Raw genomic sequence first — 55,520 nt, 5'->3', positions numbered from 1 at the left:
TCGCCCGCGGCCTCGCGGCCCGCAAGTACATCTCCTACGGCGACATGGCGCGCTTCGGCTGGAAGCAGCTGAAGTTCCGGGTCACCGGCAAGGAGAACAGCGACGACGTCGCCAGCGGCAAGGAGAAGGCCCTCACCTTCATCGCGGGCCGCGAGACGGCGGAGTTCAGCCGGCTCGGCGAGGAGATCTACGACCAGCTGATCGCCGACAAGATCTGGCCGGGCACCAGGGCGCTCGCCCAGATGCACCTCGACGCCGGCCAGCAGGTGTGGCTGGTGACCGCGACCCCGGTGGAGCTCGCGCAGGTGATCGCCAAGCGGCTCGGACTGACCGGCGCGCTCGGCACTGTCGTCGAGTCGGAGGACGGCAAGTTCACCGGCCGGCTCGTCGGCGACATCCTGCACGGCGCGGGCAAGGCGCACGCGGTGCGCACCCTCGCGGTCCGGGAGGGCCTGAACCTCAAGCGCTGCTCCGCCTACTCGGACAGCCACAACGACGTGCCGATGCTCTCGCTGGTCGGCACCGCCGTCGCGATCAATCCGGACGCGGACCTGAAGGAACTGGCCCGCAACCGCGGCTGGGAGATCCGGGACTACCGCACGGGACGCAAGGCCGCGAAGATCGGCGTGCCCACCGCTCTCGCTCTCGGCGCGGTCGGTGGCGCATTGGCCGCCGTGATCGGGCGTCGGCGGCACTAGCCGCCGGAGCCGCGACCGCGATGACAACACTGCGTACGGCACGACCCGGCGACGCTCTCGCCGTCGCGCGGGTGCACGTCCGGGCCTGGCAGGCCGGGTACCGCGGTCTGCTTTCCGCCGAGTATCTGGACGGGCTTAGTGCCGAGGATCGAGCGCGGCGGTACACCTTCGACGAATCCGACCCGGGCAGGCCGCTGACCACCGTCGCGGTGAACGCGTCGGGCGACATCTCCGGATTCGTCACCACTGGGTCTGCGCCCGCCGATGCCGAGCCCGGGACCGGGACCGGGACCGGGACCGCCGAGGTTATGGCCCTGCACGTCGACCCGGATTCGTGGGGCACGGGCGTCGGGCGGGCCCTGATGTCGGCCGGCCGGGCCGGCCTGATCCGTCGGGGCTACGCCGAGGCCGTCCTGTGGGTCCTCGCGGGCAACCTTCGGGCCGAACGGTTGTACCGGAGCGACGGATGGCGCCCCGACGGCCCGCGTCGGCACGAGGTCGTCTGGGGCGTCGACGTCGACGAAGTGCGCTTCCGCAGAACCCTCTAGCCGAGGAACACGTTCCGGCGTTGGGCCAGCAGCCGGTACAGGGTCTGCTGGATGGTCTCGCGGACGTGGTCGGTCAGTTCGAAGAGCACCATCGGGTCCTCCGCGCTGGCCGCGTCGTAGGAGTCGGTGACGATCGGCTCACCGAACTCGATGTACCACTTCGACGGCAGCGGGATCAGGCCCAACGGTCCGAAGTGCGGGAACAGCGGCGTCACCGGGAAGTACGGCATGCCCAGCAGTCGCGCCAGCGACTTGAGGTCGCCGATCTTCGGGTAGATCTCCTCCGACCCGACGATCGAGCACGGCACGATCGGCACACCCGTGCGCAGTGCCGCGGACACGAATCCACCGCGACCGAAACGCTGCAGCTTGTACCGCTCGCTGAACGGTTTGCCGATGCCCTTGAAGCCCTCCGGGAACACCGCGGCGACCTCCCCGCCGCGCAGCAGCCGTTCGGCGTCCGGGTTGCACGCCAGGGTGTGGCCCGCCTTGCGGGCAATATTGCCGACGACCGGCATCTCGAACGCCAGGTCGGCGGCGAGCATCCGCAGCGGTCGGTGCGCGGGGTGCTTGTCGAACATCGCGACCGAGGTCATCAGTCCGTCGATCGGCACGACGCCGGCGTGGTTCGCGACCACCAGCGCGCCACCCTCGGCGGGCACGTTCTCGATCCCACGCACCTCCACCCGGAACCACGAGTCGAACAGTGGTCGCAGCAGCGGCAGCCAGACGTTCTCGGCGAAGTGCGGGTCGAAACCGAACTCGTCGACCTGGTAGTCGCCGGTCAGCCGGCGTCGGATGAACTCCGCCGTCGCCACCACCTGGTCGGCGACCAGGCCGCGCGCCGACTCCAGCACGGAATCGGCCAGGGACGACGGGTCCGGAGCCGGGCTCGACCGGGAGGCGAACAGCTGCGTCGGGCTCGGCACCCCGTCCGGACCGGCGCGCAGCGTCCGGACCCGGGGCCGACGTGGGGCCGAGTCGCCGTGCAGAGGAATCACCTTCGCCACCTCGTTCATCGAGCACCCCCGCCCGCCCCGACGAGGTTCTGCAGTCCAGTCTCCATCGACTGCAACCAGTCCCGACTGAGCACCGGACTGAAGCCGGCCCCGCTGATCATGTCGTCGAGCGCCTGCAGGGTCGTCCACCTCGGTTCGAAGCCGAGTTCGGAACGCATCCGCCCGGTGTCGAGGCCGCAACCGAAGTGGAAGTACTCGAGTTGTTCCGTGGTGAACTGGCGCATCGACGAACCCATCACCACCCTCCCGAGCGTGCGGAACAGCTGGAACGGGACCGGCACCGCAATGCCGCCCGCCCGCCGGATGGCCTGGGAGAGCATGACCATGCCGTCCCCTGCGACGTTGAAGGTGCCCGCCGGGCCGCCCACGGTGGCCCGTTCGAGCGCCGCGAGCGCGTCCTCCTCGTGCAGCAGCTGCATGCGGGCGTCCCGGCCGAGGATCATCGGGACCACCGACGAGTTGAGGTACTGGGAGACCGAGCCGTGCAGGCGGGGACCGATCAGCGGTGCCATCCGCAGCAGCGACACCGCGATCTCGGGTCTGCGCCTGCCGAGGCCGCGGGCGTAGCCCTCGATCTCGATGGTGTCACGGGCGAAACCGCCCTGCGGAGGCGTGCGCGCGCTCATCTCCTCGGTGAACTTCGCCGGGTCCTTGGCGCTGCTGCCGTAGACGGCGCCGGACGAGCGCACCACGACCTTGCGCACGTCCGGCGACTTCTGGCAGACCGCGAACAACTGCATGGCGCCGAGCACGTTCATGTCCTTCATCGCGGCGCGACTGCCGGACTTCGGTGCCTTGACGATGGTGGCGGCGTGCACGACGGTGTCGACCTTCGCGCCGCGGATCACCTTGCCGATGAGCGGATTGCGGATGTCCGCGCGGACGAATTCGGCGCGCCCCATCCGACGGAGCATGTCCTTGCTCGGGGAGACGGCGTCCACGGCGATGACCCGCTCGATGTTCGGATCCTGGGCCAGCCTGGTCACCAGGTAGCCCCCGAGGAACCTGCTCGCCCCCGTCACCAGTACCACTCCCGGCGGTTCCACCCGCCGATCACCGACTGTCACACTGCCACCCCTGTTCGTCACTGAACCACCCGCTCCCCCGCGAGCCTAACCGTTCCCGACGCGACTGCTCAAAGACTTTACGATGCCGAAACGTGCTGTCCACCAACCGTTTTGTGACTCATTGAAACGACCGCCAGATGGACGAGCGCCCAGGTCGCCCCCGAACGCAACGATGCCCGCCACCGCGAGGTGACGGGCATCGTCCGGGCGCGAGCCCTTCAGCTGCGGACTCGGCCGCTTACTTGCCGAGTTTCCTACGCTGCACGCGCGTCCTACGAAGCAGCTTGCGGTGCTTCTTCTTCGACATGCGCTTGCGTCGCTTCTTGATCACTGAACCCATGGCGGGTGTCCCTCACGTTCTTCTCTAGCGTTCCTGCGCACGCCGGTTACGTACGCGTGCGTTACAGCTACTCTCCACCAACGTGGCGCTGTGGCCTCGTTCGACTAGCCCAGCGCCTGACGACACCCGGCTGGCTGGCACGACAAGTGATCATCGTACCGGTGCCACCGTGCCCGATCGAAACCGAGCATCGATTCGGCCGTCGGTCAGTGTCGATCCCGACCCTCAGCCGGCATCGAAATACGAGGTCTCCAGGTAGTCGTGCACCGCCTTCGCGTGCACCCTGAATGAACGCCCCACCCGAACGGCGGGCAGCTCACCACTGTGCACCAACCGGTACACCGTCATCTTCGACACCCGCATCAACGTCGCCACCTCGGCGACGGTGAGGAACTGAGTGCCGCCGAGGACGGGTTGTCCTTCCGGGGTGGAGCTCTTGGACTTGCTTGTCGGAGCCGACTTGTTCGTCGGCGTCGACTTGTTTGTAGACACCATTAATCCGCATACCTCCGGCACGTGTCGCGCCGCCGGCTTCCCCTCCGGCGGAACAGACACGCACGTGCTGTAACGAGCTTAGCGGGACTGATGGGGTTACTGCGACGGGTGGGCGTAAACGAATTTCGATTCCGCCGACGCGGCAGCGGCTGTTCCGGCGACGCGACAGTCTCTGTGCCGGCGACGCGGCAGTCCCTATTCCGGCGACGCGCCGAGCGCCGCAGACCTGCTCTTCGCGGCCGCGAGAGCCTCGTAGAACGCCGTCCGCACTCCCCCGCGCTCGAGCTCGCGCACGGCGGCGGCGGTGGTGCCGCCCGGTGAGGTCACAGCCGCGCGCAGGTCGTGAGCGGAGTCGCCGGAGCCGGCGAGCATCGCCGCGGACCCGACCATCGTCTGGACCACGAGCTCGGTCGCGGTCGCCCGGGTCAGCCCGAGACCGACGCCCGCCTCGATCATCGCCTCGGCGACCAGGAACATGTAGGCGGGCCCCGAGCCGGACACCGCGGTGACGGCGTCGATCTGTGACTCCGCGACGGTCACGACCTTGCCGACCGCCCCCAGGATCTCGCGGACCGTCGCCATGTGCTCGGCGGTCGCGTACCGCCCCGCCGCGATGGCACTGACGCCCTCGCCGACGAGCATCGGGGTGTTGGGCATCACCCGGACCACCGGGAAGCCGGCGGGCAGCTTGGCCTCGTAGCGGACGGTCGGAAGCCCGGCCGCGAGCGTGACGAGGAGCTGCTCGACGTCACCGTCGAGGTCCACGGACCCGAGCTCGGTCATCACCGAGTCGACGTCGGTCGGCTTGACCGCGATGACGATGACGTGGGCACCCTCGACGGCGTCACCGATGGTCGTGGCCCGGATCCCGAACTGACCGGACAACTCCTCGGCGCGGGGTGCGTACTGCTCGGCAACCACCAGGTCCTTGGGCGCGCGACCCGACTTCAACAGTCCCGAGATCAGCGCCTCGCCGATCCGGCCGCCACCGATCACTGCAATTCTCGTCATGGCGGCAAGCCTGCCATGCACCGGCGGGGGTCAGCCCTTCGGGATCATCGCGAGCTGACGGGACTGCACCACGGTCTGGCCCGCCGCGTCGAGCACCACATGGTCCTCCTCGAACCAGGTGTCGCCGAGCACCGTGGCGCTCGCCTGCACGCGCATCCAGCCGGGCGCCGGACGGTGCCGCAGGTAGGTGGTGAGCTGCACCGTCGGGGCCCAGCCGAACATCCCGCGGTTCATCGTCACCGGGGCGCTGATGTCGCCGAGCATGAGGGCGAACAGGACTGCGGTGTCCGGGTCGGCCTCGTCCTCGTCGAACGGCCGCACCCACATCCGGTTCACGGGATCGCCCTGCTCGCCGGCGAGGTACCGCGCGGCGTCCGGGTCGACGCGCAGGTCGCAGCCCTTGGCGACGTGCACGATCTGGCCCATCGGATGGTCGGGCGTGATGTGGACCGCGCCCGCGGGCGGCTCCACCGGCAACTCCGCCACCCGCGACGGCTCCTCGTGTCGCGGCGCCCCGACGTCCGGGATGCCGAGGGTGACGGCCGCGGACACCGCAATCCGATCGCCCTGCATCAGGTCGACGTCGACGAGACAGACCTGCCGGCCCTGCTTGCGCACGGTCGTCACGAGCCGGACCTCGCCGGGGTCGGGGGCGGCGAGGTAGTTCGCGCTCACCGACACCGGCTGCATCACGCCGGCCTCGTCGCCGGCGGCGCGGATCGCGTCGCGGGCCGCGGCGGCACAGACGGCCATCATGCAGCCGCCGTGCACCTTCGGTCCGATGGTCCAGACTGCGTCGATCGTCGCCGCGAACACCCCGCCGCCGAGGTCGGCGAGTGTGGTCAACTCCCCGAACGGTCGGGTGGAAGTCACGGTGGTGGGTTCGGGCATCAGATGTCCTTTCGAGTTTCGGGCATGTCCCGCAGGAAGATTCGGGACGCAATGTCCTGGTAGGCGACGCGGCGCATCGCGGCGATCACGGGTTCGTAGACGGCGGTGCCGAGTACGGCGTACTCGACGGCCGCGGCGGAGTCGGCCGGCATCAGGTCGAGTTCCATCCGTGCAATGCCCATGATGTGCCTGCCGTACGCGTCGACGCGCTGGTCGGTCATCGGGATGCCGACCTCCTCGACCGCCTTGAGTGCACGTTCGAGCTGCGCGACCGCCGGGAAGTCCGGGTCGTAGACCTGACCGAGCCGTTCGAGCACTCGCCGGGCCCGCGGGTAGTCACCGTCGGCGTCGCGCTCGCCGTCCGGATACGGGGGCAGCATCGCGACGGCACGCCCCAGCGTTGCGTAGAGGTCGTCGCCGGGCTCGTCGACGAGCCTGACGATCGCGCGGATCTTGTGGATCGGCAGTCCGGCCCCGGCCAGCGCCTTGATCAGCGCGAGCCGCTGTACGTGCTGTTCGCCGTAGCGGGACTGGGTGGCGCTGGTCGCCTCGCCGGGCATGAGCACACCCTCGCGCAGATAGAACTTGATCGTCGCAAGGGGCACCCCGGAGCGCTCAACGAGCTCGGAGACGCGCATCGAAACCTCCCTTGACGGCCATATTGGATAGTTCTAGTATCCAATATTGGATAGTATAGATATCCAATATCAGTGGAGCTTACCGCCCCGAGGAGCCCGTCATGGATCCCGTACTCACCCTCGTCGTCGGCATCACCCTGCTCACCGTGGTGGGCATCGCGTTCGGCGGCACCTTCATGCTGAGAGTCGTCTCCGGTGCACAGGGCGCCAACCCGCTGCAGAAGACCATGTTCCGGGCCGGGCACGCGCACGCAGGCGTACTGGTCACGCTCGGTCTGGTGGTCGCGTTGCTCACCCAGGCCGCGGGGGTCGGGCCGGTGTGGTCGGCCGTCGGTTCGATCCTGGTGCTGTGCGCCGCGATCTTCGTCCCGGCCGGCTTCTTCCTGTCGGTGCTCGGCACCGACCCACAGCGCCCCAACGGGTGGATCCGCTCGGTCTGGGCCGGGTTCGCCGTCCTGGTCCTCGGGCTGGTCGTCTCGGGGGTCGCTGTGATCGCCGCGGGCGTATCCGGGCTCTGAGCCGGTGGGTCCGGCCGCTACCGCGTGAGGTGTTCGCGCGCGAAGCTGAGCGACTGCGCCAGCATCGACGCCCGTTCCGCGCGGGTGCGGGCGTTCTGGGTGTTGATCTCGAGCACCGCCTGCCCGTCGAACCCGGTCTCGACCAGGTGCCGGCACACCTGCGCGCAGGGCTGGGTGCCGTGGCCCGGAATGAGGTGCTCGTCGACCGAGGCGCCGCGCCCGTCCGCGAGGTGCAGATGCGTCAGCCCGCGACCCATGCGGTTCGCGAGCTCGATGGCGTCCATCCCCGCGGTCGCCGTGTGCGAGAGGTCGAGCGTGTAGTGCTCGTGGCCGGTGTCGGTCGGGTCGTACGACGGCGCGAAGGCCGACAGTCCCGGTCCGGGCCCGCCGCGCTTCTCGAGCCGTTCGGCCGAGCGCGCCTTGCGGCCCCAGAACCGGTCAGCGCGCATCGGGAACATGTTCTCCACCGCGACCGCCACGTCACTGCGCCCCTCGAGCTCACGCACCTGGTCGGCGAACCCCTCCGCGTACCGACGCTGCCAGCGGAACGGCGGATGCACCACCACGGTCCGGGCGCCGAGCGTCTCGGCCGCCCGCACCGACTTCTCCAGCTTGGCGACGGGGTCGGCACCCCACACCCGCTGGGAGATGAGCAGGCACGGCGCGTGCACCGCCTGCACCGGGACCGCGTACTTGCGGACCAGGGCCTGCACCGCCTTCACGTCCTGGCTCACGGACTCGGCCCACACCATCAGCTCGATGCCGTCGTACCCGAGTTCGGCGGCGAACTCGAACGCCGCCTCGGTGTTCTGCGGGTACACCGAGGCCGTCGAGAGCCCGACCAGAATCCTGCGTGCACCGTCGCGGGCCACTCCGTGCCTCCGTCAGCTCGAGCTGAGCACGAAGACGAGCGGACCTATGGTGACGAACACGCCCACGATCACCGCGATCAGCAGACTCAGGATGTCCTCGGTCTGGCGCAGGATCCGGACCACCGCGACGAGACCCGCGATGACCAGTACCGCCAGTACCAGCGCCACCCAGGGCAGCGACTCCCACAGCTTCTCGAAGCCCTTGAACAGCAGTGCGCCCGCCACGATGGCGACAACGGCCTGTCCGGCCAGCACCGCCCACTGGCGGGTCGGACTCTCCGCGGCGACCGGCCGGTCCGTGACGTCGTCCAGGGCGGCCACATCGTCCGAACCGTCTTCGTCGACGGCGGGGGTGACGGAGGCAGGCGTGACGGAGGCGGCCCGGCGCGGGGCGTCGGTGATGCGCGGGAACTCACCGGTGGTGTGCACCAACGCCTTCGCCTCGTCGAGGGTCTCACTCCGGGCGCTGCGCTCACTGGCCTGCCGCATCAGGTCACCCTCGAGGCTCGACCCGGACAGCAGGGCGGGCTCGCGACTCGCGGTCCCGGTGTAGGGCACGAAACCGGAACGAACCGGCGGCTTGTCCGCTTCCTTCGGCTCGACGGCGGGCGTCTGTTCCGCCGGACTCACCGTGGCGCCGAAGGTCGACGCGCCGAAGTTGGGGGCCTTCGGCGCGGCTGACTCGGCCTTCGACGCGCCCTGGCCAGCGGTGCGCGCGGCCGCGGCCTTGCGATCCGCGTCCGCCTTGGCCAGGACCGCCCTGCGCAGTGCGGGAATCGCCTGCGTGCGGTCGACCACCTCGGGGGCCGGCGCGGCCGCCCGGTACTGGGGCGGCAGGTCCGGAGTCGGGGTCGACGGCTCCACGCTCGGCGCCGAGGGGGTCAGGTACTGCGAGGGGGTGTCGGCCAAAGGCTCGAACGAACCGAGCTTCGGCGCCGACGGCAGCACTGTCGGAGTCGGGGTCGGGGTCGGGGTCACCGCGACGGCGGGAGCCGGCGCGGGTGCCGGTATGGGAACCGGCGTGGGCGCCGGCGCGGGTGTCGGCTCCGGCAGAGAACGGTCGACGGCCCGCTCCTTGATCACGGGAATCTCGCCGGTCAGCTCCGCCACGCTGATTCCGCCGGCAACACCTCGACGCCGACGGCCACCGCGCGACTCGACCTGCTGACCGTTGCGGGCGAGCAGCTCCGCGACCGAGATCTGGCCGGTGTTCTCCGAACCCTCGCTCATCTCGTCACCACCAATTCTCCGCCCATCTCTGTGTCCAGTTTGCGCAGGATCAGGCCCTCCCGCAGCGCCCAGGGGCAGATCTCCAGGGAATCCACCGACAGTGCCCGCATGCTCGCCTCCGCAATCAACGCGCCGGCGACGATCTGCTGCGACCGGTCGGCGCTCACACCTTCCAATTCTGCGCGGTCGGCCGTCGTCATCCGCGAAATGAACGCGATCAGTTGACGCAAACCGCTCGCCGTCAGTGTCCTCTGCACGCGCGGTCCGGCGGCGGAGGGCGCGGCACCGGTGAGTCGCGCCAGCGACCGGAACGTCTTGGACGTCCCGACGATCCGGTCCGGGTCCCCGGCCGCGCGCAGCGCCTTCGCCGGTGCCACGAGCTCGGCGTCGAGCCAGTCCCGCAGCACCGCGACCCGCCGCTTTCCGGGCGGATCGCCCTGCAACCAGTCCCGGGTCAGCCGTCCCGCACCGAGCTGCAACGAGAACGCGACGTCCGGGTCCTCGTCGCCGCCGGAGGTCAGTTCCAGCGAGCCACCACCGATGTCGAAGTTCATGATGCGTCCGGCGCTCCAGCCGTACCAGCGGCGCACGGCGAGGAAGGTCAGGCGGGCCTCGTCCACCCCGGAGAGGACCTCCAGGTTGACGCCGGTCTCGGCGCGGACCCGGGCCAGCACCGCCTCGGAATTGTTCGCGTCGCGCACCGCGGAGGTCGCGAACGCCATCAGCTCACCACACCCGGAGGAGGACGCGATGGAGGCGAAGTCGCCGACCGCCGCGACCAGGCGATCCGCGCCCGACTTCGTGATGTCACCGCCGTCGTCGGTGTTCTCGGCGAGCCGCAGGGTGGACTTGGTTGAACTCATCGGTGTGGGATGCGCACCCCTGTGGGCATCCACCACGAGGAGATGGACAGTGTTGCTTCCGACGTCGAGTACCCCTAACCGCACGTGACCACGGTACTGGGTCTACCGTCTGGCACTGTGACAGCAGGCAACACCCCACCCTCGGAAAAGATGACCCCGACCCCCGAAGTGGACCTCGACTTCCCGCGCGAATGGATCGAATTCGTCGACCCGTCGAACGCGGAGCACGTCATTGTCGCGGACCTGACCTGGCTGCTTTCGCGCTGGACCTGCGTGTTCGGCACCCCCGCCTGCCAGGGCACCGTCGCGGACCGGCCCGACGACGGCTGCTGCTCGCACGGCGCGTTCCTCTCCGACGCCGACGACCGGGACAAGCTCGACCGGTCCGTGACGATGCTCACTGAGCAGGACTGGCAGTTCATGGACAAGGGCCTCGGGAAGAAGGGCTACGTCGAGGAGGACGACCTCGACGACGAGCCCGCGCTGCGGACGCGGCGGTACAAGGGTGCCTGCATCTTCCTGAACCGGCCGGGTTTCGAGGGCGGGATCGGCTGCGCGCTGCACTCGATGGCCCTGCGCAAGGGCATCGAACCGCTCGAGGTGAAGCCGGACGTGTGCTGGCAGCTCCCGATCCGCCGGACCCAGGACTGGGTCGAGCGCCCGGACGGGGAGCAGATTCTCAAGACCACGATCACCGAGTACGACCGCCGCGGCTGGGGCGAGGGCGGCGAGGAGCTGCACTGGTACTGCTCGGGCTCACCCGACGCGCACGTCGGCACGAAACCGGTGTGGCAGAGCTACGGGCCGGAACTGACCGAACTGCTCGGCGCGCCCGCCTACGAGGAACTGGTCAAGCACTGCCGTCGCCGGGCCGGCCTCGGTCTGATCGCGGTGCATCCGGCCACGACGGCCGCGCGCGAGGCGAAGGCGGCGACGCGGTCGGCGCGCCTGGCCACCGACCCAGAGAGCTGACGACAGCTGCCGGGGCCGGCGGCGGGCCGGATCAGGACTCCAGTTTGTAACCGAGCCCGCGCACGGTGACCAGGTGCTCCGGCTTCGCCGGGTCCGACTCGATCTTCGAGCGCAGCCGCTTGACGTGCACGTCGAGCGTCTTGGTGTCGCCGACGTAGTCCGCGCCCCACACCCGGTCGATCAGCTGCCCGCGGGTGAGCACTCGACCGGAGTTGCGCAGCAGGTACTCCAGCAGGTCGAACTCCTTGAGCGGAAGGGTGACGGTCTGGCCGCCGACCAGCACGATGTGCCTGTCGACGTCCATCCGCACCGGACCTGCCTCCAGCACGCCGTCACTGAGCGCGGCATCGGTGTCGTTGTCGTTGCCGCGACGCAGCACCGCCCGGATCCGGGCGATCAGCTCACGCGCGGAGTACGGCTTGGTGACGTAGTCGTCGGCGCCGAGCTCGAGCCCGACGACCTTGTCGATCTCGCTGTCGCGGGCGGTCACCATGATCACCGGGACCCCGGAGCGGGCGCGCAGCTGCTTGCACACGTCGGTGCCGCTCATCCCCGGCAGCATCAGGTCGAGCAGAACGATGTCCGCGCCGGAGCGGTCGAACTCCGCCAGGGCGGACGGTCCGTCCGACACCACGGTGGCCTCGAAGCCCTCCTTGCGGAGCAGGAACGCCAGCGGGTCGGCCAGCGACTCCTCGTCCTCCACGATCAGCACATTCGTCACCGGTTGGCCTCCATATTCGTCGCGGCCGGTCTGGGCCGCGCAGTGTGGGTTGTCGATGCGGTCTTGACTGGTGGAACGGTGGCGCCGAAGCCGGACACGGTTGTCGCGGGCGGCAATTCGCCCGCCTCGTCGTCCGGTTCGATGTGAGCGGGCACCAGCAGCGTGAACGTCGACCCGGTACCGGGCTTGCTCCACAGCGTGATGGAGCCGTTGTGATTGGCCGCGATGTGCTTGGCGATCGCCAGGCCCAGCCCGGTGCCGCCGGTCGAGCGGGCCCGGGCCTTGTCCACCCGGAAGAAGCGCTCGAACACCCGCTCCTGGTCTTCCTTCGCGATGCCGATGCCACGGTCGGTGACGGCGATGGCCACCTCGTCGTCGCGCACCGACCGACTCACCGACACCGACGAGCCCTCGGCCGAGTACGCGATCGCGTTCTGCACCAGGTTGGACAGCGCGGTGACGAGGAGGGCGCGGTCGCCGAGGACCTCGAGCCCGCTGGGACGGTCGGTGGTGACGGTGATGCCGGCGGTCTCGGCGGTGACCTTCGAGCGGCGCAGCGCCTCGTCGATCACCTCGTCCACGTCCACCGGTTCGAGGTCGGGCAGCTTCTCCGCACCGGTCAGCCGCGACAGCGCGATGAGCTCGCCGACCATGTTGCCGAGTCGCTTGGACTCGCCGAGCACCCGCTCGCCGAAGTGACGCACCGATGCCGGATCGTCGGCGGACTCGAGCAGGGCCTCGGCCAGCAGTCCCATCGCCCCGACCGGGGTCTTGAGCTCGTGGCTGACGTTGGCGACGAAATCGCGGCGGGTGGCCTCCATCCGGACCTGCTCGGAGTCGTCGTCGGCGAACAGGACCACGAATCGGCGGTCCTGCTCGCTGAGCAGTCGGGCCAGGCCGCGCACGGCAACCTTGCCGCGACCGCGAATCGGACTCTTGATGCTCAGGTCCACCTCGACGGGCTCACCGGTGTCGAGCACCTGGTTGGCCGCCGCCCAGGCCCTCGGCTCGACCGTGCGGTTGTGGACCAGGCCCAGTTCCTCGGCCCGCGGGTTGAACAGGACCACGTCGTGGAAGCGGTCGACGACGGCGATGCCGCTACGGGAGGCGAGCACGATCAGGTCGAGCACCTGGGACATGGTCAGCCCGGCCTGTTCGGATTCGCGCCTGGTGTATCTGGTCTTGAGTTGGGGGATCAGGACACCACCGACCAGGTAGCCACCCACGGCAGCGACCAGGGCCAGCATGACGGCCTGAACAACACTCACCCCCAAATCGTACGGCCGCGAAAACCCGGGTCGGCGCGGGGTTGAGGCATTTCACAGCACGTCACGGGCCCGCCGGACCCCGTTTCCCCCCCGTTCACCTGCCGTTCGACCGGAAACAGCACGGCCCGGCTCCCGCGCGTGCGGAGGCCGGGCCGAGGGGGTGTGGTGCTACTTGGCGCCCTGGTTGGCGACCGCTGCCGCACCGGCCGCGGCGGCCTCGGGATCGAGGTAGGTGCCGCCCGGGTTCAGCGGGCGCAGGTTCTCGTCGAGGTCGTAGCGCAACGGGATGCCGGTGGGGATGTTCAGCCCGGCGATGTCCTCGTCGGAGATCCCGTCGAGGTGCTTGACCAGCGCGCGCAGCGAGTTGCCGTGCGCGGCGACCAGCACGTTCTTGCCTGCGAGCAGATCCTGGGAGATGGTGTCGTCCCAGTACGGGATCAGCCGCTTGACGACGTCGAGGAGGCACTCGGTCAGCGGGACCTGCTCGAGGTTTGCGTACCGCGGGTCGGCGTCCTGGCTGTACTCGCTACCCGCGTCGATCGGCGGCGGCGGCGTGTCGTAGCTGCGGCGCCACAGCATGAACTGGTCGTCGCCGTACTCGGCCTTGGTCTGCGCCTTGTTCTTGCCCTGCAGCGCGCCGTAGTGCCGCTCGTTGAGCCGCCAGTCGCGCACGACCGGGATCCAGTGCCGGTCGGCGGCGTCGAGGGCGATGTTCGCGGTGCTGATCGCGCGGCGCAGCAGCGAGGTGTACAGCACGTCGGGCAGCAGGTCGTGCTCCTTGAGGAGCTGGCCTGCGCGCTTGCCCTCACCGATGCCCTTGTCGGTCAGTGGCACGTCCACCCATCCGGTGAACAGGTTCATCGCGTTCCATTCACTCTCGCCGTGGCGGAGCAGCACAAGGGTTCCGGTACTCATGGCGACAATCCTGACATGCGCGCGGCCGACGGTCGTCGCGCCGTCGGAACCGCCGGACCCGGTTCGGTGTGTCACCACCGCGGATCCCGCTCCATGGGATAGATGTGGATGCGTGACAACAGTTGTTGTCACGCATCGCACGGTCCTACGGGGGTACGACATGCGTGATCGCAATCTTCGGCACGACCAGGTGAACGTCGGTCTGAGCCGGCGGGCGGTACTGACCGGCATCGGCGCGCTGGCGGGAATCGGGGCGGTGAACCTGCTGACGGCCACCGGGCGGGCCGCCCACGCCACGCCGGCACTGCGCACCGGCGGCAGGTCGGTCGCGGTCCTCGGCGGCGGCATGGCCGGCTTGACCGCCGCGCACGAGCTCGCCGAACGCGGCTTCACCGTCACCGTCTACGAGCCCACCGCGCTCGGCGGCAAGGCCCGCAGCATCACTGCGCCGGGCACCGGGACCGGTGGGCGCAGCGACCTGCCCGGCGAGCACGGCTTCCGCTTCTTTCCCGGCTTCTACCAACACATCCCGGACACCATGCACCGCATCCCGTTTCCCGGGAACCCGAACGGCGTGTTCGACAACCTGGTCGCGGCCGGCGGCTTCCGGATGTCGGTGGCGGGCGGGCCCGACCTGATGATGCCCGCGCCCGGTGCGCCGACCCGCCTCGAGATGTACAACGCGGACGTGCTGCGCGACTCGCTCACCGCGATGTTCACGATGGGCACGAGCGTCCCGGCACCGGAGATGTCGGTCTTCCTGAAGAAACTCGTAATGTTCCTGACCAGCAGCATCGAACGCCGCGACGGGGAATGGGAGCACCAGACGTGGGCGCAGACACTCGAGGTCGCCGGTAAGTCGCAGGCGTACCGCACCGTGCTCGTCTCCGCCCTGACCCGGCAGCTGGTCGCGGCCCGCCCTGACCGGGCATCCACCCGGACGATCGGGCGGATCGGCCAGGCCTTCGTGCTCAACGCGGCCGGCGTCGTGCCCGAGTACGGGCATCTGGACCGGCTGCTGAACGCCCCGACCAACGAGGCCTGGATCGACCCGTGGGCGGCGATGCTGCGCGGGATCGGGGTGCGCTTCGAGATGGGCAAGAAGATCGTCGGACTGGAGATGGCCGGCGGCCGGATCAGCGGCGCCCGCGTCGTCGACGAGACCGGTCGGGCGTCCGCGATCGAGGCGGACTGGTACGTCAGCGCCATGCCCGTCGAGCGGGCGGTGGAGCTGTTGACGCCGCAGCTCCTCGACGCCGACCCCACACTGGCGGGCATGCGCGAACTCGTCGTCGACTGGATGGTGGGGGTGCAGTTCTTCCTGCGCCGCTCCGCCCCCCTCTCCGACGGCCATGTCGCCTATCTCGGTTCGCCGTGGGCACTCACCTCGATCAATCAGGCGCAGTTCTGGCGCGGCGACTTCGCCGCCCGGTACGGCGACGGCAGCGCGGTCGACTGCCTGTCGGTCGACATCTCCGACTGGGACAGTCCCGGCATCCTGTACGGCAAACCTGCCAAGCGGTGCAGCCGCGAGGAAATCTTCGCCGAGACCTGGGCGCAGATGCAGCGCAGCGTGAACGACGGCCCGACCCCGATGCTGCGCGACGAGGACGTCGTGCACCGGTTCCTCGACCCCGGGGTGGCCTGGGATCCGGGGCGGTCAGCCAACACCAACGCGACGCCGCTGCTGGTCAACACCGTCGGCTCGCTCGAACACCGCCCGCACGCGCGAACCGCGATTCCCAACCTGTTCCTGGCCGGGGACTACATACGCACCGACATCGACCTGGCAACGATGGAGTCGGCGAACGAGTCCGCGCGCGCGGCGGTGAACGCGCTGCTCGAGGCTGCCGACTCCCCCGCCCCGCCGTGCGCGATGTACCGGCTGCACGAACCGGCCGAGCTGGCGCCGATGCGGGCACTCGACGCGCAGCGGTACGCGGCGGGGCTGCCGCACATCCTGCAGACCTGACCGGGTCGGCGGACACTGGTGGGATGGACGCCGCCCCGAAGCGTGGTCCACGGTCCCGCATCAACTGGGTGCTGCACCTCGACCTCGACCAGTTCGTCGCGGCGGTCGAGGTGCTGCGCAGGCCTGCGCTGCGGGGCAGGCCGGTGATCGTCGGAGGCCGCGGCGACCCCACCGAGCGGGCCGTCGTGTCGACGGCGTCATACGAGGCCCGCGAGTTCGGCATCGGTTCGGGGATGCCGCTGCGGGTAGCTGCCCGCAGACTCGCCTCCCGCGGCGTCACCGACGCGGTGTTCCTGCCGGTCGACGGCCAGGCCTACGCGGCGGCGTCCTCCGTGGTGATGGACACCCTGCGCAGGCTGGACGCGGTCGTCGAGGTGCTGGGCTGGGACGAGGCCTTCCTCGGCGTGCAGACCGCCGACCCGGAGGCGTTCGCGCGGACCGCACAGACCGCGGTGCTCGAGGCGACCGCGCTGCACTGCTCGGTGGGCATCGGCGACAACAAACTGCGCGCGAAGACCGCGACGGGATTCGGCAAGCCGCGCGGGATGTACAGACTGACCGCCGAAAACTGGTTCGAGGTGATGGGCGCCCGCGACACCGCCGCACTGTGGGGCATCGGCACCAAGACCGCGAAAAAGCTTGCCGCGCTGGGTATCCACACGGTTCGCGAACTGGCCGACGCCGCGGACGCGGGCCTGGCAGCCGCGCTCGGGCCGACGATCGGGCCGTGGCTGGGCCGCCTCGGGCGCGGCGTCGGCGACGACACCGTCAGCGCCGAGCCGTGGGTGGCCCGCTCGCACAGCCGCGAGACCACATTCCAGCGCAATCTCGACGACCCCGCCGACGTGACCACCGCGGTGCGAGCGCTGGCGGCGCGGGTGACGGAGGACCTGCGGGCGGAGGGCCGGTCCGCGGTGCGGGTGGAACTGAAGGTCAGGTACGCCCCCTTCGAGACCCACACCACGGGCCGCCCGCTCCCGGAGCCGACGCTCGACACCGAGGTCATCGCGGACGCCGCCGCCGCGCTGACCGAGCGTCTCGACCACGACCGGGAGGTCCGCCTGCTCGGGGTGCGCCTCGAGATGCTCGCTCCCCCGTGACGGTCAGCGGAACATCGTCACCGCGGCCTTCGCGAGGATCTTCGGGTCCTTCTCGTAGTGGTGCATCTTGGTGAGCTTGCTGTCCGGGAGGCCGAGGAAGTGGTACACGGCGATCTGCGCGCACCGCACCGAGTACTGCTCGGTGAACACCATGTCGAACGGAATCTCGGCGAACTGGCTGACGAACGCCAGGTTCTTCGAGTTCTTCGGCACCACCAGCGGGCGGTCCCCGACTGCACGCCGGTTGAACAGCGCACTGGCGTACGGAAGGAAGCTCGGGATCGAGTTGACGACAGTGCCCATGATCTCGTCGCGGCGCTTCGCCAGCGCGCCGGTCGCGTCGAGGTGCTCGAGGTGGCCGAGGGCCTCCTCCAGCATCTCGCGACCGGTCATGTCCATGACGGTCTTCCGGACGTACTCACCCTTCTCCCGCGGGAACAGGAAGTAGCCCCAGAAGACGCCCTCGTTTTCCTTCTGCGCGTGATAGTGCGGCTGATGGTGGATGACGAGCGAGAGCATCGCCTCGGTGTCGACGAACGTGTTGAGCGCATTGCCGGGCTGCTGCTTGGTGATCCGCGCGATCTCGTTGATCAGCTCGTGCGAGTCGGTGGTCACGGTGAAGCTCATCCACTCACTCTGCGCGCGGTCCCCGAAGAACTTGTCCGGGTGGCCGAGGTCGTAGAAGTGCTCGGTCGCCTGCTTCCACAGCAACGCGCTCGGCGCATAGCGGGTGTCCTCGACGACCGGGGTGTCCAGGTCCCCGATCGAGGAACTGTCGGTGATGCTGCCGTTGGTGTCGAAGACGAGATCGTCCTCGGACACCTCGATCCGGCCCCGTTCGCCGGTCCGGACGTTCTCGTAGTCCAGTCCGGTCACCACGATCTCGTCCCGCATGGCAGTGTCCTTGAACACGAACGCGGTCACCTTGAGCTCGTTGACGAACTTCACGCCCTTGCCCTCGAGGAACCTGCGCATCGGCATGATGATGCTCTCGTACTGGTTGTACGGGGACCGAGTGACGCCGGCCAGGGTGTTGATCCGGCTGAACTCGAGGATCATCCGGTTCATGTAGCGGCGCAGTTCCATCGCGGAACTGACCGGCTTGAACGCGAACGTCGTCTGCCACATGTACCAGAAGTTGGTCGTGAAGAAGTGCGGGCTCTTCGCGAACCACTGCTCGATGCTGAGGTCGTCGAGTTCGGGTTCCTTCGACTCCGGCAACGCCATGAGCTTCGTCAGCAGCTCGCGATCGGTGTTGTCGAACTGCATGTGCTTGTAATCCAGCCCGTCACCCTTGTTGCGGATCCCGGTCGCGCTGTCGATGAGCCGGGCGACGTCGTGGGTGGGATGGGCGTGGTCGAAGTCGAGAATCTCCTTGGTCACCGACGTGGCCGGATCGTCAAGGGAGGGAACGCCGTCGAGAAGGTCCCACAGGTTCTCGTAGGTCTCCTCGTTGAGCATCCGCCCGCCCCGGTTGAGAAACCCTCGGTCGTTGCTGAGGTCGGTGTAGCCGTACTGCTTCTGGAAGGTGGCGGCCGACTCGCCGTCGTTGGCTCCGTGCATGTCGAGACCCATGATGGTGATGTCCTCACCATCCCAGCCCCCGTCACGGATCAGGTAGATCGCCGCAGCGAGGTTGCCGATTCCTGCACCGATCATGTGCGCCTTGTGCGACAAGAGAATTCACTCCTTCATCGTCCACGGGCGAGAACGTGCACCTACCACCTCAAGAACACTATGGGAACGTCCGTCACTTCGCCGGGTACGTGTAGAATCCCTCTCCCGATGCGACACCGAGCTTGCCCTTGTCGATGTAGTTCTCCTTGATGTACTGCGCGAACCGCTGCTGGTCGGGTGAGCCGGCCATCGAGATGTTGTACGCGGTGTTGAGGCCGACGATGTCGTAGATCTCGAACGGGCCGGCGGGTGCACCGGTGCCGATCTTCCAGGTCTTGTCCACCATCTCGGGCTCGGCGACACCGTCGACCACCAACTGTCCGGCGGCGGCGAGGAACGGCACCAGCAGCGAGTTGAGCAGGTAACCCGCCTTCTCCTTCTTCATCTCGATCGGCACCATGCCGATGGCGGACGCGAAGTCGGCGACCCGGCGGTACACCTCGGGGTCGGTCGCGGCGGTGCCCATCACCTCGGCGGTGTTGTGCGCCCAGACACGGTTGGCGAAGTGCAGGGCGAGGAACTTCTCGGGCCGGCCGGTGAAGCCCATCAGGTCGCTCGGCAGCAGCGTCGAGGAGTTGGTCGCGAAGATCGTCTCGGCCGGGGCCACCTCACCGAGCTTGATGTAGGTGTCGCGCTTGATGTCGATGTTCTCCGGGATGGCCTCGATGACCAGATCGGCATCCTTGACGGCGTCCGCGAGGTCCGAGGAGTACCCGATCCGACCGAGCGCCGCGTCGGCCTTGCCGTCGGCCGCGCCCGCGACCTCGGACTTGTAGGTCTCGGCGAGGCCCGCGAAGCGCCCCTCGGCCTTCTCGAGGATCTCGTCGTTGATGTCGTACGCGACGACGTCGACGCCGTGGTACGCGCTCTGGTACGCGATCTGGGAGCCCAGGACTCCGGTCCCCAGCACGGTCACCTTGGTGATGGCGGTCATTGATCTGTCCTCTCTGTTGGTGTTTCAGGAGTTCGGACCCGACGGATGCCGGGTCAGGTATCCGGTCACGATCAGCGCGACCTGTTCGAGGAATGAGTCCGACGGGGAACTGCTCGCGGGCACCGAGGCGAGCGGGTGCGCGATCTCCATGTGCACGGCGGCGAACACCGCGCGGGCCGCGGCCATCGCCGGGGAATGCGTGACATCGGTGTCCGCGTGCCGGTCGAGGCCGCCTGCGATCAGGCTCTCGAGCCGGACGACGATCGCGAGCCCCTTCGACCGGAACGGCTCGTCCGCGGGCCCGAACAGCAGATCGCGCTGGTACGCGACGGTGTTCTCGGACGCGACGCGCCCGACCTCGAGCACCGGCGTCACGAGCGCGATCACGCGGTCGACCGGATCGTCGACGAACCTGGCCGCGGCCTCACCCTCGGCGACGGCGGCGGCAAAGGCCTCGTTGTAGACCATCAACAGCAACTCGGCCTTGGTCGAGGCGTACCGGAACAGCGTCCCGATCGAGACGTCCGCCCGGTCCGCGATCTGCTGGGTCGTCACGGCGCCATAGCCACGTTCGTCGAACAGGTCCGCGGCGGCACGGAAGATCCGCGCCTGCTTCTGCGTCTTGCCGCGTTCGCGGCGACCGAGGGCGGCCTCCGCATTCGACTCGACGTCCGGGTGCACTGGAATCACTTCCCCACAATTCGGAATCCACTCATAAATGAGTGTACTCCGTTTTGGTGGCGACCGCTCTGGACGTGACCGGACCGACCCGGACGCGACAAGGGGCACCGCCCGCGGTCGAAACCACGCGACGGCGCCCCTCGGACCTCTCACAGTCGGGGTGGCGGTTACCCCTGCGTCCCCTCGCTCGCGCGAAGGTCCTTGCGCAGGATCTTGCCCGCGCTCGACTTCGGCACCGTGTCGATGAACTGCACGCGCCGCACCTTCTTGTGCGGGGAGACCCGCTCCGCGACGAACGCGATGACCTCGTCCTCGGTCAGCTCGGCGCCGGCCTGGAGCACGACGAACGCCTTCGGCACCTCCTCGCCCTCGTCGTCGAGGACGCCGATGACCGCGGTGTCGGCGATCTTCGGGTGCGTGAGCAGCAGCGCCTCGAGCTCCGCAGGCGGTACCTGGTAGCCCTTGTACTTGATGAGCTCCTTGAGCCGGTCGACGATGTAGACGTTGCGGTCGGCGTCGACGACGGCGACGTCGCCGGTGTGCAGGTAGCCGTCGGCGTCGAGGGTCTCGGCGGTGGCCGCGTCGTTGTTCAGGTAGCCGAGCATCACGTTCGGCCCCTTGACCCACAGCTCACCCGGCTCACTGCGACCCTCGGTCGGGACGTCGATCTCGGCGCCGGTGGCCGGATCGACGAGCTTGTTCTCCGAGTTCGCGACCGGCTTGCCGACCGAACTGAGCGGCACGCCCTCCTCGTCTGCCGAGAGGTTGTGGCTGACCGGGCTGAGCTCGCTCATGCCGAAGCCCTGCAACACCCGCAGACCGAGTCGCGTCGCGACGGCCTTGCCGAGATCCTCGTCGAGCGACGCCGCTCCGGACAGGATGGTGTGCACGCTCGACAGGTCGTACTGGTCGACCATCGGATGCTTGGCCAACGCCAGCGCGACCGGTGGCGCGACGAAGACGTACGTGCACTTCTTCTCGGACACCAGCGTCAGGAACGCCGGGAGGTCGAATCTCGCCATCGTGACCAGGCTGGCGCGCTGGTACAGCGACGCGTTGAGCAGCACGGTCAGACCGTAGATGTGGAAGAACGGCAGCACGGCAAGCACCCGGTCGTCGGCATCGACACCGAGCCGCGGCCGGATCTGGCACACGTTGGCGACCAGGTTCCGGTGGGAGAGCTTGACGCCCTTGGGATTGCCGGTCGTACCCGACGAGTACGGCAGCACGGCGACCTGCGTGGCCGGGTCGATGTGCACCTCGGGGGCCGGGGCGTTCTCCGCGATCAGGTCGGCCAGCGACGTGTGCCCCTCGGCGACGTCGAGGACGAAGACCCGGTCGGCGGGAATGCTCGCCTGCTCGGCGGCGGACACCGCCTGCGCGAGCATCGGCGAGACGGTGAACAGTGCCTTCGCACCGGAGTCCTTCAACTGTTTGGCGATGTCGGCCGCGGTGTAGAGCGCGTTGATCGTGGTGGCGGTGCCGCCCCCGCGCAGGATGCCGTGGAACGCGATCGCGAACTCGGGCGAGTTCGGAGAGTGCAGTCCGACGACGTCACCGACCTCCAGTCCGCGCGCCGCGAGCGCGCCGGCGACGGCATTGATCTTCGCGACCAGGGTGCGGTAGTCGGTCTCCTCACCGGTGGCGCCGTCGATGAGGGCGATCCGGTCCAGATCCGCCTCCGCGATGGAACCGAACAGGAAGTCGTAGACGCTGAGGTTCGGGATCTCGACGTCGGGGTAGGGACTCTTGAAGCTCACGGGGGACCTCTTCTCGCAGGGGTGCGGCAGCAACTTGAAACCTACGTCAAGTCGCTGCCGGCGTCACGTCTGGGCTGTCACGGCTGCGCCGGTACGACCTGCCCACGACCGGCCCCCTCGGCGGCGCCGTCAGCTCGCACGAAATGGTCAGCGAGATATCCGGCGACGACGTCGGCCCGCTCCAGTGCGACGGAATGCCCGGCCGCCTCGACCGTGACGTGTCGTCCGCCGGTCGCGTCGGCGATGTTCTGCCCAGAGACCGGCTGCGGGTAGGCGTGGTCCTCGCTGCCCGCGATCGCGAGCACGGGCACCTGGCAACCGGCCAGCTCCTCGATGATGCGGCCGCGGTGGATCACGCCGTAGGCGGCGTCACCGATGCTGGGCGGGAGGGCCGCGATGTGCGCGCGCCACTGGTCGATCATGTCTCCGCCCGCGCCCAGCGAGGCATCGCCGAACATGATGTGCATCACCACGTCGACGACGTCCGCCGCACCGTGCTCGGTGAGGTGGTCGATGAGCGGACTGAACTCGGCCAGCTTGTGCTCCTCCTCCGCGGATGCGCCGAGAGCCGTCGCCGAACGAATGAGGTCGGGTCGACGCGCGGCCAGTCGCAGCGCGACCATTCCGCCCAACGAGTTGCCCACCACGTGGCACGGCCCCAACCCGAGATGCTCGATCAGCGCGGCGGCGTCGAGGGCCAGGTTGTCCACGGTGAGTTCGTCGCGGACTGCGGGAGCGCTCGCCCCCTGCCCACGGTGATCGAACGCGATCACCCGGTATCGGTGAGCTTCCAGCCTCTCGCCGAGCTCGTCGAACATGGTGTGGTCGAAGAAGAGCGAGTGGCTCAGCACCACCGGAATTCCGTCCCGCGGGCCCTTGTCGACGTAGGCGAGTTGCGTCCCGTTGACCGTTGCCATCTGCATGAGCTTCTCCTGTACCTCTCGGCCACAACCACCTGGCTGTGACCCCCGTCACTGGACTGTGTGAGCATATGAACCGGCGCTGTCCGCAGGCTTGCCGATCCGCGCAAGAAGGTGACGTAGACGCGCACAGTCCTCAGGAGGACGGATGGCGGCAGGAATCGAGTACCTGGTGCAACACACGACCACCGTCGACGTGCCCGCCTCACAACGCCCCGACTACTGGCGCGAGCACGTGCGCTCCAATCACGGCGGCCTGGACATGAGCTATCCGTCACCCGGAGCGTTCGACGGCGGCACCATCGTTCAACGGTGCGGGCAGTATCAACTCGTCGAGTTCTGGTCCGACGGGATCACCTATCACCGGTCCGCTCGCGACGCCCGGTCCGACGACGACCGGAGCCTGCGGATGGTGGTGCCGCGACATGGCCAACTGGACGTCGCACAGGGCGGCCGCGTCACCCGGTTGACGCACGGCCGGGCGGCCGTCGTGACGATGGCCGCCCCGTTCGAGCTCGCCCAACTGGGCCGCGCTCGAGCACTCGTCCTGAGCGTGCCGGAGGGCAGTCTTCCGGGCACCCGTGCGGCAACCATCCCCGTCGACCTCGATCTCCGTAGCGGCATCGGCTCGGTGGCGGCTGCAATGGCCGACAGCCTGGCCCGGGAACGCGATTCACTGTCCGCCGTCGACTTCCTCGCAGTCAGCACCCGCCTTCTCGAAATCGTCGGGACGGCGCAGGCCCGCGAGAACGACGACCGTCTCGGCTCTATCGCCCACCGGGCGCGGCTGTATGTCGCCGAGCACTCCGACGACCCAGCCGTCACTCCACAGACCATGGCGCGTGAACTCGGCTGGTCACTGCGACAACTTCAACTCGCGCTGCACACGGCGGGCACGACACCCGCAGGCATGCTGCGCGACCAACGGCTCGACCGCGCTCGCAGCCGATTGCAGGACCCCGGCTGCGCGCGGCTGCCGATCAGCGAGATCGCCTTCGGGTCGGGATTCACCTCACTGAGCGCATTCGGTGCGGCGTTCCGCAGCCGATACGGCAACACCCCGCGCGCGCTACGCGCGCACACGCCGAGCCGAACCCTCGGGGCCTAGTCGCCCGCCTTCGGCGACTCGATCAGGTGCTCGAAGGCCTTCAGGTTGGCCAGCGATTCGCCCCGCGAAACCCGCCAGTCCCACTCCCGCCGGATCGAGGTCGCGAAGCCGAGTTCGAGCAGCACGTTGAAGTCGCCGTCCGCCGCCTCGAGCACCTGGCCAAGCACCCGGTCGAGTTCGGCGCCCGTCACCGCGTGGGTCGAGATCCGGCCGACCAGGTAGATGTCGCCGATCTTGTCGATCGTGTAGTGCACGCCGTACAGCCGCCGGTTGCGACGCAGCAGGTACCGGTAGACGCCCTCGAAGTTCTCGTCCGGCTTGCGACAGACGAACGCCTCCACCCGCACCCCGTGCGTGCCGACCGTCAGCAGGCAGGTGGTCTTGAGCTTGCGTTCGCCCGGCAGTTCGACAATGAACTGGTCCTCGCCCTTGCGGGAGTAGTCCAGTTCCCGCTCGGCCAATTCGGCGTCGATCAACGTGGCGGTCTCGGCCACGGTCGCGGACTCGTTCATGCTCGCACGCTCCCCAGTCTGCGTAGTTTCCACGGGCCCCGGCCCCGGCGCGCGGTGAGCTCGGTGTTGACGCGGTAGCCGGCGACGGCCCGGCGATAGCTCTCGAGGAGCCCGTCGGCGGTGTGCTCCCAGGAGAAGTTCGCGGCGTGCTTCGGCGCGTTGCGGGCCATCTCCGCGAGCCGGTCCGGGTCGCGGAGCAGCGATCCCAACGCCGCCGCCCAGTCGTCGGTGCGGTGACCGGGCACCAGCAGTCCGGTCTCCCCGCCGCTGACCGCGACGCCGAGGCCGCCGACGTCGGCCGCGACCACCGGGGTGCCGCAGGCCTGCGCCTCGAGCGCGACCAGGCCGAAGGACTCGGAGTAGCTCGGCACCGCCACGACGTCCGACGCGCGGTACACCTGGGCCAGCCGGTCGGGCGGCTGCGGCGGCAGGAACGTCACCCGGGCGGCGATGCCCAGCGTCGCGGCCAGTTCGATCAGGGAGTCGGGCCGTTCGAGCCCGGTGCCGGACGGTCCCCCCACCACGACCACCCGAAGCGGCAACTCCGGGTCGCGCTCACTGAGCGCCGCGGCGGCGCGCAGCAGCACGTCGGGGGCCTTCAGCGGCTGGATGCGGCCGACGAACGTGACGATCAGCTCGTGGGGGTCGAGGCCGAGCTCGGCCCGGGCCGCCGCGCGGTCGCCCGGCCGGTAGCGGGTCAGGTCAGCGCCCGGGGCGACCACGTCGATCCGGTTCGGGTCGGCACCGTAGATGTCGACGAGCTGGCCGGCCTCGTCGGCAGTGTTGGTGACCAGGCGGTCCGCCTCCGCGACCACCTGCTGCTCGCCGATCTGCCGGGCCACCGGCTCCGGGGTGTCCCCCTCCGCGAGTGCGGCGTTCTTGACCGCGGCCAGGGTGTGCGCGGTGTGCACGAGCGGCACTCCCCAGCGGTCCCGGGCCAACCAGCCGACCTGACCGGAGAGCCAGTAGTGCGAGTGCACCAGGTCGTAGTGGCCGGGTTCGTGGTGCGCCTCCTCGCGCAGCACGCCCGCGGTGAAGGCGCACAGCTGCGTGGGCAGGTCGTGCTTGTCGAGCCCCTCGAACGGTCCCGCGACCACGTTGCGCACCAGCACCCCGGGCGCGGCCTCGACCACCGGCTCGTCCGACGAGGAGGTCGCCCGGGTGAAGATCTCCACCTCGACGCCGCGGCGCGCCAGTTGCAGCGCGCTCTGCAGCACGTAGACGTTCATGCCGCCCGCGTCACCGGTTCCCGGTTGCGCCAAGGGGGAGGTGTGGACCGAGATCACGGCCACCCGTCTCAACCTGTTGTTCTGCGCTGGCGTCACGCCTCCATCTTGCCTTGCGAGTCGCGAGGGAGGTGACGCAGCACGCGCACGGTCCGCGGCTGCGCCCGAGTCGCGGCGCGCATGTGACACACGTCTCACGGACACGGTGTCACGTCTGCGACCACCGCGGTGTCTTGGGGTGTGAGATCGAAATCGTCACGAGAGGATGCGAGATGAACCAGTCCAAGCAGGTCGTCGTCGTCGGTGCGGGCTACGCGGGCGTGATGGCAGCAAATCGGATTCTGGCTGCGCGATTGCCCGGTGTCGCCGTGACCGTGATCAATCCACGGGCCGACTTCGTCGAGCGCATCCGGCTGCATCAGTTCGCGACCGGCAGCGGCGCCGCGACGATCCCGCTCACCGAGGTTCTCGACCCCGCCGCGCGAATCCGGATCGACACGGTCGAGCGGATCGACGCCCGGTCGGTGCTGCTCGGGGACGGCGACGTCGTCGACTTCGACTACCTGGTCTATGCGGTGGGAAGCGTCGCCGATCGCCGCGACCACGCGCTCGCACACACCCACACGGTCGCGGTGCTCGAAGATGCGGACCGCCTCCGGACCCGGCTGCGGGAGTTGTCCGACGGCGCCGTTGTCACAGTCGTCGGCGGCGGTCTGACCGGCATCGAGACCGCAGTCGAGATTGCCGAACAGCGACCCACCCTGTCTGTGCAGATGATCTCCGCGGGACCGCCCGCCGCGCAGTTGCCTGCCGCCGGCCGCACCGCGATCGTCCGAGCGCTCACCCGCAACGGAGTAACCCTGCGCGAGGGTGTCCGCGTGCAGCGGGTCACGGAGGGTCGGGTCGAGCTCGACGACGGCTCCGGCCTGGACAGCGACTGCACCGTCTGGGCAGGCGCGTTCGCCGTGCCGGACCTGGCCCGCCGCAGCGGCCTGCCGGTGGACGAGGCGGGCCGGTTGCGTACCGACTCGGCGCTCGTCTGCCTCGACAACCCGACCATCGTCGGTGTCGGGGATGCGGTCGCCGCGCCCGACGAGGTCGCCGGGCACGTCCGGATGAGCTGCCAGGCCGCCCTTCCTCTCGGAGTGCACGGCGCCGACACCGTGCTGGCGTTGTTGAACGGCGAAACTCCCACTCCGCTGTCGCTCGGATTCGTCGCGCAGTGCATCAGCTTGGGACGCCGTTCGGCCTTGGTCCAGGCCGTCCGCCCCGATGACAGTCCGCGGCGGTTCGCGCTCCGCGGTCGCCTCGCGGCCGTCGTCAAGGAACAGATCTGCCGGTACACGGTGAAGTACGTCCGGGCCGGGTCGTACCGTGGCCCCGCGGGACCCGCCCGTGTCCAGGTCGCGGACAAGGTGGCCTCGTGATCGCGGCAGATGTCTTCACCGAGTACCGGCCGCTGCTCTTCACCGTCGCCTACGAGATCCTCGGCAGCGCGACCGATGCGGAGGATGCGTTGCAGGACAGCTACATCCGCTGGTCCGAGGTGGACCCGTCCACCGTCGACAATCCGCGTGCATACCTGGCGCAAATCGTCACGCGGCAGTCGCTGAACCAGTTACGTGCCTCGTCTCGCCGTCGCGAGGAGTACGTCGGCAGCTGGCTGCCCGAGCCGATCCGCACCGACGCCGACGCCGACGCCTCGGAGGACACGATCCTGGCCGAGTCGGTGTCGATGGCGATGCTGCTCGTCCTCGAGACCCTCAGCCCGGACGAGCGCGCCGTGTTCGTCCTGCGCGAGGTGTTCGGATTCAGCCACCGCGAGATCGCCGAGTCGGTCGGCCGAACCGAGACCGCGGTCCGTCAGGCCGCACATCGCGCACGGGCTCACGTGCAGGCCCGCCGCAAGCGATTCGAACCGACCTCCGCGGCCGCTCAGGAGGTCGCGGGGCAGTTCCTCAGCGCGGCGGTGACCGGCGACGTCCAGGCGCTGATGGACCTCATGTCCCCCGACGTCGTCGAGATCTCGGACGGTGGCGGGAAGGTCAGTGCCGCGCGCCGGCCCGTGGTCGGCCGCGACCGGGTGGCTCAGTTCATGACCGGGCTGGGTCGGATCGGCGTCCCCGACATCCGCTTCGAAGTCGGGGTGTTCAACTCGCTGCCGTCGGCCCTGATCTACTTGGGGGATCGGCTCGACACGGTGGCGATGATCGAGGTCACCGACGGCCGGGTGTCCGCGGTGTACATGGTGCGCAACCCGGACAAGCTGGCGTCGGCCGAGCTGGCCAGGGACCTCGCACGGTGACCTCCCGCACCTACAGCCCGTCGACGAACCCGCCGATCTCGGCCACGAACCGGGCCGGGTCCTCGACGAACGGTCCGTGGTCGCAGCCCTCCCAGTAGGACGCGGTCGCGTTCGGGATCAGTTCGGCGGCATGGCGGCCCGCGGACACGTCCACCACGGTGTCCGCGGTGCCGTGCAGCACCAGCGCCGGCACGGTGAGCGCGGCGAGCAGGTCGTCGTGCCCGACCTCGCGCGCGAACAGCGCGGCCCGCACCCGTGGTGGTGTCGAGAGGCTGGCGCCGAACAGGGCCTGAGAGGCGATGCCCACGCGGGCGGAGGCGCCCTCCATCGGCCCGGTGAGCGCGGTGCCGAAGCTGCCGAGCGCACGGATCGCCTCGCGCGGGTCCTCGGACGCCGCCGCCGGGACCGCGGCCCGCATGGCCGATCCGACTCGGCCGCCCTTCTGTCCGCGACCGATGCTGGTGATCGCCCCGACCAGGACGATCCCGTCCACCGCCGCGGCGCCGCGGACGGCAAGGTAGTCGCAGAGCACCAGCCCGCCGTAGGACCAGCCGAGCAGCACCGCGCCCGAGTCGACCCCCTCCGCGTCGAGGACGGCCGCGACGTCGGCGGCCCAGACCTCGGGATCGTCGTAGCCGGATTCCGGTGCGCCCGAGTAGCCGTGCCCGCGCAGGTCGACGGCGATCACCCGGTACTTCTCGGCCAGCGCGCCGAGCACCTGCGGGCCCCAGCACTGCAGCGACTGCGCCCAGCCGTGCAGGAGCACCAGCGGCCTGGCGTCACGCTCGCCGTCGACTCGGTAGACGATGGACGTGCCGTCGGCGCTGACCGCTTCCCTGATTGCCATGCGCGCCATTGTGCGCCTCCGGCGCCCGTGCGCGCGGTTCACCCCGATCGGGGTAAACGGCGCGCACAGTGCCGCAGGCACCTCAGGCGCTCAACTTCTCGACGATCTGCCCGACCGTCGCGTGCACGGCACCGATCAGCCCGGCCTCGTCGAGGTGCCGCGCGTCGACCCCGCTGATCGCGTCGGCGGCGATCAGGACCCGCAGGTCCCGCTCGCTGGCGCCGAACACGGTGGCGCGCGGGCAGTTCGGGTAGTTGCAGCCGGCGAGGACGATTGTGTCCACCTCCGCCTCGCGCAGGTGTGATTCGAGCGCGGTGCGGTGGAAGGCGCTCCAGCGCGGCTTGAACAGGATCGACTCGGTGGCGGTGACGGGCTGAAATGCACCGGACCGCAACAGGTCCGGGTCCAGCTCGCTCACCCCGAACTCGGGCACGATCTGCGACCCCGGGGCGCCAGGCCGGGCCATCGGTGCACCGGCCTCGATCGCGGAGCGGCGCACCAGGTCGACGTCCTCGCCCTCGTAGAGCCGGACCACGTGCACGATCGGGCGCCGCGCGGCCCGGTACGCCGTCAGCAGCTCTGTGATCGCGGGCAGTACCGCGGTGGTGCCCGCGATCGGGCTGGATCCGCCGTCCGCGAAGTCCCGTTGGGTGTCGATCACCAGCAGTGCCGACGAATTCAGGTGTGGCGAGATGAAGGGATCGAGGTCCCTGGTCATCGACAGTGCACTCACGACAATGCCTCCTCTGCAGTCGGGCCGGCGAAGGCACGGCGACTGTGCCCCAACAGTTCTCGCAGCGCCGGACTTTCGGCCGCGGACCAGATCAGTGCCAGCACGGCGGGGATGTCGACATCCGCGACCACCGGCGCATTCAGTCGACCTCGGTAGGCCCCCGCCATCGACTCGCTGAGGATCGCCACGCCGAGACCGCGAATGGCAAGGTCCGCAACGGCATCCGGCGCGCTGGCCTGCAGGGCGATGTCCGCGCGCAGACCGGCGGCGGCACAGGCCTGGTCGAACACGGTCCGGATCCCGGTCCCCGGCGGCATGCACACGATCGGGTACCGCGCGACGTCCGCGAGCGTGACACGGCGCCGCCGGGCGAGCGCGTGCCCGACCGGGACCGCGGCGACGAGGCGCTCGCTGACGATCGGCAGGGCGCCGAGCCCGTCGGGCGCGGCGGTGGCGGCCCCGATCAGAGCCATGTCCATCTCCCCGGCGCGCACCCGCTCGGTGAGGCGGTCGGAGGTGTCCTCGACGAGGGTGATCGCGACACCCGGGTGCGCACGGTGGAACGCCGAAAGTGCGTCGAAGAGTGGCGTGACGGTACACGCGGTGACCATGCCGACCACCAGCCTGCCGCGGACCACCTCGGCGACGTCGTCGACGGATCGCCGCACTGCCGCCGCCGCCGCGAGCGCGGCGCGTGCGTGCCCGAGCGCGGCCTCCCCCGCCGCCGTCAGGGTGGCGGTCCGGCTGGACCGGTCGATGAGGGGTGCGCCGAGGTCGTGTTCGAGCTGCCGGATCTGTGCACTGATGCCCGACTGGCTGATGTGCACACGCTCGGCGGCACGGGTGAAGTTCGCCTCCTCCGCCACTGCGACGAAGTACTCCAGCTGCCTCAGTTCCATGACTACTGATTCTAGTATCCAGCAGAACTATCTGTTGGACTTCTCGATGATGGGAGCCCAGGCTGGACGTACCCGAAGCCACCGAAAGGATTCACCATGACCGAGAACGCACCCGTCCGCGAGCGCGCGATGCGGCCCGAGGACCTCACCCGACTGTTCGTCGAACGCACCAACGCGGGGGATGCGGCGGGCGTCGCGGCGCTCTACGAGGAGGACGCGGTGATGGCGTACCCGCCGGGAAGCCAGACCGTCGGCCGCGAGGCCATCCGGCAGCTCTGGGAGCAGGTGATCGCGAACGCCCCCACGATGGTGCCCGAGCCGCCACTGCCCACCCTGATCAGCGGCGACCTCGCCCTGACCTCCACTCCCCCGCGCGACGGTGCCGGAGCCCGCGCCCAGGTGGCCCGCAGGCAGGCCGACGGCAGCTGGCTGCGCGTGCTCGATCAGCCCGAATTCGTCACGCCGACAGCCTGACCCGGCCGGCGTAGCCTGCAGGCATGACCCCGGACCAGTTGCTCGCAACGATGCCCTTCGCCGTGCACACCGGCGTCCAGTTGACCTCGGCCGCACCGGAGGAAACGGTCGGCACACTCGACTGGAGCGAGCACCGCACCACCGCAGGCCCCGGCATGCACGGCGGCGCGGTGATGACCCTCGCGGACAGTGTGGGCGCCGTGTGCGCGTTCCTGAACCTGCCACCGGGCGCGGGCACCTCGACGACCAGTTCGAGCACCGTGTTCACCCGCGGGGTTCGCAAGGGCACCGTCACCGCGACGGCCCGGCCGTTGCACGTGGGACGCAGCACCATCGCGGTACTGGTCGAGGTGCGCGACGACGAGGGCCGACTGGTCGCGCAGGTCACCCAGTCGCAGGCAGTGCTCGCACGTTAGGGCCTGTCGCCGGGCGGACGCGGCCCCGATCGGGTTACGGTGGGCGAATGCCGCGTCTGCAGGACGCCTATCGCCGTACCGGGGCCGATCTCCCGTTCGGGGATCCGCTGCGCGCGCACGGGGTCGCCATGGAGGGCTACTTCTGGCGGTTCACGCTGCCGGAGTCGGACCGGGTGGTGATCGCACTGTGCGGGGTCAACCGGGCCGCCGACGGGAGCTGGGCCACGCTCGGCCTGGCCGGCCATCCGAACGGCTTCCTGCGGACTGCCGCGTATCCCGTCGCGACCGCCGATCCGGACCGGCTCGGCGCCGCCGCCGGGACGGCGTTCGTCGGTGAGCGCGACCGACTGCGGGTGGATCTCGGACCGGACGCGCGGCTCGACGTGCGGATCACGAACCCGGCGCCCTGGCCGCGTCGGGTGTTCGGCGGTTCCGGTGTCTTGCAGTCGGTTCCCGCGCTCAACCAGTACTGGCACCCGTGGCTGCTGGGCGGGCGGGCCGAGGGTACCGCGGCGCTGGGAGACGAGCACTGGGATCTGACCGGCGCCCAGGTGTACGCCGAGAAGAACTGGGGCCGAACCGGATTCCCCGAATCATGGTGGTGGGGGCAGGCCCAGGGTTTCGCCGAACCTGAGGCGTGCGTGGCGTTCGGGGGCGCCGAAGTCCGGGCCGGACCGCTGCACACCGCGATCACCCTGGTCGTGGTGCGGCTGCCCGACGGCCGGGTGGTGCGCCTCGGTGACCCACTGGTCTCGCCGGTCCGGACCACCGTCACCGACGAGAACTGGACGCTGCGCGGGCGCGGCCCGAGGTGGAGCGTCGAGATCGACGGCTACGGCGCGATCGACGCCGCGCACGTGCTGCCAGTGCCGCTGCCGACCGAGCGGCGCAACGTCCCCGGCGCGCTGGAACATCTCGGCGCACGCATGTCGGTCACCGTGCGCCGACGCGGCCGCGAGGTGTGGTCCGGGCAGTCCGACCTCGCCGCACTGGAACACGGCGGACTCGACCTGGCCAGGACCGAGGCCGGCCGGCGCGGCGCGCCGCCGGACGCGACCGATGCCCCACCCCTGCCGCCCTGGCCCCAGTAGCGACCCTCAGCCCGCAGCGGACAGCGCCTCGGAGACGGACCGCTGCGCACGCCGGCGCCGCTGCGCCACCGGATCAGGAATCGGCACCGCGTCCAGCAGCCCCCGGGTGTACTCCTCACGCGGATCGCCGAACACAGCAGCGGTAGAACCGATTTCGACCAGTTCACCGCCGCGCAGCACCGCGACACGGTCGGCCACCTGGTTCACCACGGCCAGGTCGTGGCTGATGAACAGGCAGGCGAACGCGAACTCCTCACGCAGGTCGGCGAACAGGTCGAGCACCTCCGCCTGCACGGACACGTCGAGCGCGCTGGTCGGCTCGTCGGCGACCAGCAGTCGCGGCGCCAGGGCCAGCGCCCGCGCCAGCGCGACGCGTTGGCGCTGACCGCCGGACAGTTCGGCGGGTCTCCTGGCCGCGAACGACCGGGGCAGTCGCACCGACTCCAGCAGGGTGTCCACCCGGGCCCGCAGCAGCGCGCCGGACGCGGCGCGATGCACCACCAGCGGTTCGGCGACACTGTCCCCGACGCTCCGGCGTGGGTCCAGCGAGGCGGCCGGGTCCTGGTGCACCAGCGCCAGCCCCTTACGCAGGCCGCGCAGTTCCCGTGTGCCGGCAGCGCCGAGATCCACGCCGTCGAAGGTCACCGACCCGGCGCTCGCACGGATCACGCCCAGCGCAGCGCGCCCGAGAGTGGTCTTCCCCGAACCGGATTCGCCGACCAGTCCGAGCACCTCCCCGGCGCCGACGTCGAGACTCACCCCGCGCAGCGCGTGGAACTCCCTGTTACCCAGCCTCGCCGGATAGACGACGTCCAGCGCGCGCACGGCCAGCACCGGGTCCGGCGCGGCCGGCTCCGACGCGTCGGTCACCGCAAGCCTCGGCACCGCCGCGAGCAGTGCGGTGGTGTACTTCTCCCGCGGCGCCGAGAACAGTTCGTACACACCGCGTTCCTCGACGAGCAGTCCGTGGCGGAGCACCGCGACCCGGTCCGCGATATCCGCGACCACGCCCATGTTGTGGGTGATCAGCAGGATCGCGGTGCCCCGATCGTCGCGCAGCGTACGCAGCAGGTCCAGGATCTCCGCCTGCACCGTCACGTCGAGAGCAGTGGTCGGTTCGTCGGCGATCAGCAGGTCGGGCTCGCCCGACAGCGCCAGTGCGATCACCACCCGCTGCTTCTGTCCCCCGGACAGCTGATGCGGATACCAGTCCACCCGGAGTTCGGGATCTGGAATCTCCACCAGCCGCAACAGTTCCACGGCCCGTTCCCGTGCCTGCGAGCGGCTGACCCGTCCGTGCGCGCGCAACGCCTGGGCGATCTGCCAGCCGACCTTCTGCACCGGGTTGAGCGCGGTCTGCGGCTCCTGGAACACCATGGCCGCACGCGTCCCCCGCAACGCGGCCAGCGCGGCCTCGTCGGCACCGATCACCTCGTCCCTGCCGAGGGTGATCGACCCGGTCGCGGTGGCACCGTCGGGCAACAGTCCGAGCGCGGCCTTGGCCGTCAGCGACTTCCCGGAGCCCGATTCGCCAACGAGCGCGACGATCTCGCCCCTGCCCACGGACAGGCTCAGCCCGTCGACCACCGGGGCGGCCTCCCCGAAACGGATGGTGAGGTTCTCGATGTCGAGGATGGTTGTGTCAGCCATCGTGTACTCCTCTGTGACAGGTTCCCCGAAGGGGGTCAGGCCCGGCGCGCCGAGCCGAGCGCCTGGGCGATGAGCAGGAACCCGAGCACCAGCGCCGCGACCACGACGAGCGGCCCGATCGCGAAGGCCGGGTTGACGTCCAGGTTCGGCACGGCGTCGGCGATGATCGAGCCCAGGGAGGGCTCGGGCGGCCGGACACCGATGCCGACGAAGCTCATGCCGGACTCGACGAACACCGCGATCGACATCGACAGCGCGATCTGAACGGCCAAGGGATCGAGCGTGTGCGGCAGGATGTGCGTGCGCAGCACCCACCATCGGCCGGCCCCGATCACTTCCGCGGACTCGACGAACGGCTGTTCGCGGATCCGGAGCACCTGGGTGCGGATCGTCCGGCCGAAGACCGGAATCTCGGCGACCACGATCACCACGATCACCGTCGCGGTGCCCGGCCCGATGATCGCGGCCAGCGCGATCGCCAGGATCAGAGCGGGGAAGGCCAGCACGACGTCGAACAGTCGTTGGGCGATCACGTCGCTGACCGGGTGCAGTGTGGACACCAGGCCGAGCAGCGACCCGATCAGCGCGCCGATCGGCACCGCGACGAGGATGATCTCGAGGTTGATCGCGATGCCGTGCAGCACCCGCGAGTACACGTCGCGGTTGACCTGGTCGGTGCCGAGCCAGTGCTCGCCGCCGGGACCGAGCAGGTTCGCGCCCGCGATCTGCTCGTTCGGCCCGAACGGCGCCAGCCAGTGCGCCAGCAGGCCGGCCGCGGCCACCGCGACCACCAGCACCACCCCGACCAGTCCCTGCCCCCGGGTGAGCGCGGCGACCGCCCCGCGGCGCCGGGCAGGCCGCTCGGGCAACGCCCGGTCCGCGACCGCCGGATCGTCGATCTCGGTGACGCTCATGAGGTTCCCCCGATTCGGATCCGCGGATCGAGGTAGGCGTGCACCACGTCCGTGACCAACTGCACGAGCACGAACACCGAGACCGAGATCAGCAGCAGCACCTGCACCACCGGGTAGTCGCGCCGGCTGATGCCCTGCTCGATCAGCTGGCCGATGCCGGGCCAGGCGAAGATCGCCTCGACCAGGACCGCGCCGCCGAGGAGCTGGCCGGTCTGCAGGCCGAGCACGGTCAGCATGGTCGGCAGCGCGTTGCGAAGAGCGCTGCGGCTGACCAGGTTCCACCGGGACACCCCGAGTGCACGGGCGGTGAGCACGTAAGGTTGACGCATCTCGGTGCGCAGCGACTCGCTGAGGAACCGGGTCAGTGCGGCGGCGACCGGCAAGGCCAGGCACACCGCCGGCAGCAGCAGGTACTGCGCGGAGATGTCCGGCCGGGACAGGAAACCGCCCGGTGGGATGCCGCCCGCGGGCAACACCGGGACCAGCACCGCGAACACCAGCACCAGCAGCACGCCGCTGACGAACGGGGGCAGCGCGACCGCGACCGTGTTGAAACCGGCGACCAGACTCGTCAGCCACCGCTTCGGCCACACCACGACCGCCACGCTGAGCAGCAACGCGACCACCAGCGCCAGCACCAGGGCCGTCGCGGCGAGTACCACGGTGTTGACGAGCCCGGCGACGACGAGGTCGGAGATCTGACCGCCGATCACGTACGACCGTCCCAGGTCGAAGGTCGCGACCGAGCCGATCCACGCCACGTACTGGGCGGGGATCGACCGGTCGAGGCCGAGCGAATGCCGGATTGCGGCAACGGCTTCCGGCGAGGCATCCGGACCGGCCAGGCTGGTGGCCGGGTCGCCCGGCACCAGCCGCAACACGAAGAAGATCAGTAGCGAGGCCAGCAGCAGAACGGCAACCGCCGACGGCAGCCGGCGCGCGAGGTATCGGACCATCGCGGGGCTCCTCTCGGTTCGGCCGTCAGGCCAGATAGGTGTCCGTGTAGACGATTTCGGAGCGCTTGGTCCAGTCGATGCCGTGCACCTTCTGGGCGGTCGCGAGCTTGTTGAGCACGACGCCGATCTCCACCAGGAACAACCCGTCCAGCAACTGGTCGCTGACGGCCTGATACTTGGCCTTCGCCTCCGCACCGGTGCCGTCCGCGACCCGCCACGCCGCGTCGGCGGCGCTCACGTACGCCGGGTTCTCGTAGTGCGAGGCGTTCTTGAGCGCGTTGAACGGGTACGCACTCACGGTCAGCGTCGACGGGACGTACTGCGCCCACGAGTGGAACGTCGTCCACAGGCCCGGAATCGTCCCGCCGATGAGCTGTTTGACGAACGCCGCACCCTCCTGCGGGTCGAGTTCGACGGGGATGCCGACCTCCGCGAGGTTGGCCTGCACGATCTGCGCGGTGGCCTCGTAGAAGGGGTTGCCCGCCTGGTAGGTCAGCGGCAGCGTCGGCACCGGGGACCCGTACTCGGCCAGCACCGTCTTCGCCTTGGCCACGTCCCTGACGAAGGTCTTGTTCTTCGCCTCGTCGTACGCCGGCGAGGTCTTGGGCCACGGCAGGTTCACCGGGTAGCCGGATCCCCGGAACACCTCGGCGATGACGCGGTCGCGGTCCACCGCGTACGCGATCGCCTTGCGGACCCGGACGTCGGCGAGCGCGGGGTGCGTGACGTTGGCGCCGACGTACACCTGCAGCTCGGCGCCGTCGAGCGAGACCGACTGGAATCCCGTTGTCTTACCGAGCGTTTCGGTGTCGCGATAGTTCAATCCGCCAGCCACGGCAACCTGCCCCGACTTCAGCGAGCTGAGCAGTGCCTGCGCGTCCGGGATGATCGCGACCTCGACCCGGTCCAGGAACGGGCGGTCCGGGATCCAGTAGTGCTCGTTGCGCTCGAAGACCAGCGCGGTGTTGGGAGTGCGCGAGACGAAGGTGAACGGTCCGGTCCCGACGAACGCCTCTCCCGCCGCGAGCTTGTCGATGGACTCGCTGTCGAGGATCGGCACCGTGTCGAGCAGGTCGAAGATGTTGCCGAGCGGGTGCGCGAACGTCAACCCCAGCCGATGCGGGTCGCTGGTGTCGAACGCGGTGATCGCGGCGGCGGTGCTGCGGAGCTGCGCCGTCCACTTCGGGTCGGCGTAGGTGCGGATCGAGAACTCCGCGTCCTTCGACGTGAACGGCCGTCCGCTGTGGAAGGTCACGTCGTCTCGAAGGTCGAGGGTCAGAGACAGCCCGTCGTCGGCCGGCTTCCACGACTTCGCCAGTCGCGGACCGGGTTCGACCTTGTCGTGCGGATACCGGATCAGGCTGTCGTAGGCGAGCCCGATCACGGTGGTCGCGCCGGAGGTGTTGGTGAGGAAGGTCGACGGGATCACGTCAGTGGTGATGCCGGTCTTGAGGGTGCCGCCGCGGACGGGGGTGCCCGACGCCGCGGCACCCGCACCCGCCTTCTGCTCGTCGACCGCCGAGGAGCAGGCTCCCAGCAGTCCGGTGCCGAAGATCGCGGCGGCGGTCAGGCCCGCGCCCCGGAAGAAGGTGCGCCGGTCGAGGGCGGTGTACGTAGTGCTCACTGGGGGAAGGTCCTTCGCATGGAGGTGAGCGGGTCGGCGTAGAGCGCACTGAGCGAGACGACGCCGGCGGCGAACTCCTGGACCCGGTTGCCGAAACCGGTGATCCGGATGTCCTTGCGGGTCAGGCTCGAGGTGTGCGCGAACGCCTCCGCGACGTGGGGGATTCCGGCCGGGTACTCGGTGAAGGCCTGGCCGCCGAGAATCACCCGATCCGGGTTGAACAGGTCGCGCAGCATCGCGACGGTGCGACCGAGCACGCGGGCTCGCTCGACCAGAAGTTCGTGGGCCGGAATCGATCCCGCCGCTGCGGCGCGGTAGACGGCGGCGATGGCAGGCCGCTCGTCGGTGTCGGTGAGGATTCCGGCGTCGCGGGCCGCGGCGATCGTTGCCCGGTCACTGACCGTGGCCTCGAGGCAGCCGCGAGCTCCGCAGGAGCACCGAGCCGAAGAGCCGGTGGGCAGGTGCACGATCGAACCCGGTCCGCTGGACGGAGTGTGCACGCGGCCGTCGATGGTGACTGCGACCCCCGCGGTCTCCCTGGCGTAGAAGTACAGGCTGGTGCCCGCGGCCGGGGTGTCGCCGGGACGCTGTGGCGCGAGCAGCAACTCGGAGGCGGCCATCGCCTCGACGTGTGCGGCGACGGACACCGGAAGTCCGAGGCCCTCGCCGATGACGGAGCCGACCGGGGCGTCCGTCCAGCCGAGCCGCGGGTGATCGACCCGACCGGTGGTCGCGTCGACCCGTCCGCCGAGCGCGACCCCCACCCACAGCGGCCTGCGCTTGTGCCAGCGGGAGACGAACATCCCTGCGCTGCGGGTGATCTGGGCCAGCGCCTGTTCCTGCGGGCCCGCCGGGGTGGAGATCTCGACGGCGCCGAGCACCTTGCCCCGGATGTCGCTGGCGACGATGCCGGTGACCACCGCGCCGATGTGGATACCGATGGTGAGGTAGGGCTCGTGGTTGACCTCGAAGGGCACCCGCGGCCTGCCCACCGCGCCCGAGGCGGTGAGGTCCGCACGCTCGCGCAGCAGACCCTCCGCCAGCAGGGCCGCGACCTGGCGGTTCACCGTGGCGGTGGACAGACCCGTGGTCTTGGCGGCGATGTCCCGGGCGATGGGGCCCCGCGAGCACGCGACCCGGAACACGGCGGCGGCCGGGGTGTCGGCGACCCGGAGTTCCGGGGGGACGATCTGGACCCGGTTGGCGATACGTGGGGTGGGCCGAGTGAGCACGGCCGTGGACGACAGAGTTGACGTGAGCACGCAAATTCCTTGCACTTCGCCCCTGGCGGGGACAGACCTACACGGTGTGAGCGAGCGCCACCGTCGACACGAGACACCGACGCGTCTCCGACGACGCCGAGAGGGCGGCCGGAAACGGGGTTGACGTGTGAGAGCAGGCAGCGCGGACTAGCGACAGATACCGCGGGGGGAACAACACAGTTCCCGTGCCAGTGGCAGGCGTGAGCCCAGTGCGGCGGTCACGTAGGTGACCCGCAGGGCGGTAGGCCGGCCGGAATTCATTTCGCCAAGCTAGCACCCCGTCGAATTCTCCACCAACCGAGGGGAAATCCCGTCCGGAGCCGGTGACATCGGCGCGGGTTGCGATCAGCGTGACGGAAAGCCTTGGCCGCGCACCACCCCGCTGGTTGCCTGGACCGCAGCTCCGGCAACACTCCATCCGTCATCGAAAGGCCTTACATGTCCATCGATTTCGCACACCCGACGACCGCGACGGGAGCCTCCGTCGTCAAGCTCGGCGCACACATCGGCGCCCGCATCGACGGGGTGGCCCTCGGCGGCGGCCTCGACCCGGCCACGGTCTCGCTGATCCGACAGGCCCTCCTCGAGCACAAGGTGATCTTCTTCCGCGGCCAGGACCACCTGGACGAGACGTCGCAGTACGAGTTCGCGCAGCTGCTCGGCGATCCGACCACCGCGCACCCGACCGTCACCTCACGTGGCGACCGCATCCTGCCCATCGACTCCGAGTACGGCCGCGCCAACAGCTGGCACACCGACGTCACCTTCGTCGACCGCATCCCCAAGGCCTCGATCCTGCGCGCGGAACTGTTGCCGTCGTACGGCGGTTCCACCACCTGGGCCTCGACCGTCGCTGCCTACGACGCGCTGCCGGATCCACTCAAGGCGCTGGTGGAGAACCTGTGGGCGACACACACCAACGTCTACGACTACGCGGCGGCGGGCGCGGAGAAGGACGTCGACCACGACACCGAGGAGTACCGCCGGGAGTTCCAGTCCACCTACTACGAGACCGAGCATCCGGTGGTGCGCGTGCACCCCGAGACCGGTGAGCGTTCGCTGCTGCTCGGGCATTTCGTGAAGTCCTTCGTCGGGCTGGGGGCCGTCGAGTCGCAGGCCCTGTTCAACCTGCTGCAGGCACGGGTGACCAGGCTCGAGAACACCACCCGCTGGAACTGGGAGGCGGGCGACGTCGCGATCTGGGACAACCGCGCCACCCAGCACTACGCCGTCGACGACTACGACGGCCAGCGCCGACGCCTCGGCCGGATCACCCTGGCCGGCGACGTCCCGGTGAACGTCCACGGTGAGCGCAGCCGCATCGTCACGGGCGACGCCTCGCACTACTCGTCCATCGACCAGCCGGTCCGGGTCGCCGGCTGATGACAATCCCGCCGCATGCCAGGGGCTACGAGGGGTTCGCCGGACGCATCGGCCGGACCACCGCGGACTCGACCCCGTCCTGGACTCCGACACCTACCGCAGAGCCGGGCTCGCCGAACATCATCGTCGTCCTGATCGACGACATGGGCTACAGCGACATCGGACCGTTCGGCTCCGAGATCGACACCCCCAACCTCGATCGCCTCGCCGCCTCCGGCGTGCGGCTCACGAACTACCACACCACCCCGCTCTGCTCGCCGTCCCGGGCGGCGCTCCTGACCGGGATCAACCCACACCGAGCGGGTTACGGCTTCGTCGCCAACGCCGACCCCGGCTACCCGGGCCTGCGCCTCGAACTCGCCGACGACGTGCTCACGCTGCCGGAAATCCTGCGCGGCAACGGATACGCCACCTACGCGGTGGGCAAATGGCACTTGGTCCGCGACGCCAACATGCGGCCCGGGGCCGGCCGTGACTCGTGGCCCACCCAGCGCGGGTTCGACCGGTACTACGGCTCGTTGGAGGGACTCAATTCGTTCTACCACCCGAACCAACTCGTCTCGGACAACTCCGTCGTCGACGTGGACGAGTACCCCGAGAACTACTACCTCACAGACGATCTGACCGACAAGGCCGTCGGGTACCTGAAGGACCTGCGCGCACACGAGCCGGACAAGCCGTTCTTCCTCTACTTCGCACATGTGGCCATGCACGGGCCGCTCCAGGCCAAGCCGGCTGATGTCGCCAAGTACCGCGGCCGGTACGCGGAAGGATGGGACGTGCTGCGCGAGAGCCGCTTTGCGTCGCAGCTGGCACAGGGGCTGTTCCCCGTGGAGACCGCACAGGCGCCGCGCAACTCCGAGCCCGGTTTCGACGTGCCTGCCTGGGATTCACTCACCGACGACCAGCAGCGCAGGTTCGCCCGGTATATGGAGGTGTATGCAGGCATGGTCGACTCGGTCGACCAGAGCATCGGCCGGATCCTCGACACCGTGACCGAACTCGGCGAGCTCGACAACACCATCGTGTTGTTCACCTCCGACAACGGCGGCACGGCCGAGGGCGGCCCCGAAGGCACCCGGAGCTACTTCGCGCAGTTCGCCCACGTCACCGACCCCTCGTGGGTGGGCGACGTGCCGCACGACGAGGACCTGATCGGCACGGCCAGGCTCGGCGTGCACTATCCGCGTGGCTGGGCCCAGACCTCGAACACTCCGTTCCGGTTCTACAAGGGGCAGTCGTTCGCGGGCGGTGTGCGGGTGCCCTTCGTGCTGTCCTGGCCTGCCGGGCTGCGAAAGCCGGAGTCGGACAACGGAGTCCGGGACCAGTTCGCCTACGTCACCGACCTCGCACCGACGCTGCTGTCCCTCGCGGGCATCGAGGCGCCGAGTGTCCGGAACGGGCTGCCCGCCAAGGAGTTCGACGGGGTGGATGCCTCTGCCGTGTTGCGTGACCGCAGCGCCGAGAGCACCCACACCGAGCAGTACACGGAGATGACCGGCAACCGCGGCTTCTACCGGGACGGCTGGAAGCTGCTCGCCCTGTATCCCGGCGCCGACGTCGACGCGCCGGTCTGGCAACTGTTCGACGTGCGCACCGACCCCACCGAACTCCACGATCTCGCCGACCGGTACCCGGAGAAGGTGGCCGAACTCGCGCGGGCCTGGGACGACGCGGCGTGGGCGAACACCGTCTTCCCGCTCGTGAGCGCCGGCGGGCTCACCGCCCGCCGACCCACGGAGGAGACCTTGTCGCGACCGGTCCGGATCCTGGCGGGCACACCGACCCTCGAGCGCTACCGATCGTCGAAGCTGATCTCCTTCCGCGACTTCACGATTGGTGCCGAACTCGGCGGAGACGGCTTCCGGGAGGGCGACGAGGGCGTCCTTGTCGCACACGGCGACCCGCAGGGCGGCTACCTGCTCTACGTCGAGGACGGCCACCTGCTGTTCGGACTGGGCAGCTTCGGCCGGTACGCCTCGGTGGATGCGGGGCCGGTACCTGTGGGAACCCGACTGATCGAGGTGACGGCGACGGTCCGGCCGCGACTGCGCTGGGACTTCACCGTGCGCGTCGACGGTGTCCCCGTCGCCGACCTGCTCGGGCAGGTGCAGTTGGTGGGAATGGCCCCGTGGACCGGGATCTCGGTCGGCGTCGACGCCCGCGGACCGGTGTCCTGGGACCTGCGCGAGCGGCGCGGGCCGTTCCGGTACGGCGGCGACTTGCGGGCGGTCATCTACTCCCCCGGCCCGGTCCGGGTACCGGGTGAGGTGATCGAGAAGGTCGAACGGGAAGCCGAGTACGCCGCCGACTGATCCGGGTCCACCGCCCTGCCCTGCCGCACAGGTCACGTTGCGGCAGGGCAGGATTCGGCCCGGATGACCAGCCCCTGGAGCTGGATGGCGAGAAGACCGCGAGCCGCGGTCTCGAAGTCGACCGGGAACGCCGACTGGGCCGACCAGCCGGACGCGGCTGAGACCACGGCATGGAGTCCGGCGACCAGGTACGACTGGTCCCGCACCGACAGGGCAACCTCGAGCGCACCGCTCAGGATCCGCGCCAGTTCGGATTGATTGCGCCGCCCTTGATCGCGGCAACGCTCGAGGGTCTCGCCAGGCATCGGGTAGCGCAGCAACTCCGACGAAGCTGCGATCAGCCGGGACAGGAGTGGCCGCTGCGCGAGGGTGGCGGCCACCGTGGCAGCCACCCGATCGATGTCGACGACGGCGACCTCGGCACCGAACCTCGCGTCGAGATCCGGCAGCCACAGGGCATACTCCGCGTCCATCAGATCGAGGAGCAACCCCTCCCGCGACCCGAAGTAACGCAACACGTTGGAACTTGCCAACCCCGCCTCACGGGAGATTGCACCCAACGAGAGTGTGGCCACCTCGGCATCTGCCAGCAGACGCCGCGTCGCCTCGAGGACAGCCACGACTCGCTGCGCGCGCTGGGCTGGAGTACGCGCCCTCTGAAACGTCTCGCCGCTCACACCATCTCCCTCGTCGATTACCTCCCCCAATAGTAGAAGACTCTTCTATTATTTGGCGACGTGCATCGGAGTGGATGCAACAGGAATGGAGAGGAAGTCGATCCCTGTGGGGCGACGGTTCAGGTACGCACTGGAGAGAAGTGGCCGCGCCGAGGCCGCAGTGATGTTCGATCTGCTGCGAGACGCGGAATCGTGGACGGATTGGGCTGGATCCCCGATCACCTACGCAACCTGGCGCGATGGCACGTCCGGCGTGGGTGGAAACGTCGTGGGCCGAGTGCGTCTGGTGGGTACCGAACGGTTCCCGACGCCGGAGGAGATCACCGTTGACGATCGACCCCACGTACACGGCTATCGGATCTTGACCCGATGGCCCGTGCGTGACTACGAATCCCGAGTGGAGTTCCTTCCCCGAAGCGACGGCACCACCACCGTGCGCTGGTCGGGTGAGTTCACCGAGCGGATCCCGGGAACGGGACGGCTGTGGAGGCGGTTTCTGGTGCGATTCCTCGGCGGTCTCGCCGACAACCTGATCCGGGAAGGGCAGAGACGCACCCGCATTGACGATTGAGTGAGTTTGCGTGCGGGCAGGCGCTGATCGCGCCCGGGCGGTCCTACGATGAGGCCATGACCATCTCGCCTGATGCACAAGTCGCCGTCGTCACGGGAGCAAGTTCGGGGATCGGGGAGGCCACCGCCCGAACCCTGGCCGCGCAGGGCTTTCACGTGGTGGTCGGGGCGCGGCGCCTCGACCGGCTCGAGCGGCTCGCGCAGGACATCGGCGGCACCGCCCTCGAACTCGACGTCACCGACGAGGACTCGGTCGACGCGTTCGCGGCGGTGCTGCCGCGCGTCGACGTGCTGGTCAACAACGCCGGTGGCGCGAAGGGTCTGGCCACCGTCCTGGACGCCGACCTCGACGACTGGCGCTGGATGTGGGAGACCAACGTGCTGGGCACCCTACGCGTGACGAAGGCGTTGCTTCCCAAGCTGATCGAGTCCGGCGACGGCCTGATCGTCACCATCACCTCGGTCGCCGCCTTCGAGGCCTACGACAACGGATCCGGCTACACCTCCGCCAAGCACGCGCAGGCAGTACTGCACCGCACCCTCCGCGGGGAGCTGCTCGGCCAGCCGGTTCGACTGACCGAGATCGCGCCCGGCGCGGTGGAGACCGAGTTCTCGCTGGTGCGGTTCTCCGGCGACGAGGAACGAGCAGCCAAGGTGTACGAGGGCATCACGCCGCTGGTCGCGGCGGACGTCGCCGAGGTGATCGGCTTCGTCGCGTCACGCCCCTCGCACGTCAACCTCGACCAGATCATCATGAAACCGCGGGACCAGGCCGCCCCCGGTCGGTTCGCGCGGAAGTAGACCGGTGCGGCGAGAACTCCGGAGTTGACGGCGAGGCAGTTGCCCCCTCCGCAACTGCCTCGCCTCGACCGATCGAGAACCTCCCGCGCCGGCGTCGAGCTCGCACCTTCCCCCGTGCGCTGCTCGTCCCCCACCGGCCCGATTCCTCGGCGGCTGTCTGTTTTGACGCGGCAACGAACCGAACGGTTCCCTCTGGCTCGAGGGATCTGGCTCAGCTGACCGGAGCGTGCGTCGGTGCGGCGGGCGCGGGAGGCGCCGGGGCCGCAGCAGCGGCTGGTGCGGGCAACGCCGACATCGACTGCCAGGTCGGCCAGTCGATGGCCCAGTCGTAGATGTCTCCGTCGGCGGCCGAGAGGTCGATGCGGGTGCCGGTCACCTCGACCGGGTCTCCGTACATCGCGGTGCCGAAGTACTCCTGCGCATCCGAGAGCGAGAGGTTGATGCAGCCGTTGGTCACGTTCGCCGACCCCTGCACGCCGGTGGTCTGCGGGTTGGCGTGGATGAACTCGCCGTTGTTCGAGATGCGCACGGCCCAGCGCTCACGCACGTTGGTGTAGAACGGCGGGTTCGACATGAGGAAGTCCTCGTGCTTCTCGGTGACCATGTGGATGCCACTGCGGGTCACGTTGCGGGCCTCGTTGCCCTCGCCGTAGCTGACCGGGATGTCCATGATCGTCTGGCCGTCACGCACCACCTGCATGCGATGGCTCGGCGCATTCGCCTTGACGATCTGGCTGCGCCCGATGGTGAAGTTCAGGGTCAGGTCGTCGGCGCCGAACGCCCCGGCGCCGTAGTTCACGCCGTACAGCTTCGCGACAAGGTTCACCGTGGTGCCCGGCACCCAGTAGTTCTTCGGGCGCCAGTGCACCCGTGAGCCGTTGTCGTCCGGCAGCCAGGCCCACGACCCGGGCGTCGGCGGGTTGGTGGTCACGGTGAGCGCCTTCTCGACGGCCGCCTTGTCCTCCACGTGGTCGTCGAACTTGAGGATGATCGGCGCCGCGATCCCGACCTGCTGACCGTCCGCGATGTTGGTGTTCGCGGAGGTCTTCGACGCCGGCGTCAGGGTGGTGAAGGCGCCCTGGATCGGCACGGTCTTGCCGTCCGCGCCGACCGCACTGCCCGACCACGTGTAGCTGGTGCCGAATCCGAGGGGCTCGGTCACGGTGTAGGTGAGCTTGTCCGGAGACAGCACTCCCTGCACCGGCTTGCCGGTCGAGTTGGTCAGGGCGACGTTCTGCAGCGTGCCCTGGGTGACCGTCACCGACGCCGGCGCGACCGGGCTCACGTCCTGGGCACCGACCGCGGGCAACTGGGTCACCTTGGCGACCGGAGGCGCCTCGGTCGGTGCCGCTGACCCGCCGCTACCGCCGGCCGTGCAGCCCGCGAGCATCGCCACGACCGCGGTCAGCAGCACGAGCAGCGAGAACACGCGAGTTCGATTTGTCCGAATACCCTGGATACGCACGCAATCCACGGTACCTGCGCCTCAGGTGTGACCTGTCTCTCAGCTCAGACGGCGCAACCGACCGTGACCGGTTCCGGCTCGAGCCGCACCCCGAACGCCGCCTGCACGCCGTCGCGCACGTCCCGAGCCAGCGCCAGCATGTCGCGGGTCGACGCATGACCGCGGTTGGTCAGCGCCAGGGTGTGCTTGGTGGACAGTCGGGCCGATGCGTCCTCACCCGGGTAGCCCTTCGAGAACCCGGCCCGCTCGATCAACCAGCCCGCCGACAGCTTCGTCCCGCCCGCACCGGGGAACTGCGGCACCCGCGCGTCGGCGCCGACCCGCGCGGTGATCGCGGCCAGCACTGCAGGCAGCCGGTCCGCGGCGACCACGGGGTTGGTGAAGAACGAACCGGCGCTCCACGTGTCGTGATCGCCGGAGTCGAGCACCATGCCCTTGCCCGCACGCAGTGCGAGGACCACCTCGCGGACCTTGTCGGCGGGTCTGCGGTCGGACTCCTCGGCGCCGAGTTCGGCAGCCAACTCGCGGTAGCGCAGCGGCGCGCTGAGCCCGTCCGGGCGCACCTCGAACTCCACCGCGAGAACCACCGCGGCGTCCGAATGCTTGAGCACACTGGTCCGGTAGCCGAGGCCGAGCGCGTCCGGGGCAACCCACGACACCTCGCCCGACGCGCGGTCGAGCAACTGCACCCGGCGCAGCAGCGAACCGACCTCCACCCCGTAGGCGCCGACGTTCTGCACCGGCGTCGCGCCCGCCGACCCGGGGATACCGGACAGGCACTCGAGGCCACCGAGGCCCGCGTCGACCGACCGGGCGACGACCTCGTCCCAGACGGCGCCCGCCTCCGCGTACACCTGGTCGGAGTCGAGCCGGATCGTCTCGTTCGCCGCCCGCACCACGACCGCGTCGACGCCCTCGTCCGCGATCAGCAGGTTCGACCCGCCGCCGAGGATCAGCGCCGGAATGCCCGCCGCGTCCAGCGCGCGGACCACCCCTGCAAGCGCGTCGGTGCTGCGGCAGGTGAGCATCGCGTGCGCCGGTCCACCGAGCCGAAGGGTGGTCAGCGCCGCCATCGGAACGTCGGTTTCCAGCTCGGCCCCGAATTCCGCCGCCATGTCGTGTAAGGCCCGCACGGGGTCAAACGGTAGCGTGCCCGCCATGGCCAGCCGCATTCCGCATTCGTCCTCGTACCCCCAGGCGGTCGACCAGGTGCACCGCGCCCTCACCAGTGAGCAGTACTGGCGCGACCGGATTGCCGAGGTCGGCGGCGAGGGCGCCTCGCTCGGGCACGTCACCGTCGGCAAGGGCACCGTGGACGTGGAGATGACACAGTCCGTCCCCGCCGCGCACCTGCCCGCCATCGTCACCAAAATCCGTCCCGGTGACCTGATCATCACCCGCACCGAGACGTGGGGGCCTCTCGACGGCACCAGCGCCGAGGGCACGTTCACCGCTCGCGTCGACGGCGTACCCGCCACCCTCAGCGGCACCATGTCCCTCGCCGCGGACGGCGCGGGCACCGCCCTCACGCTGGACGGCAAGGTCGAGGTCAAGCTCCCGCTGATCGGTGGGAAGATCGAGTCGGTGATCGCCGATCAGGTCACCGAACTGCTCGACAACGAGAACGAGTTCACCGCTCGCTGGCTCAACGAGCACGTGTAGATTTCGACCTGCGCGAGACCATGTAATCTGCCGCACATGTCACGCCACATCGAGTTCACAGCCAACTACCAGATCCCCGCCGAAGCAGTTCACCGGACGCTCACCGACGAGCGTTTCTGGAACCAGCGCATCGAGAAGGCCGCCGACAACGGCGTCACGCTCGAGCGTCTCGTCGCGGGCGAGGGCACCGTCGACGTCGCGATCTCGCAGCAGCTCGACGCCAACTCGCTGCCGAGCATCGTCTCCAAGTTCGTCAAGGGTGACCTTGCGCTGGTGCGCAGCGAGAAGTGGGGTCCGTTCGACGGCAACCGCGCCGAGGGCACCTTCACCGCCGAGACCACCGGGCTTCCGATCAAGGCTGAGGGCACCGCAGTCCTGACGGTCGGCGCCGACGGCGGCGCCGTGATGAGCATCGCCGGCGAGGTCACCGTCAGCGTGAAGCTCATCGGTGGCACCGTCGAGGGCATGGTCGGCGACCAGATCGTCGACATCCTCGGGCGGGACCAGGGCGCGGTCGAGGAGTGGGTCGCCGCCAACGCCTGACCCGTAGTTCCTGGACGGATGTGTAGTCGATGCGTGTCGAGCCGGTAACCTGCCGGTCATGGCTCGCCGCATCGACTACTCCGCCCGGTACACCCACCCCACCGAGAAGGTGTACGCGGCGCTGACGAACCGCGACTACTGGGAAGCCCGCATGATCGAACTGCGGAAGTTCTCGGACAACCACGTCGAGAGCTTCGAGGTCAACGACGCCGGCATCGACCTGGTCTTCCACCACATCATTCCCCGTAACTCCCTGCCCGACATCGCGCAGACCGTGATGAAGAAGGACATGGTCATCACCCGCAAGGAGCACTACAGCGCCTTCGGCGAGCCGGTGAGCGGGACGTACGAGGCCTCCATCCCGGCCGGTCCGGGCAGCCTGTCCGGCACCATGTCGCTGTTCACCACCGACACCGGCTCCACGCTCCGCACGTCATCCGAGGCGAAGGTGTTCATCCCCTTCGTCGGCGGCAAGCTCGAGCAGTTGATGCTGGTCAACCTCGTCGACCTGTTCCGCACCGAGGCGCAGGTCACCGCCGACTGGCTCGCGAAGCAGTAGCAGTCGATGGGCGTCAGCAAGCGCCCGGACGGCGTCATCACCCGCGGCACCACCGGCATCAACAGGCTGCGACGCAGCGACCGCTGGCTGGTGCACCGACCACAGGTCGCCGACGCCCTGCTCGACGCGGCCGACCCGCTGGTCGTGGACCTCGGCTACGGGGCGCGGCCCGACACCACCTTCGAATTGGCCGGCCGGCTGCGGACTGTGCGGCCGGACCTGCGGGTGGTCGGGCTCGAGATCGACCCGGACCGGGTTGTGGACGGTCGCGACGGGGTCAGCTTCGCCCGCGGCGGCTTCGAACTCGCCGGACTGCGACCGGTGCTCGTGCGTGCCTTCAACGTGCTGCGCCAGTACCCGGAGGAGGCGGTCGCGGGCGCGTGGGCGAAGGTGCAGTCGGGCCTGGCGCCGGGCGGGTTGTTCGTCGACGGCACCTGCGACGAACTCGGCAGGCGCTGCGCCTGGGTGCTGCTCGACGAACACCACCCCCTGACACTGACCCTGGCCTGGGACCCGTTCGACGTCGAGCGGCCCGGCGACGTCGCCGAGCGGCTACCGAAGGCGCTGATCCACCGCAACGTGCCCGGCGAGGGCGTGCACGACCTGCTGGTGGCCGCCGACCGCGCGTGGGCAACGGCCGCCCAGCATGCCCCGTTCGGCCCCCGGGTCCGGTGGCGTGCGGCACTCGACCTGCTTCGTGCGCAGGGCATTCCGGTGGAGGTCTCGCGCCGCCGACTGCGTGACTGCGTGCTGACAGTGCCGTGGTCGGTGGTCGCGCCGACACCATGACGCTCGGGAGGCTCTAGCCTTGGCGGTGGCTCTGCCTCCGCCCGAAGGGACTCAACCCATGCGTTCGACGCTGCTGTCGCGACGAGATCTCGACTTCCTCCTCTACGAATGGCTCGACGTCGAGGCGCTGACCTCGTCGCCGCGGTACCAAGATCACTCGCGCGAGACCTTCGACGGCGTGCTCGACCTCAGTGAGCAGCTCGCGACCCGCTACTTCGCGACGCACAACAAGCTCAGCGACGCCGCCGAGCCGACCTTCGACGGCACCACGGTGACCATCGTCCCGGAGGTCAAGGAGGCGCTCGACGCCTTCGTCAAGGCCGACCTGATGGGCGCGGGCATGGACTACGAGGCGGGCGGGCTGCAACTGCCCGCGACCGTCACCGGCGCCTGCTTCGCCTGGTTCCAGGCCGCGAACGTCGGCACCGCCGCCTACCCGATGCTGACCATCGGCAACGCGAACCTGCTGCTCGCACATGGCACCCCCGAGCAGATCGAGACCTACGCCAAGCCGCTCGTCGCGGGTCGGTTCTTCGGCACCATGTGCCTGTCGGAGCCGCAGGCGGGTTCCTCACTCGGCGACATCGTCACCCGCGCCGAGCCGCAGGCGGACGGCAGCTACCGCCTGTTCGGCAACAAGATGTGGATCTCGGGCGGCGAGCACGATCTGGCCGAGAACATCGTCCACCTGGTGCTGGCCAAGATTCCGGGCGGACCCGAAGGCACCAAGGGCATCTCGCTGTTCATCGTCCCGAAGGTGCTCGTCGAGGCGGACGGCAGCCTCGGTGAGCGCAACGACGTGACACTGACGGGCCTGAACCACAAGATGGGCTACCGCGGCACCACCAACACCGTGCTCGCCTTCGGTGACGGCACGCACCGCCCGGGCGGGGCTGCCGGCGCGGTCGGCCACCTGGTCGGTGAGGCCGGCAGCGGCCTGACCTACATGTTCCACATGATGAACGAGGCCCGGATCGGGGTCGGCCTCGGTGCCACCGCGCTCGGCTACACCGGCTACCTCAAGTCGGTCGACTACGCCCGTCAGCGTGAGCAGGGCAGGCCGGTGGCTGCGAAAGACCCCGCCGCCAAGCAGGTTCCGATCGTCGAGCATGCCGACGTCAAGCGGATGCTGCTGGCCCAGAAGTCGTATGTGGAAGGCGCGCTCGCGCTGGAGATGTTCTGCATGCGCATGGTCGACGAGCAGCGCATCGCCGAGAACGTCGCCGCACGCAACCGGATCGGGCTGCTCCTCGACATCCTCACCCCGATCGCGAAGAGCTGGCCGTCGCAGTGGTGCCTGGAGGCGAACAGCCTCGCGATCCAGGTGCACGGCGGCTACGGCTACACCCGCGAGTACGACGTCGAACAGCATTACCGCGACAACCGCCTCAACCCCATCCACGAGGGCACCCACGGCATCCAGGGCCTGGACCTGCTGGGCCGCAAGGTGACCCAGCAGGGTGGCATCAGCCTGCGGTTGCTGACGGAATCCATCGGCCGCACCATCACGGACGCTGCCGAGGCCGACGACGAGTTCGCGGAGTTGGCCGAGCAGCTCGGCGACGTCCTGGGCCAGGTCGGCAAGGTCACCGCGGGACTGTTCGCCCCCACCCCCGGCTCCGGTGATGTCGACGTCGATGCGGCGATGGCCAACAGTTCCGTCTACCTCGAGGTCGTCGGGCACCTCGTGATCGCCTGGATCTGGCTCGAGCAGATGCTGGCCTGCGAGGGCAAGGAAGGCGACTTCTACGACGGCAAACGTCAGGCGGGCCGGTACTTCTTCCGGTACGAACTGCCCCGCACCGGGCCACAACTCGCATTGCTGGCCGCGCTCGACCGAACCACCCTGGACATGCGCGACGCCTGGTTCTGACCGCTCACTCCCAGGCGGACAACGCCTTCGTGACCCGGCGCTCGACGCGCTCGGATCGGCCCACCGCGGCGGATCCGAGCGCGTCGCGGTCGATCCTGCCGATCGCGAGCGCGTCGCCGACCACCTCGTCCAGCACCCACTGCGAGACGCCGCCGTCTGCCAGGTCGAACACGGTCCGCATCGGCGTGGTGATCCGGAAGGCGCCGGTGTGCTCGCAGTCGCCGGGCGGCATGGCGCTGTGGTGCACCGCAACCCGGTCCAGTCGCGTGGTCTCGGACGCCGTCGTGGTCACGTGCAGGAAGCGCGGGTGCAGGTGTCCGAGGCCGTGCAGTTCGGCCGCGCTCTGATGCGAGACCACCGCGTTGTCGAGACGCACGCAGCAGCGGGCGACGTCCTCGAGGTCGGTGGTGCGCCACTGCGCGAGCCGGAACAGTCCGGGCTCGGGTTGCGCCCACGTCCCCGCTGCGACGGCTGCGACCACGTCCTCCCCGGTGAACCCGAGCGCCATGGCCTGTTCCGCTGTGAAGAACCCGTCCTGGGTCCAGGCCCGCTCACACAGGTCCTTCTCACGCCGATCCGGTCCGTCCATGTCGCCACAGTACTTCGATGCTGTGTCCTGGGTCACATAATCCGTTCGTAGCGTGTTCTCAGAACGCGCACAGAAATGTCGGGAAGAATCCGTGCAATGGCCTCCATTGCACCCGCGCCGAACGGTCCGACGACGACGCGCCCGAAGCGAAACCTGGTCCTCACGATTGCCCTCGTGGTGATCGTGGCCCTGGTCGCGCTACTGATCGGCGCCGAACTGTACGTGCGGCACAACGTGAAGCAGTGCATGTCGAGCCAATTCCAGAGCGAACTCGGATCGCAGGTCGACGTCGGACTCAGCGCGAAACCGGTGCTGCTGCAGGCGATCGACAAGAAGGTCCCGTACATCACGATCACGAGCGACGACTCGACCTTCGGGCCCGCGAAGGACATGCACGTCAAGGCCCGGGTCAACGACGTCGACCTGACCGCCACCGACAACTCGAGCGGGTCCATCGGTAGTTCGACCGCCGACATCAACTGGTCCACCGACGGCATCCTCGCCACCATTCAGGCGCAGCCGTTCGGCAACCTGGTGTCGGGGGTCACCTCCGACCCGACCACCGGGACGCTGAAGTTCCAGGTTCTCGGCCTCGCCGAACTGACCGTCAAGCCGCAGGTCAACGCGGGCACCGTCAACGTTGAGACCGTCGGCGCCCAGGTTCTCGGACTCGGCCTGCCCACCGATCTGGTCAGTGGCGTCGTCGACGTGCTCACCAGCAGCCTGCAGACGTACCCGCTGGGGATGACAGCTCAGTCGATGACCGTCACCGACAGCGGGATCCAGATGTCGCTGGCCGGCGGCGCGTACTCGATGCCGAAGGCGGATCCGAACACTCCCGCGCCGAGTGGTTGCTCGCTGCTGACCTAGTGCCAGTCGACGATCCCGGTCGCGCCGGCGTGCGCGAGCAGCCGTTCCAGAATCCGGTCCCAGGTGCCGTCGCCCGCGAGGCGGCGGTGCCAGGTCCAGATGGTCTGCCACGGACCGGACAGTGGCCGGCCGTTCGCACTGGTCTGAGAGGATCGGCGCGTGCGTGAACACCACTACGCCCTCACTGTCGCCTGGACCGGGAACCGGGGCGTCGGCACGGTCGATCACCGCGCTTATGGGCGCGAGCACCGGATCTCGGCCCCAGCAAAGCCCGACGTGTACGGCAGTTCGGATCCCGCCTTCCGGGGCGACCCCGCGCGGTGGAACCCTGAGGAACTGCTGGTCGCCTCGCTGGCCCAGTGCCACATGCTCTGGTTCCTCAGCCTGGCCGCGTCCGCCGGGATCGTGGTCACCGGGTACACCGACCGTCCCACCGGGACGATGGCCGAGGAACCCAGCGGCGCAGGGCAGTTCACCGAGGTCACGCTCAATCCCGACGTCACGGTGCGCGACCGCGACACCCTCGGCGCCGACCTGCTGGCCAAGATCGAGTCGCTGCACCAGAGTGCAAACGAGATGTGCTTCATCGCCCGGTCGGTGAACTTCGCGGTCCGGCACCGGCCCACCACACGGATCGAGCGCTGACGCGAACACCGCTCCGGTGAACCTCGACCCTCGACACCGCAATCGACGATTCAGGGCGGCCCGGTGGCCCGTCCGGCGCCCTCACTGGCCTGCTGTACCGCTGGCCAGCCCAGACGCGCAGATTTTGACCATCGGGTCACCGGGATAGCTCCCGGTAGCTGGGTTCTGATGTGGCGGCAGACCAGCACGCGGTCGACGCCCCCCTCTGAAATCGGTATGCGAACTCGACGACTTCGCGGGAGATGTTTCGGTTCCGTGGGTCGGCGAGGCCCCGGCGGACCCGCACCGACGTCGACCGTCCGTAGCGTTGAACCGCCAGTCTTGCCTGGACCCGCAGATTGTCAGATATCCCTAGGCGCAGTTCCACCCGCAGCAGATTGGATCCAGCCGGAGATCCCCAGATTCTTGTCGGTGGGTCGCGCTAGTGTTTCGAACATGCATTCGACGGCGGGGTTCGGTGGGGTGGCAGATCACCTGTCAGCACTCGACGCCGCCGTCGACGGGTTGCTCGACGACGGACTGTCCGGGCTGTCGGACACGGACATCGTCGAGACGCTCCAGCGGATGGAGATGTCACTGCGCAAGGCCGCGGCCGTCGGTACCCGACTGATCGTCGAATCGGTGGAACGGTCCCTGCCCGACAAACACGACTGCTCAACGATCAACACCTTCCTCATCCAGACCCTGCGGATCTCCGCCGCCGACGCAGCCCGCCGAGTCGCCGCAGCGAAAAAGGTCGGCACCTGGCACCACCCCACCGGCGAACAACTACCCCCCGACCTACCCGCCACCGCCACCGCGCAACGCGACGGCGCCATCGGCCCCGACCACGTCCACGAGATCCGCGGCGTGCTCGGCAAAATCCCCCGTAGCGTCGACCCCGCCGCCGTGGAGGTCGCCGAACAGATCCGCCCCCAAGCACTTCGTGCAGGGAGGGACCCCCAGCCGAACTCGCCCGGTCCTCGACCCCGAAGGCGGTCGCCGACGCCGGGCAACAACTGCTCGGCTACCTCAACCCCGACGGCAGTCTCACCGACGACAAGGACCGCGCCCGGCAACGCTGCTTCCGCATGGGCAAACAGGACGCCGATCTCATGACCCCGATCTCCGGGCTGGTCGACCCCGAAACCAGGGCGCTGCTCGAACCGCTCCTCGCGAAACTCGCCCGGCCCGGCATGAACAACCCCGACGACCCCGACTCACCCAGCGGCGACGCCGAATCCCCGAACCTCGACCACGATGCCCTCGCGAAGGCCGCGGCCCGCGACACCCGCACCGCCGGACAACGAGGCCACGACGGTCTCAAAGCCGGCCTGCGGCACCTGCTGACGTCGGGGGTACTGGGCAGTCACCGCGGACTCCCCGTCACCGCGATCATCACCATGACTTTGCAGCAACTCGAGGACGCATCCGGGGTGGCAACGACCGCCGGCGGCGGGATCGTCCCCATCCGCGACGCCCTGCGAATGGCCGAACACGCGCACCCGGTCTTGTGCCTGTTCGACCACCACGGCCGGCCCCTGCACCTCGGCCGATCCAAACGGCTCGCCACCCCCGACCAACGCCTGGCATTGATCGCATCCTCCCGCGGCTGCACCCGCCCCGGCTGCGACGCACCCGCCACCATGACCGCCGTCCATCACATCCGAGAG

At 69.4% G+C, this 55,520-nt stretch carries 57 protein-coding genes (1 of these 57 running past the window's edge); 25 read left to right on the top strand and 32 right to left on the bottom strand.

The genetic code is table 11. From position 1 onward, the window contains the following. Positions 1–698, top strand: the 3' portion of a protein-coding gene (locus tag FK531_RS12330; RefSeq protein ID WP_142099716.1) for an HAD family hydrolase. 289 nt of this gene lie to the left of the window's left edge; the window shows 698 of its 987 coding nt (coding positions 290–987); its start codon lies off the left edge, out of view; it ends in the stop codon at positions 696–698. Positions 699–718: 20 nt separating this feature from the next. Continuing rightward, on the top strand, positions 719–1,246 hold the full coding sequence (locus FK531_RS12325) for a GNAT family N-acetyltransferase (protein WP_142099714.1): 528 nt from the start codon (positions 719–721) through the stop codon (positions 1,244–1,246). On the opposite strand, the gene FK531_RS12320 is transcribed toward FK531_RS12325, so the two are convergent. From FK531_RS12320 to FK531_RS12290, 7 genes are all read right to left on the bottom strand, one after another. Beyond that, entirely contained in the window at positions 1,243–2,265 is a 1,023-nt protein-coding gene (locus FK531_RS12320; protein ID WP_142099712.1) for a lysophospholipid acyltransferase family protein, read from the bottom strand. The two genes, FK531_RS12325 and FK531_RS12320, sit on opposite strands and share 4 nt — an antisense overlap. Continuing rightward, the gene (locus FK531_RS12315; protein ID WP_246098124.1) at positions 2,262–3,332 is read right to left on the bottom strand and encodes an NAD-dependent epimerase/dehydratase family protein; all 1,071 of its coding nucleotides are present in this window, start codon (positions 3,330–3,332) and stop codon (positions 2,262–2,264) included. Before FK531_RS12315 ends, FK531_RS12320 begins: the two co-directional genes overlap by 4 nt. 238 nt (positions 3,333–3,570) lie before the next feature. Further along, entirely contained in the window at positions 3,571–3,672 is a 102-nt protein-coding gene (locus tag FK531_RS12310; RefSeq protein WP_003402602.1) for a 30S ribosomal protein bS22, read from the bottom strand. Between the two features lie 225 nt (positions 3,673–3,897). Continuing rightward, positions 3,898–4,167, bottom strand: coding sequence for a helix-turn-helix domain-containing protein (locus FK531_RS12305; protein WP_142099710.1), 270 nt, complete (start codon positions 4,165–4,167; stop codon positions 3,898–3,900). Positions 4,168–4,362: 195 nt separating this feature from the next. Then, complete coding sequence (proC, locus tag FK531_RS12300; RefSeq protein ID WP_142099708.1) at positions 4,363–5,178, bottom strand: pyrroline-5-carboxylate reductase; 816 nt, start codon at positions 5,176–5,178, stop codon at positions 4,363–4,365. Between the two features lie 30 nt (positions 5,179–5,208). After that, the gene (locus tag FK531_RS12295) at positions 5,209–6,069 is read right to left on the bottom strand and encodes a thioesterase family protein (protein WP_142099706.1); all 861 of its coding nucleotides are present in this window, start codon (positions 6,067–6,069) and stop codon (positions 5,209–5,211) included. Further along, complete coding sequence (locus FK531_RS12290; protein WP_142099704.1) at positions 6,069–6,707, bottom strand: MerR family transcriptional regulator; 639 nt, start codon at positions 6,705–6,707, stop codon at positions 6,069–6,071. The genes FK531_RS12295 and FK531_RS12290 overlap by 1 nt, the downstream gene beginning before the upstream one ends. A gap of 101 nt (positions 6,708–6,808) precedes the next feature. Here FK531_RS12290 and FK531_RS12285 point away from each other — a divergent pair, with 101 nt between their 5' ends. Then, positions 6,809–7,225: a hypothetical protein gene (locus FK531_RS12285; RefSeq protein WP_142099702.1), complete on the top strand. Its 417-nt coding sequence runs from the start codon at positions 6,809–6,811 to the stop codon at positions 7,223–7,225. A gap of 17 nt (positions 7,226–7,242) precedes the next feature. Here the strand turns inward: FK531_RS12285 and FK531_RS12280 are convergent, their stop codons facing one another. The 3 genes from FK531_RS12280 to FK531_RS12270 are packed head-to-tail and all read right to left on the bottom strand — an operon-like array spanning position 7,243 to position 10,274. Continuing rightward, positions 7,243–8,097 carry a sugar phosphate isomerase/epimerase family protein gene (locus FK531_RS12280; RefSeq protein ID WP_181762936.1) on the bottom strand — a complete coding sequence of 285 codons (855 nt, stop codon included), beginning with the start codon at positions 8,095–8,097 and terminating at the stop codon, positions 7,243–7,245. Between the two features lie 12 nt (positions 8,098–8,109). Continuing rightward, positions 8,110–9,327 (bottom strand): Rv0497 family membrane protein, encoded by a 1,218-nt coding sequence (locus tag FK531_RS12275; protein ID WP_142099700.1) that lies wholly within the window; start codon positions 9,325–9,327, stop codon positions 8,110–8,112. Next, the gene (locus FK531_RS12270) at positions 9,324–10,274 is read right to left on the bottom strand and encodes a Ppx/GppA family phosphatase (protein ID WP_142099698.1); all 951 of its coding nucleotides are present in this window, start codon (positions 10,272–10,274) and stop codon (positions 9,324–9,326) included. The genes FK531_RS12275 and FK531_RS12270 overlap by 4 nt, the downstream gene beginning before the upstream one ends. 66 nt (positions 10,275–10,340) lie before the next feature. On the opposite strand from FK531_RS12270, the gene FK531_RS12265 reads away from it, so the two are divergent. Further along, complete coding sequence (locus tag FK531_RS12265; RefSeq protein WP_142099696.1) at positions 10,341–11,162, top strand: DUF3109 family protein; 822 nt, start codon at positions 10,341–10,343, stop codon at positions 11,160–11,162. A 31-nt stretch (positions 11,163–11,193) separates the two neighbouring features. On the opposite strand, the gene FK531_RS12260 is transcribed toward FK531_RS12265, so the two are convergent. From FK531_RS12260 to FK531_RS12250, 3 genes are all read right to left on the bottom strand, one after another. Next, entirely contained in the window at positions 11,194–11,883 is a 690-nt protein-coding gene (locus FK531_RS12260) for a winged helix-turn-helix domain-containing protein (RefSeq protein WP_142099694.1), read from the bottom strand. Further along, complete coding sequence (locus FK531_RS12255; protein ID WP_181762949.1) at positions 11,880–13,130, bottom strand: sensor histidine kinase; 1,251 nt, start codon at positions 13,128–13,130, stop codon at positions 11,880–11,882. The genes FK531_RS12260 and FK531_RS12255 overlap by 4 nt, the downstream gene beginning before the upstream one ends. A 189-nt stretch (positions 13,131–13,319) precedes the next feature. Next, complete coding sequence (locus FK531_RS12250; RefSeq protein ID WP_181762948.1) at positions 13,320–14,075, bottom strand: phosphoglyceromutase; 756 nt, start codon at positions 14,073–14,075, stop codon at positions 13,320–13,322. Positions 14,076–14,226: 151 nt separating this feature from the next. Here FK531_RS12250 and FK531_RS12245 point away from each other — a divergent pair, with 151 nt between their 5' ends. Continuing rightward, entirely contained in the window at positions 14,227–16,038 is a 1,812-nt protein-coding gene (locus tag FK531_RS12245; RefSeq protein WP_142099688.1) for a hydroxysqualene dehydroxylase, read from the top strand. A 23-nt stretch (positions 16,039–16,061) separates the two neighbouring features. Next, positions 16,062–17,138, top strand: a complete 1,077-nt coding sequence (locus tag FK531_RS12240) for a DNA polymerase IV (protein ID WP_142099686.1) — start codon at positions 16,062–16,064, stop codon at positions 17,136–17,138. Between the two features lie 3 nt (positions 17,139–17,141). Here the strand turns inward: FK531_RS12240 and FK531_RS12235 are convergent, their stop codons facing one another. From FK531_RS12235 to FK531_RS12215, 5 genes are all read right to left on the bottom strand, one after another. Then, a complete protein-coding gene (locus tag FK531_RS12235; RefSeq protein ID WP_181762935.1) occupies positions 17,142–18,815 on the bottom strand; it encodes an oleate hydratase in 1,674 nt (557 codons plus the stop codon). Between the two features lie 73 nt (positions 18,816–18,888). Further along, positions 18,889–19,749 (bottom strand): 3-hydroxyacyl-CoA dehydrogenase, encoded by an 861-nt coding sequence (locus tag FK531_RS12230; RefSeq protein ID WP_142099682.1) that lies wholly within the window; start codon positions 19,747–19,749, stop codon positions 18,889–18,891. A 24-nt stretch (positions 19,750–19,773) separates the two neighbouring features. Then, positions 19,774–20,439: a TetR/AcrR family transcriptional regulator gene (locus FK531_RS12225; protein WP_181762934.1), complete on the bottom strand. Its 666-nt coding sequence runs from the start codon at positions 20,437–20,439 to the stop codon at positions 19,774–19,776. A gap of 158 nt (positions 20,440–20,597) precedes the next feature. Next, positions 20,598–22,190 carry an AMP-binding protein gene (locus FK531_RS12220; protein ID WP_142099678.1) on the bottom strand — a complete coding sequence of 531 codons (1,593 nt, stop codon included), beginning with the start codon at positions 22,188–22,190 and terminating at the stop codon, positions 20,598–20,600. A 77-nt stretch (positions 22,191–22,267) separates the two neighbouring features. Then, positions 22,268–23,113: an alpha/beta fold hydrolase gene (locus FK531_RS12215; RefSeq protein WP_142099676.1), complete on the bottom strand. Its 846-nt coding sequence runs from the start codon at positions 23,111–23,113 to the stop codon at positions 22,268–22,270. Between the two features lie 145 nt (positions 23,114–23,258). On the opposite strand from FK531_RS12215, the gene FK531_RS12210 reads away from it, so the two are divergent. Then, positions 23,259–24,218 carry a helix-turn-helix transcriptional regulator gene (locus tag FK531_RS12210; protein WP_142099672.1) on the top strand — a complete coding sequence of 320 codons (960 nt, stop codon included), beginning with the start codon at positions 23,259–23,261 and terminating at the stop codon, positions 24,216–24,218. On the opposite strand, the gene FK531_RS12205 is transcribed toward FK531_RS12210, so the two are convergent. Next, complete coding sequence (locus tag FK531_RS12205) at positions 24,215–24,730, bottom strand: type III secretion system chaperone family protein (protein ID WP_435531049.1); 516 nt, start codon at positions 24,728–24,730, stop codon at positions 24,215–24,217. The genes FK531_RS12210 and FK531_RS12205 overlap by 4 nt on opposite strands. Beyond that, entirely contained in the window at positions 24,727–26,055 is a 1,329-nt protein-coding gene (mshA, locus tag FK531_RS12200) for a D-inositol-3-phosphate glycosyltransferase (protein WP_142099670.1), read from the bottom strand. Before mshA ends, FK531_RS12205 begins: the two co-directional genes overlap by 4 nt. 173 nt (positions 26,056–26,228) lie before the next feature. Here mshA and FK531_RS12195 point away from each other — a divergent pair, with 173 nt between their 5' ends. Further along, positions 26,229–27,383, top strand: coding sequence for an NAD(P)/FAD-dependent oxidoreductase (locus tag FK531_RS12195; RefSeq protein ID WP_142099668.1), 1,155 nt, complete (start codon positions 26,229–26,231; stop codon positions 27,381–27,383). Then, positions 27,383–28,261, top strand: a complete 879-nt coding sequence (locus FK531_RS12190) for an RNA polymerase sigma-70 factor (RefSeq protein ID WP_142100226.1) — start codon at positions 27,383–27,385, stop codon at positions 28,259–28,261. Before FK531_RS12195 ends, FK531_RS12190 begins: the two co-directional genes overlap by 1 nt. A gap of 10 nt (positions 28,262–28,271) precedes the next feature. Here the strand turns inward: FK531_RS12190 and FK531_RS12185 are convergent, their stop codons facing one another. The 3 genes from FK531_RS12185 to FK531_RS12175 all read right to left on the bottom strand — a co-directional run bounded on the left by FK531_RS12185 (position 28,272) and on the right by FK531_RS12175 (position 30,740). Beyond that, positions 28,272–29,108, bottom strand: coding sequence for an alpha/beta fold hydrolase (locus FK531_RS12185; RefSeq protein ID WP_142099666.1), 837 nt, complete (start codon positions 29,106–29,108; stop codon positions 28,272–28,274). 82 nt (positions 29,109–29,190) lie between these two features. Beyond that, entirely contained in the window at positions 29,191–29,826 is a 636-nt protein-coding gene (locus FK531_RS12180; protein ID WP_142100224.1) for a cysteine hydrolase family protein, read from the bottom strand. Positions 29,827–29,837: 11 nt separating this feature from the next. Then, the gene (locus FK531_RS12175) at positions 29,838–30,740 is read right to left on the bottom strand and encodes a LysR family transcriptional regulator (RefSeq protein ID WP_142099664.1); all 903 of its coding nucleotides are present in this window, start codon (positions 30,738–30,740) and stop codon (positions 29,838–29,840) included. Between the two features lie 96 nt (positions 30,741–30,836). On the opposite strand from FK531_RS12175, the gene FK531_RS12170 reads away from it, so the two are divergent. From FK531_RS12170 to FK531_RS12160, 3 genes are read left to right on the top strand one after another with little or no spacing between them, the layout of a single operon-like run. Continuing rightward, positions 30,837–31,214 carry a YybH family protein gene (locus tag FK531_RS12170; protein WP_142099662.1) on the top strand — a complete coding sequence of 126 codons (378 nt, stop codon included), beginning with the start codon at positions 30,837–30,839 and terminating at the stop codon, positions 31,212–31,214. A 23-nt stretch (positions 31,215–31,237) separates the two neighbouring features. Next, the gene (locus FK531_RS12165; protein WP_142099660.1) at positions 31,238–31,630 is read left to right on the top strand and encodes a PaaI family thioesterase; all 393 of its coding nucleotides are present in this window, start codon (positions 31,238–31,240) and stop codon (positions 31,628–31,630) included. 47 nt (positions 31,631–31,677) lie between these two features. Continuing rightward, positions 31,678–32,721, top strand: a complete 1,044-nt coding sequence (locus FK531_RS12160) for a tocopherol cyclase family protein (protein ID WP_142099658.1) — start codon at positions 31,678–31,680, stop codon at positions 32,719–32,721. A gap of 6 nt (positions 32,722–32,727) precedes the next feature. Here FK531_RS12160 and FK531_RS12155 read toward each other — a convergent pair whose 3' ends face one another. Genes FK531_RS12155 through FK531_RS12135 form a run of 5 tightly spaced genes read right to left on the bottom strand, consistent with a single transcriptional unit; the run spans position 32,728 to position 39,112 of the window. Beyond that, the gene (locus tag FK531_RS12155; RefSeq protein WP_142099656.1) at positions 32,728–34,371 is read right to left on the bottom strand and encodes a dipeptide ABC transporter ATP-binding protein; all 1,644 of its coding nucleotides are present in this window, start codon (positions 34,369–34,371) and stop codon (positions 32,728–32,730) included. Between the two features lie 35 nt (positions 34,372–34,406). Beyond that, positions 34,407–35,285, bottom strand: coding sequence for an ABC transporter permease (locus FK531_RS12150; RefSeq protein WP_142099654.1), 879 nt, complete (start codon positions 35,283–35,285; stop codon positions 34,407–34,409). After that, complete coding sequence (locus FK531_RS12145; RefSeq protein WP_142099652.1) at positions 35,282–36,241, bottom strand: ABC transporter permease; 960 nt, start codon at positions 36,239–36,241, stop codon at positions 35,282–35,284. The genes FK531_RS12150 and FK531_RS12145 overlap by 4 nt, the downstream gene beginning before the upstream one ends. Before the next feature lie 25 nt (positions 36,242–36,266). Further along, complete coding sequence (locus tag FK531_RS12140) at positions 36,267–37,865, bottom strand: ABC transporter substrate-binding protein (protein ID WP_142099650.1); 1,599 nt, start codon at positions 37,863–37,865, stop codon at positions 36,267–36,269. Beyond that, the gene (locus FK531_RS12135; protein ID WP_246098143.1) at positions 37,862–39,112 is read right to left on the bottom strand and encodes an ROK family transcriptional regulator; all 1,251 of its coding nucleotides are present in this window, start codon (positions 39,110–39,112) and stop codon (positions 37,862–37,864) included. Before FK531_RS12135 ends, FK531_RS12140 begins: the two co-directional genes overlap by 4 nt. Positions 39,113–39,565: 453 nt before the next feature. Between FK531_RS12135 and FK531_RS12130 the strand changes: the two genes are divergently transcribed. Next, the gene (locus FK531_RS12130; RefSeq protein ID WP_142099648.1) at positions 39,566–40,510 is read left to right on the top strand and encodes a TauD/TfdA dioxygenase family protein; all 945 of its coding nucleotides are present in this window, start codon (positions 39,566–39,568) and stop codon (positions 40,508–40,510) included. Further along, on the top strand, positions 40,510–42,825 hold the full coding sequence (locus FK531_RS12125) for an arylsulfatase (protein WP_142099646.1): 2,316 nt from the start codon (positions 40,510–40,512) through the stop codon (positions 42,823–42,825). Before FK531_RS12130 ends, FK531_RS12125 begins: the two co-directional genes overlap by 1 nt. A 32-nt stretch (positions 42,826–42,857) precedes the next feature. Here the strand turns inward: FK531_RS12125 and FK531_RS12120 are convergent, their stop codons facing one another. After that, positions 42,858–43,445 (bottom strand): TetR/AcrR family transcriptional regulator, encoded by a 588-nt coding sequence (locus FK531_RS12120; RefSeq protein WP_181762933.1) that lies wholly within the window; start codon positions 43,443–43,445, stop codon positions 42,858–42,860. Positions 43,446–43,587: 142 nt separating this feature from the next. Between FK531_RS12120 and FK531_RS12115 the strand changes: the two genes are divergently transcribed. Both FK531_RS12115 and FK531_RS12110 read left to right on the top strand, forming a co-directional pair. Then, the gene (locus FK531_RS12115) at positions 43,588–44,073 is read left to right on the top strand and encodes an SRPBCC family protein (protein WP_290367626.1); all 486 of its coding nucleotides are present in this window, start codon (positions 43,588–43,590) and stop codon (positions 44,071–44,073) included. A gap of 56 nt (positions 44,074–44,129) precedes the next feature. Next, positions 44,130–44,873, top strand: a complete 744-nt coding sequence (locus FK531_RS12110) for an SDR family NAD(P)-dependent oxidoreductase (RefSeq protein WP_142099641.1) — start codon at positions 44,130–44,132, stop codon at positions 44,871–44,873. A gap of 211 nt (positions 44,874–45,084) precedes the next feature. On the opposite strand, the gene FK531_RS12105 is transcribed toward FK531_RS12110, so the two are convergent. Both FK531_RS12105 and FK531_RS12100 read right to left on the bottom strand, forming a co-directional pair. After that, on the bottom strand, positions 45,085–46,263 hold the full coding sequence (locus FK531_RS12105) for a L,D-transpeptidase (RefSeq protein WP_142100220.1): 1,179 nt from the start codon (positions 46,261–46,263) through the stop codon (positions 45,085–45,087). A 119-nt stretch (positions 46,264–46,382) separates the two neighbouring features. After that, positions 46,383–47,453 carry a UDP-N-acetylmuramate dehydrogenase gene (locus tag FK531_RS12100; protein WP_246098142.1) on the bottom strand — a complete coding sequence of 357 codons (1,071 nt, stop codon included), beginning with the start codon at positions 47,451–47,453 and terminating at the stop codon, positions 46,383–46,385. A gap of 43 nt (positions 47,454–47,496) precedes the next feature. Here FK531_RS12100 and FK531_RS12095 point away from each other — a divergent pair, with 43 nt between their 5' ends. The 5 genes from FK531_RS12095 to FK531_RS12075 are packed head-to-tail and all read left to right on the top strand — an operon-like array spanning position 47,497 to position 51,764. After that, entirely contained in the window at positions 47,497–48,000 is a 504-nt protein-coding gene (locus FK531_RS12095) for a DUF2505 domain-containing protein (protein WP_142099637.1), read from the top strand. Between the two features lie 36 nt (positions 48,001–48,036). Next, positions 48,037–48,543 (top strand): DUF2505 domain-containing protein, encoded by a 507-nt coding sequence (locus FK531_RS12090; protein ID WP_142099635.1) that lies wholly within the window; start codon positions 48,037–48,039, stop codon positions 48,541–48,543. Between the two features lie 58 nt (positions 48,544–48,601). Beyond that, a complete protein-coding gene (locus FK531_RS12085; RefSeq protein ID WP_142099633.1) occupies positions 48,602–49,102 on the top strand; it encodes a DUF2505 domain-containing protein in 501 nt (166 codons plus the stop codon). A 6-nt stretch (positions 49,103–49,108) separates the two neighbouring features. Continuing rightward, the gene (locus FK531_RS12080; RefSeq protein ID WP_142099631.1) at positions 49,109–49,891 is read left to right on the top strand and encodes a class I SAM-dependent methyltransferase; all 783 of its coding nucleotides are present in this window, start codon (positions 49,109–49,111) and stop codon (positions 49,889–49,891) included. 58 nt (positions 49,892–49,949) lie between these two features. Next, positions 49,950–51,764 carry an acyl-CoA dehydrogenase gene (locus tag FK531_RS12075; RefSeq protein WP_142099629.1) on the top strand — a complete coding sequence of 605 codons (1,815 nt, stop codon included), beginning with the start codon at positions 49,950–49,952 and terminating at the stop codon, positions 51,762–51,764. A 4-nt stretch (positions 51,765–51,768) separates the two neighbouring features. On the opposite strand, the gene FK531_RS12070 is transcribed toward FK531_RS12075, so the two are convergent. Next, positions 51,769–52,353, bottom strand: a complete 585-nt coding sequence (locus tag FK531_RS12070) for a type IV toxin-antitoxin system AbiEi family antitoxin domain-containing protein (protein ID WP_142099627.1) — start codon at positions 52,351–52,353, stop codon at positions 51,769–51,771. Positions 52,354–52,449: 96 nt separating this feature from the next. Between FK531_RS12070 and FK531_RS12065 the strand changes: the two genes are divergently transcribed. From FK531_RS12065 to FK531_RS22990, 4 genes are all read left to right on the top strand, one after another. Further along, the gene (locus tag FK531_RS12065) at positions 52,450–53,223 is read left to right on the top strand and encodes an LmeA family phospholipid-binding protein (protein ID WP_142099625.1); all 774 of its coding nucleotides are present in this window, start codon (positions 52,450–52,452) and stop codon (positions 53,221–53,223) included. A 159-nt stretch (positions 53,224–53,382) separates the two neighbouring features. After that, on the top strand, positions 53,383–53,868 hold the full coding sequence (locus FK531_RS12060; RefSeq protein WP_142099623.1) for an OsmC family protein: 486 nt from the start codon (positions 53,383–53,385) through the stop codon (positions 53,866–53,868). A 435-nt stretch (positions 53,869–54,303) separates the two neighbouring features. Beyond that, on the top strand, positions 54,304–54,966 hold the full coding sequence (locus tag FK531_RS22995; protein WP_354003510.1) for a DUF222 domain-containing protein: 663 nt from the start codon (positions 54,304–54,306) through the stop codon (positions 54,964–54,966). Continuing rightward, positions 54,867–55,520, top strand: a 654-nt coding sequence (locus tag FK531_RS22990) for a DUF222 domain-containing protein (protein WP_354003512.1), incomplete at its 3' end; no start/stop codon positions are given. The genes FK531_RS22995 and FK531_RS22990, both read left to right, overlap by 100 nt.

It is taken from the genome of Rhodococcus spelaei (assembly GCF_006704125.1).
Classification (GTDB): Bacteria; Actinomycetota; Actinomycetes; order Mycobacteriales; family Mycobacteriaceae; genus Rhodococcus_G; species Rhodococcus_G spelaei.
Note: the sequence above shows the minus strand (reverse complement) of the source record. Positions and strands in the feature narration are given on the sequence as shown.

Bases quoted from the DNA above. Each gene is read 5' to 3' on its own strand.
- FK531_RS12325 (WP_142099714.1), top strand. From the start codon at position 719: ATGACAACACTGCGTACGGCACGACCCGGCGACGCTCTCGCCGTCGCG.
- FK531_RS12320 (WP_142099712.1), bottom strand. From the start codon at position 2,265: ATGAACGAGGTGGCGAAGGTGATTCCTCTGCACGGCGACTCGGCCCCA.
- FK531_RS12310 (WP_003402602.1), bottom strand. From the start codon at position 3,672: ATGGGTTCAGTGATCAAGAAGCGACGCAAGCGCATGTCGAAGAAGAAG.
- FK531_RS12305 (WP_142099710.1), bottom strand. From the start codon at position 4,167: ATGGTGTCTACAAACAAGTCGACGCCGACGAACAAGTCGGCTCCGACA.
- proC (WP_142099708.1), bottom strand. From the start codon at position 5,178: ATGACGAGAATTGCAGTGATCGGTGGCGGCCGGATCGGCGAGGCGCTG.
- FK531_RS12295 (WP_142099706.1), bottom strand. From the start codon at position 6,069: ATGCCCGAACCCACCACCGTGACTTCCACCCGACCGTTCGGGGAGTTG.
- FK531_RS12290 (WP_142099704.1), bottom strand. From the start codon at position 6,707: ATGCGCGTCTCCGAGCTCGTTGAGCGCTCCGGGGTGCCCCTTGCGACG.
- FK531_RS12285 (WP_142099702.1), top strand. From the start codon at position 6,809: ATGGATCCCGTACTCACCCTCGTCGTCGGCATCACCCTGCTCACCGTG.
- FK531_RS12275 (WP_142099700.1), bottom strand. From the start codon at position 9,327: ATGAGCGAGGGTTCGGAGAACACCGGCCAGATCTCGGTCGCGGAGCTG.
- FK531_RS12265 (WP_142099696.1), top strand. From the start codon at position 10,341: ATGACCCCGACCCCCGAAGTGGACCTCGACTTCCCGCGCGAATGGATC.
- FK531_RS12255 (WP_181762949.1), bottom strand. From the start codon at position 13,130: ATGCTGGCCCTGGTCGCTGCCGTGGGTGGCTACCTGGTCGGTGGTGTC.
- FK531_RS12245 (WP_142099688.1), top strand. From the start codon at position 14,227: ATGCGTGATCGCAATCTTCGGCACGACCAGGTGAACGTCGGTCTGAGC.
- FK531_RS12240 (WP_142099686.1), top strand. From the start codon at position 16,062: ATGGACGCCGCCCCGAAGCGTGGTCCACGGTCCCGCATCAACTGGGTG.
- FK531_RS12230 (WP_142099682.1), bottom strand. From the start codon at position 19,749: ATGACCGCCATCACCAAGGTGACCGTGCTGGGGACCGGAGTCCTGGGC.
- FK531_RS12215 (WP_142099676.1), bottom strand. From the start codon at position 23,113: ATGCAGATGGCAACGGTCAACGGGACGCAACTCGCCTACGTCGACAAG.
- FK531_RS12210 (WP_142099672.1), top strand. From the start codon at position 23,259: ATGGCGGCAGGAATCGAGTACCTGGTGCAACACACGACCACCGTCGAC.
- FK531_RS12205 (WP_435531049.1), bottom strand. From the start codon at position 24,730: ATGAACGAGTCCGCGACCGTGGCCGAGACCGCCACGTTGATCGACGCC.
- FK531_RS12195 (WP_142099668.1), top strand. From the start codon at position 26,229: ATGAACCAGTCCAAGCAGGTCGTCGTCGTCGGTGCGGGCTACGCGGGC.
- FK531_RS12185 (WP_142099666.1), bottom strand. From the start codon at position 29,108: ATGGCAATCAGGGAAGCGGTCAGCGCCGACGGCACGTCCATCGTCTAC.
- FK531_RS12180 (WP_142100224.1), bottom strand. From the start codon at position 29,826: ATGACCAGGGACCTCGATCCCTTCATCTCGCCACACCTGAATTCGTCG.
- FK531_RS12175 (WP_142099664.1), bottom strand. From the start codon at position 30,740: ATGGAACTGAGGCAGCTGGAGTACTTCGTCGCAGTGGCGGAGGAGGCG.
- FK531_RS12170 (WP_142099662.1), top strand. From the start codon at position 30,837: ATGACCGAGAACGCACCCGTCCGCGAGCGCGCGATGCGGCCCGAGGAC.
- FK531_RS12165 (WP_142099660.1), top strand. From the start codon at position 31,238: ATGACCCCGGACCAGTTGCTCGCAACGATGCCCTTCGCCGTGCACACC.
- FK531_RS12160 (WP_142099658.1), top strand. From the start codon at position 31,678: ATGCCGCGTCTGCAGGACGCCTATCGCCGTACCGGGGCCGATCTCCCG.
- FK531_RS12155 (WP_142099656.1), bottom strand. From the start codon at position 34,371: ATGGCTGACACAACCATCCTCGACATCGAGAACCTCACCATCCGTTTC.
- FK531_RS12150 (WP_142099654.1), bottom strand. From the start codon at position 35,285: ATGAGCGTCACCGAGATCGACGATCCGGCGGTCGCGGACCGGGCGTTG.
- FK531_RS12145 (WP_142099652.1), bottom strand. From the start codon at position 36,241: ATGGTCCGATACCTCGCGCGCCGGCTGCCGTCGGCGGTTGCCGTTCTG.
- FK531_RS12130 (WP_142099648.1), top strand. From the start codon at position 39,566: ATGTCCATCGATTTCGCACACCCGACGACCGCGACGGGAGCCTCCGTC.
- FK531_RS12125 (WP_142099646.1), top strand. From the start codon at position 40,510: ATGACAATCCCGCCGCATGCCAGGGGCTACGAGGGGTTCGCCGGACGC.
- FK531_RS12115 (WP_290367626.1), top strand. From the start codon at position 43,588: ATGGAGAGGAAGTCGATCCCTGTGGGGCGACGGTTCAGGTACGCACTG.
- FK531_RS12110 (WP_142099641.1), top strand. From the start codon at position 44,130: ATGACCATCTCGCCTGATGCACAAGTCGCCGTCGTCACGGGAGCAAGT.
- FK531_RS12105 (WP_142100220.1), bottom strand. From the start codon at position 46,263: ATGCTCGCGGGCTGCACGGCCGGCGGTAGCGGCGGGTCAGCGGCACCG.
- FK531_RS12100 (WP_246098142.1), bottom strand. From the start codon at position 47,453: ATGGCGGCGGAATTCGGGGCCGAGCTGGAAACCGACGTTCCGATGGCG.
- FK531_RS12095 (WP_142099637.1), top strand. From the start codon at position 47,497: ATGGCCAGCCGCATTCCGCATTCGTCCTCGTACCCCCAGGCGGTCGAC.
- FK531_RS12090 (WP_142099635.1), top strand. From the start codon at position 48,037: ATGTCACGCCACATCGAGTTCACAGCCAACTACCAGATCCCCGCCGAA.
- FK531_RS12085 (WP_142099633.1), top strand. From the start codon at position 48,602: ATGGCTCGCCGCATCGACTACTCCGCCCGGTACACCCACCCCACCGAG.
- FK531_RS12080 (WP_142099631.1), top strand. From the start codon at position 49,109: ATGGGCGTCAGCAAGCGCCCGGACGGCGTCATCACCCGCGGCACCACC.
- FK531_RS12075 (WP_142099629.1), top strand. From the start codon at position 49,950: ATGCGTTCGACGCTGCTGTCGCGACGAGATCTCGACTTCCTCCTCTAC.
- FK531_RS12070 (WP_142099627.1), bottom strand. From the start codon at position 52,353: ATGGACGGACCGGATCGGCGTGAGAAGGACCTGTGTGAGCGGGCCTGG.
- FK531_RS12065 (WP_142099625.1), top strand. From the start codon at position 52,450: ATGGCCTCCATTGCACCCGCGCCGAACGGTCCGACGACGACGCGCCCG.
- FK531_RS22995 (WP_354003510.1), top strand. From the start codon at position 54,304: ATGCATTCGACGGCGGGGTTCGGTGGGGTGGCAGATCACCTGTCAGCA.